The organism is Virgibacillus profundi, assembly GCF_002287375.1.
Classification (GTDB): Bacteria; Bacillota; Bacilli; order Bacillales; family Amphibacillaceae; genus Virgibacillus_K; species Virgibacillus_K profundi.
This window is the reverse complement of record NZ_NPOA01000007.1, coordinates 115,344-172,784: the sequence shown is the minus strand read 5'-3', so window position 1 is coordinate 172,784 and position 57,441 is coordinate 115,344. Positions and strand designations below refer to the sequence as shown.

General features: G+C 35.5%; 69 protein-coding genes, 1 other RNA gene and 1 pseudogene (2 of these 71 running past the window's edge). 61 read left to right on the top strand and 10 right to left on the bottom strand.

Annotated features, from left to right (window positions below; genetic code table 11):
- The 22 genes and pseudogenes from hbs to CIL05_RS11515 all read left to right on the top strand — a co-directional run.
- Positions 1-16, top strand: the 3' end of a protein-coding gene (hbs, locus tag CIL05_RS11620; protein WP_095655705.1) for a non-specific DNA-binding protein Hbs. The gene continues 257 nt to the left of window position 1, outside the view; 16 of the gene's 273 nt are visible here — the last part of the coding sequence; the start codon falls outside the window, past its left edge; it ends in the stop codon at positions 14-16.
- 210 nt (positions 17-226) lie between these two features.
- A complete protein-coding gene (mtrB, locus tag CIL05_RS11615; protein WP_095655704.1) occupies positions 227-448 on the top strand; it encodes a trp RNA-binding attenuation protein MtrB in 222 nt (73 codons plus the stop codon).
- Positions 449-575: 127 nt separating this feature from the next.
- Positions 576-1,373, top strand: coding sequence for a heptaprenyl diphosphate synthase component 1 (locus CIL05_RS11610; protein WP_165769113.1), 798 nt, complete (start codon positions 576-578; stop codon positions 1,371-1,373).
- A 3-nt stretch (positions 1,374-1,376) separates the two neighbouring features.
- Positions 1,377-2,084, top strand: coding sequence for a demethylmenaquinone methyltransferase (locus CIL05_RS11605; RefSeq protein WP_095655702.1), 708 nt, complete (start codon positions 1,377-1,379; stop codon positions 2,082-2,084).
- A gap of 50 nt (positions 2,085-2,134) precedes the next feature.
- Positions 2,135-3,106, top strand: a complete 972-nt coding sequence (hepT, locus tag CIL05_RS11600; protein ID WP_095655701.1) for a heptaprenyl diphosphate synthase component II — start codon at positions 2,135-2,137, stop codon at positions 3,104-3,106.
- 95 nt (positions 3,107-3,201) lie between these two features.
- On the top strand, positions 3,202-3,648 hold the full coding sequence (ndk, locus tag CIL05_RS11595) for a nucleoside-diphosphate kinase (RefSeq protein WP_095655700.1): 447 nt from the start codon (positions 3,202-3,204) through the stop codon (positions 3,646-3,648).
- Positions 3,649-3,816: 168 nt separating this feature from the next.
- The gene (locus tag CIL05_RS11590) at positions 3,817-4,590 is read left to right on the top strand and encodes a CheR family methyltransferase (protein ID WP_276245343.1); all 774 of its coding nucleotides are present in this window, start codon (positions 3,817-3,819) and stop codon (positions 4,588-4,590) included.
- A 120-nt stretch (positions 4,591-4,710) separates the two neighbouring features.
- Complete coding sequence (gene aroC, locus CIL05_RS11585; RefSeq protein ID WP_095655699.1) at positions 4,711-5,880, top strand: chorismate synthase; 1,170 nt, start codon at positions 4,711-4,713, stop codon at positions 5,878-5,880.
- Positions 5,880-6,953, top strand: coding sequence for a 3-dehydroquinate synthase (aroB, locus tag CIL05_RS11580; RefSeq protein WP_095655698.1), 1,074 nt, complete (start codon positions 5,880-5,882; stop codon positions 6,951-6,953). The genes aroC and aroB overlap by 1 nt, the downstream gene beginning before the upstream one ends.
- Positions 6,950-7,324, top strand: coding sequence for a chorismate mutase (gene aroH / locus CIL05_RS11575; RefSeq protein WP_095655697.1), 375 nt, complete (start codon positions 6,950-6,952; stop codon positions 7,322-7,324). Before aroB ends, aroH begins: the two co-directional genes overlap by 4 nt.
- A gap of 3 nt (positions 7,325-7,327) precedes the next feature.
- The gene (gene hisC, locus CIL05_RS11570; RefSeq protein WP_095655696.1) at positions 7,328-8,428 is read left to right on the top strand and encodes a histidinol-phosphate transaminase; all 1,101 of its coding nucleotides are present in this window, start codon (positions 7,328-7,330) and stop codon (positions 8,426-8,428) included.
- Positions 8,429-8,430: 2 nt separating this feature from the next.
- Entirely contained in the window at positions 8,431-9,531 is a 1,101-nt protein-coding gene (locus tag CIL05_RS11565) for a prephenate dehydrogenase (protein WP_095655695.1), read from the top strand.
- 27 nt (positions 9,532-9,558) lie between these two features.
- Positions 9,559-10,848: a 3-phosphoshikimate 1-carboxyvinyltransferase gene (gene aroA / locus CIL05_RS11560; RefSeq protein ID WP_095655694.1), complete on the top strand. Its 1,290-nt coding sequence runs from the start codon at positions 9,559-9,561 to the stop codon at positions 10,846-10,848.
- A 98-nt stretch (positions 10,849-10,946) separates the two neighbouring features.
- A complete protein-coding gene (locus tag CIL05_RS11555) occupies positions 10,947-12,212 on the top strand; it encodes a tetratricopeptide repeat protein (RefSeq protein ID WP_338066935.1) in 1,266 nt (421 codons plus the stop codon).
- Between the two features lie 41 nt (positions 12,213-12,253).
- On the top strand, positions 12,254-12,811 hold the full coding sequence (locus CIL05_RS11550) for a ReoY family proteolytic degradation factor (protein ID WP_095655692.1): 558 nt from the start codon (positions 12,254-12,256) through the stop codon (positions 12,809-12,811).
- 111 nt (positions 12,812-12,922) lie between these two features.
- A complete protein-coding gene (locus CIL05_RS11545) occupies positions 12,923-13,381 on the top strand; it encodes a YpiF family protein (protein WP_095655691.1) in 459 nt (152 codons plus the stop codon).
- A 182-nt stretch (positions 13,382-13,563) separates the two neighbouring features.
- Positions 13,564-14,076: a QcrA and Rieske domain-containing protein gene (locus CIL05_RS11540; protein WP_095655690.1), complete on the top strand. Its 513-nt coding sequence runs from the start codon at positions 13,564-13,566 to the stop codon at positions 14,074-14,076.
- A 6-nt stretch (positions 14,077-14,082) separates the two neighbouring features.
- On the top strand, positions 14,083-14,757 hold the full coding sequence (gene qcrB / locus CIL05_RS11535; protein ID WP_095655689.1) for a menaquinol-cytochrome c reductase cytochrome b subunit: 675 nt from the start codon (positions 14,083-14,085) through the stop codon (positions 14,755-14,757).
- 16 nt (positions 14,758-14,773) lie between these two features.
- A complete protein-coding gene (locus tag CIL05_RS11530; RefSeq protein WP_095655688.1) occupies positions 14,774-15,547 on the top strand; it encodes a menaquinol-cytochrome c reductase cytochrome b/c subunit in 774 nt (257 codons plus the stop codon).
- 86 nt (positions 15,548-15,633) lie between these two features.
- The gene (lhaT, locus tag CIL05_RS11525) at positions 15,634-16,215 is read left to right on the top strand and encodes a lipoprotein heptaprenylglyceryl N-acetyltransferase LhaT (RefSeq protein ID WP_095655687.1); all 582 of its coding nucleotides are present in this window, start codon (positions 15,634-15,636) and stop codon (positions 16,213-16,215) included.
- Between the two features lie 203 nt (positions 16,216-16,418).
- Positions 16,419-16,541: pseudogene (locus tag CIL05_RS22630) on the top strand (sporulation protein YpjB); the annotation flags it as partial.
- 44 nt (positions 16,542-16,585) lie between these two features.
- The gene (locus CIL05_RS11515; RefSeq protein WP_095655685.1) at positions 16,586-17,287 is read left to right on the top strand and encodes a zinc metallopeptidase; all 702 of its coding nucleotides are present in this window, start codon (positions 16,586-16,588) and stop codon (positions 17,285-17,287) included.
- A 33-nt stretch (positions 17,288-17,320) separates the two neighbouring features.
- On the opposite strand, the gene CIL05_RS11510 is transcribed toward CIL05_RS11515, so the two are convergent.
- Positions 17,321-18,193 (bottom strand): YitT family protein, encoded by an 873-nt coding sequence (locus CIL05_RS11510; RefSeq protein ID WP_095655684.1) that lies wholly within the window; start codon positions 18,191-18,193, stop codon positions 17,321-17,323.
- 178 nt (positions 18,194-18,371) lie between these two features.
- Between CIL05_RS11510 and CIL05_RS11505 the strand changes: the two genes are divergently transcribed.
- The 14 genes from CIL05_RS11505 (at position 18,372) to nth (ending at position 33,230) form a co-directional block, all read left to right on the top strand.
- A complete protein-coding gene (locus CIL05_RS11505) occupies positions 18,372-18,707 on the top strand; it encodes a nucleotide pyrophosphohydrolase (RefSeq protein ID WP_095655683.1) in 336 nt (111 codons plus the stop codon).
- Positions 18,708-18,740: 33 nt separating this feature from the next.
- Complete coding sequence (gene dapB / locus CIL05_RS11500; RefSeq protein WP_095655682.1) at positions 18,741-19,574, top strand: 4-hydroxy-tetrahydrodipicolinate reductase; 834 nt, start codon at positions 18,741-18,743, stop codon at positions 19,572-19,574.
- On the top strand, positions 19,571-20,701 hold the full coding sequence (gene bshA / locus CIL05_RS11495; RefSeq protein WP_095655681.1) for an N-acetyl-alpha-D-glucosaminyl L-malate synthase BshA: 1,131 nt from the start codon (positions 19,571-19,573) through the stop codon (positions 20,699-20,701). The genes dapB and bshA overlap by 4 nt, the downstream gene beginning before the upstream one ends.
- Before the next feature lie 7 nt (positions 20,702-20,708).
- Positions 20,709-21,920 carry a CCA tRNA nucleotidyltransferase gene (locus CIL05_RS11490; RefSeq protein ID WP_240510181.1) on the top strand — a complete coding sequence of 404 codons (1,212 nt, stop codon included), beginning with the start codon at positions 20,709-20,711 and terminating at the stop codon, positions 21,918-21,920.
- Complete coding sequence (locus tag CIL05_RS11485; protein WP_095655679.1) at positions 21,896-22,885, top strand: biotin--[acetyl-CoA-carboxylase] ligase; 990 nt, start codon at positions 21,896-21,898, stop codon at positions 22,883-22,885. The genes CIL05_RS11490 and CIL05_RS11485 overlap by 25 nt, the downstream gene beginning before the upstream one ends.
- 3 nt (positions 22,886-22,888) lie before the next feature.
- Positions 22,889-23,716, top strand: a complete 828-nt coding sequence (gene panB, locus CIL05_RS11480) for a 3-methyl-2-oxobutanoate hydroxymethyltransferase (protein WP_095655678.1) — start codon at positions 22,889-22,891, stop codon at positions 23,714-23,716.
- A gap of 14 nt (positions 23,717-23,730) precedes the next feature.
- Entirely contained in the window at positions 23,731-24,615 is an 885-nt protein-coding gene (panC, locus tag CIL05_RS11475) for a pantoate--beta-alanine ligase (RefSeq protein ID WP_095655677.1), read from the top strand.
- Positions 24,615-24,998: an aspartate 1-decarboxylase gene (gene panD, locus CIL05_RS11470; protein ID WP_095655676.1), complete on the top strand. Its 384-nt coding sequence runs from the start codon at positions 24,615-24,617 to the stop codon at positions 24,996-24,998. The genes panC and panD overlap by 1 nt, the downstream gene beginning before the upstream one ends.
- A gap of 591 nt (positions 24,999-25,589) precedes the next feature.
- The gene (gene dinG, locus CIL05_RS11465; protein ID WP_095655675.1) at positions 25,590-28,391 is read left to right on the top strand and encodes an ATP-dependent DNA helicase DinG; all 2,802 of its coding nucleotides are present in this window, start codon (positions 25,590-25,592) and stop codon (positions 28,389-28,391) included.
- Positions 28,392-28,847: 456 nt separating this feature from the next.
- Entirely contained in the window at positions 28,848-29,282 is a 435-nt protein-coding gene (locus CIL05_RS11460) for a cell wall elongation regulator TseB-like domain-containing protein (RefSeq protein WP_240510180.1), read from the top strand.
- Between the two features lie 15 nt (positions 29,283-29,297).
- Positions 29,298-30,482, top strand: coding sequence for a pyridoxal phosphate-dependent aminotransferase (locus CIL05_RS11455; protein ID WP_095655673.1), 1,185 nt, complete (start codon positions 29,298-29,300; stop codon positions 30,480-30,482).
- Between the two features lie 19 nt (positions 30,483-30,501).
- Positions 30,502-31,794, top strand: a complete 1,293-nt coding sequence (asnS, locus tag CIL05_RS11450) for an asparagine--tRNA ligase (protein ID WP_095655672.1) — start codon at positions 30,502-30,504, stop codon at positions 31,792-31,794.
- A gap of 90 nt (positions 31,795-31,884) precedes the next feature.
- Complete coding sequence (locus tag CIL05_RS11445; RefSeq protein WP_095655671.1) at positions 31,885-32,562, top strand: DnaD domain-containing protein; 678 nt, start codon at positions 31,885-31,887, stop codon at positions 32,560-32,562.
- A gap of 2 nt (positions 32,563-32,564) precedes the next feature.
- A complete protein-coding gene (gene nth / locus CIL05_RS11440) occupies positions 32,565-33,230 on the top strand; it encodes an endonuclease III (RefSeq protein ID WP_095655670.1) in 666 nt (221 codons plus the stop codon).
- A gap of 39 nt (positions 33,231-33,269) precedes the next feature.
- Here nth and CIL05_RS11435 read toward each other — a convergent pair whose 3' ends face one another.
- Both CIL05_RS11435 and recU read right to left on the bottom strand, forming a co-directional pair.
- Positions 33,270-35,993, bottom strand: a complete 2,724-nt coding sequence (locus CIL05_RS11435) for a penicillin-binding protein 1A (RefSeq protein ID WP_095655669.1) — start codon at positions 35,991-35,993, stop codon at positions 33,270-33,272.
- Positions 35,994-36,011: 18 nt separating this feature from the next.
- On the bottom strand, positions 36,012-36,602 hold the full coding sequence (gene recU, locus CIL05_RS11430) for a Holliday junction resolvase RecU (protein WP_095655668.1): 591 nt from the start codon (positions 36,600-36,602) through the stop codon (positions 36,012-36,014).
- Between the two features lie 127 nt (positions 36,603-36,729).
- On the opposite strand from recU, the gene CIL05_RS11425 reads away from it, so the two are divergent.
- Complete coding sequence (locus CIL05_RS11425; RefSeq protein WP_095655667.1) at positions 36,730-37,680, top strand: DUF2515 family protein; 951 nt, start codon at positions 36,730-36,732, stop codon at positions 37,678-37,680.
- Positions 37,681-37,742: 62 nt separating this feature from the next.
- Here CIL05_RS11425 and CIL05_RS22415 read toward each other — a convergent pair whose 3' ends face one another.
- Positions 37,743-37,847, bottom strand: a complete 105-nt coding sequence (locus CIL05_RS22415; protein WP_206207777.1) for a spore protein — start codon at positions 37,845-37,847, stop codon at positions 37,743-37,745.
- A 158-nt stretch (positions 37,848-38,005) separates the two neighbouring features.
- Between CIL05_RS22415 and CIL05_RS11420 the strand changes: the two genes are divergently transcribed.
- From CIL05_RS11420 to CIL05_RS11385, 9 genes are all read left to right on the top strand, one after another.
- Complete coding sequence (locus CIL05_RS11420) at positions 38,006-38,239, top strand: hypothetical protein (RefSeq protein ID WP_095655666.1); 234 nt, start codon at positions 38,006-38,008, stop codon at positions 38,237-38,239.
- A gap of 39 nt (positions 38,240-38,278) precedes the next feature.
- Positions 38,279-38,626: a DUF1798 family protein gene (locus CIL05_RS11415; RefSeq protein WP_095655665.1), complete on the top strand. Its 348-nt coding sequence runs from the start codon at positions 38,279-38,281 to the stop codon at positions 38,624-38,626.
- 69 nt (positions 38,627-38,695) lie between these two features.
- Positions 38,696-39,097: a cytidine deaminase gene (locus CIL05_RS11410; protein WP_095655664.1), complete on the top strand. Its 402-nt coding sequence runs from the start codon at positions 38,696-38,698 to the stop codon at positions 39,095-39,097.
- A gap of 188 nt (positions 39,098-39,285) precedes the next feature.
- Entirely contained in the window at positions 39,286-39,597 is a 312-nt protein-coding gene (gene gpsB / locus CIL05_RS11405; protein ID WP_095655663.1) for a cell division regulator GpsB, read from the top strand.
- 91 nt (positions 39,598-39,688) lie between these two features.
- Positions 39,689-40,064: RNase P RNA component class B (gene rnpB / locus CIL05_RS11400), an RNA gene on the top strand.
- A gap of 203 nt (positions 40,065-40,267) precedes the next feature.
- The gene (locus CIL05_RS11395) at positions 40,268-41,404 is read left to right on the top strand and encodes a THUMP domain-containing class I SAM-dependent RNA methyltransferase (protein WP_095655662.1); all 1,137 of its coding nucleotides are present in this window, start codon (positions 40,268-40,270) and stop codon (positions 41,402-41,404) included.
- A gap of 4 nt (positions 41,405-41,408) precedes the next feature.
- Positions 41,409-41,564 carry a hypothetical protein gene (locus tag CIL05_RS22235; protein WP_165769112.1) on the top strand — a complete coding sequence of 52 codons (156 nt, stop codon included), beginning with the start codon at positions 41,409-41,411 and terminating at the stop codon, positions 41,562-41,564.
- A gap of 11 nt (positions 41,565-41,575) precedes the next feature.
- Complete coding sequence (locus CIL05_RS11390) at positions 41,576-42,709, top strand: type III polyketide synthase (protein ID WP_338066933.1); 1,134 nt, start codon at positions 41,576-41,578, stop codon at positions 42,707-42,709.
- Positions 42,710-42,711: 2 nt separating this feature from the next.
- Positions 42,712-43,224 carry an isoprenylcysteine carboxyl methyltransferase family protein gene (locus CIL05_RS11385; RefSeq protein WP_095655660.1) on the top strand — a complete coding sequence of 171 codons (513 nt, stop codon included), beginning with the start codon at positions 42,712-42,714 and terminating at the stop codon, positions 43,222-43,224.
- A 180-nt stretch (positions 43,225-43,404) separates the two neighbouring features.
- Here the strand turns inward: CIL05_RS11385 and CIL05_RS22625 are convergent, their stop codons facing one another.
- Positions 43,405-43,593: a cytochrome c oxidase subunit 2A gene (locus tag CIL05_RS22625; RefSeq protein ID WP_095655659.1), complete on the bottom strand. Its 189-nt coding sequence runs from the start codon at positions 43,591-43,593 to the stop codon at positions 43,405-43,407.
- A gap of 144 nt (positions 43,594-43,737) precedes the next feature.
- Here CIL05_RS22625 and CIL05_RS11375 point away from each other — a divergent pair, with 144 nt between their 5' ends.
- Entirely contained in the window at positions 43,738-44,310 is a 573-nt protein-coding gene (locus CIL05_RS11375; RefSeq protein WP_095655658.1) for an isoprenylcysteine carboxylmethyltransferase family protein, read from the top strand.
- Between the two features lie 93 nt (positions 44,311-44,403).
- On the opposite strand, the gene CIL05_RS11370 is transcribed toward CIL05_RS11375, so the two are convergent.
- Positions 44,404-44,604 (bottom strand): cold-shock protein, encoded by a 201-nt coding sequence (locus CIL05_RS11370; RefSeq protein ID WP_036572880.1) that lies wholly within the window; start codon positions 44,602-44,604, stop codon positions 44,404-44,406.
- A gap of 330 nt (positions 44,605-44,934) precedes the next feature.
- Here CIL05_RS11370 and CIL05_RS11365 point away from each other — a divergent pair, with 330 nt between their 5' ends.
- The 9 genes from CIL05_RS11365 (at position 44,935) to CIL05_RS11325 (ending at position 51,064) form a co-directional block, all read left to right on the top strand.
- Positions 44,935-46,605, top strand: a complete 1,671-nt coding sequence (locus tag CIL05_RS11365; RefSeq protein ID WP_095655657.1) for a formate--tetrahydrofolate ligase — start codon at positions 44,935-44,937, stop codon at positions 46,603-46,605.
- A complete protein-coding gene (locus CIL05_RS11360; protein ID WP_095655656.1) occupies positions 46,606-47,193 on the top strand; it encodes an HD domain-containing protein in 588 nt (195 codons plus the stop codon).
- Positions 47,194-47,331: 138 nt separating this feature from the next.
- Entirely contained in the window at positions 47,332-48,288 is a 957-nt protein-coding gene (locus tag CIL05_RS11355) for a thymidylate synthase (RefSeq protein WP_095655655.1), read from the top strand.
- A 23-nt stretch (positions 48,289-48,311) separates the two neighbouring features.
- Positions 48,312-48,800: a dihydrofolate reductase gene (locus CIL05_RS11350; RefSeq protein ID WP_095655654.1), complete on the top strand. Its 489-nt coding sequence runs from the start codon at positions 48,312-48,314 to the stop codon at positions 48,798-48,800.
- Between the two features lie 17 nt (positions 48,801-48,817).
- Positions 48,818-49,405 carry a molybdenum cofactor guanylyltransferase gene (gene mobA, locus CIL05_RS11345; protein ID WP_095655653.1) on the top strand — a complete coding sequence of 196 codons (588 nt, stop codon included), beginning with the start codon at positions 48,818-48,820 and terminating at the stop codon, positions 49,403-49,405.
- Positions 49,406-49,542: 137 nt separating this feature from the next.
- A complete protein-coding gene (gene tatA / locus CIL05_RS11340; protein ID WP_095655652.1) occupies positions 49,543-49,749 on the top strand; it encodes a twin-arginine translocase TatA/TatE family subunit in 207 nt (68 codons plus the stop codon).
- A gap of 17 nt (positions 49,750-49,766) precedes the next feature.
- The gene (locus CIL05_RS11335; protein ID WP_095655651.1) at positions 49,767-49,946 is read left to right on the top strand and encodes a twin-arginine translocase TatA/TatE family subunit; all 180 of its coding nucleotides are present in this window, start codon (positions 49,767-49,769) and stop codon (positions 49,944-49,946) included.
- Positions 49,947-50,068: 122 nt separating this feature from the next.
- Entirely contained in the window at positions 50,069-50,830 is a 762-nt protein-coding gene (gene tatC / locus CIL05_RS11330) for a twin-arginine translocase subunit TatC (protein ID WP_095655650.1), read from the top strand.
- 15 nt (positions 50,831-50,845) lie between these two features.
- Positions 50,846-51,064 carry a YozE family protein gene (locus CIL05_RS11325; protein ID WP_095655649.1) on the top strand — a complete coding sequence of 73 codons (219 nt, stop codon included), beginning with the start codon at positions 50,846-50,848 and terminating at the stop codon, positions 51,062-51,064.
- 32 nt (positions 51,065-51,096) lie between these two features.
- On the opposite strand, the gene CIL05_RS11320 is transcribed toward CIL05_RS11325, so the two are convergent.
- Positions 51,097-51,426: a YolD-like family protein gene (locus tag CIL05_RS11320; protein WP_095655648.1), complete on the bottom strand. Its 330-nt coding sequence runs from the start codon at positions 51,424-51,426 to the stop codon at positions 51,097-51,099.
- Positions 51,427-51,876: 450 nt separating this feature from the next.
- On the opposite strand from CIL05_RS11320, the gene vrrA reads away from it, so the two are divergent.
- From vrrA to CIL05_RS11300, 4 genes are all read left to right on the top strand, one after another.
- On the top strand, positions 51,877-52,344 hold the full coding sequence (vrrA, locus tag CIL05_RS11315) for a VrrA/YqfQ family protein (protein WP_095655647.1): 468 nt from the start codon (positions 51,877-51,879) through the stop codon (positions 52,342-52,344).
- An 81-nt stretch (positions 52,345-52,425) separates the two neighbouring features.
- Positions 52,426-53,385, top strand: coding sequence for a peptide-methionine (R)-S-oxide reductase MsrB (gene msrB, locus CIL05_RS11310; RefSeq protein ID WP_095655646.1), 960 nt, complete (start codon positions 52,426-52,428; stop codon positions 53,383-53,385).
- 542 nt (positions 53,386-53,927) lie between these two features.
- Positions 53,928-54,134 carry a DUF6501 family protein gene (locus CIL05_RS11305; protein ID WP_095655645.1) on the top strand — a complete coding sequence of 69 codons (207 nt, stop codon included), beginning with the start codon at positions 53,928-53,930 and terminating at the stop codon, positions 54,132-54,134.
- Positions 54,135-54,264: 130 nt separating this feature from the next.
- Complete coding sequence (locus tag CIL05_RS11300) at positions 54,265-54,816, top strand: histidine phosphatase family protein (protein ID WP_095655644.1); 552 nt, start codon at positions 54,265-54,267, stop codon at positions 54,814-54,816.
- Positions 54,817-54,826: 10 nt separating this feature from the next.
- On the opposite strand, the gene CIL05_RS11295 is transcribed toward CIL05_RS11300, so the two are convergent.
- Complete coding sequence (locus tag CIL05_RS11295) at positions 54,827-56,017, bottom strand: M14 family metallopeptidase (protein WP_095655643.1); 1,191 nt, start codon at positions 56,015-56,017, stop codon at positions 54,827-54,829.
- Positions 56,018-56,172: 155 nt separating this feature from the next.
- Here CIL05_RS11295 and CIL05_RS11290 point away from each other — a divergent pair, with 155 nt between their 5' ends.
- The gene (locus CIL05_RS11290) at positions 56,173-56,412 is read left to right on the top strand and encodes a DUF362 domain-containing protein (RefSeq protein ID WP_095655642.1); all 240 of its coding nucleotides are present in this window, start codon (positions 56,173-56,175) and stop codon (positions 56,410-56,412) included.
- 32 nt (positions 56,413-56,444) lie between these two features.
- Here the strand turns inward: CIL05_RS11290 and CIL05_RS11285 are convergent, their stop codons facing one another.
- Both CIL05_RS11285 and CIL05_RS11280 read right to left on the bottom strand, forming a co-directional pair.
- Positions 56,445-56,714, bottom strand: a complete 270-nt coding sequence (locus CIL05_RS11285; RefSeq protein WP_095655641.1) for an acylphosphatase — start codon at positions 56,712-56,714, stop codon at positions 56,445-56,447.
- Between the two features lie 173 nt (positions 56,715-56,887).
- On the bottom strand, positions 56,888-57,441 hold the 3' end of the coding sequence (locus tag CIL05_RS11280; RefSeq protein ID WP_095655640.1) for an IS200/IS605 family accessory protein TnpB-related protein. It continues 1,153 nt past the right edge of the window; only the last 554 of its 1,707 coding nucleotides appear in the window; its start codon lies off the right edge, out of view — the gene reads right to left on this strand; its stop codon occupies positions 56,888-56,890.

Here is a 57,441-nt window from a genome sequence, read left to right as displayed (position 1 = left end):
AGAAAGTGTAAAGTAATATTACATAGGGCGAAAAAGGGTGCGTCTAGGGCGCACCCTTTTTTTGTTATTATAATAAGCTATCGTCTAGTTCCGGCGCTAGAGCTAAACGTACAGGTCTGAATCTAAACGATGCTGACCGCGTGCTTTGCTTTTTGTTCTTGCATGGTCGTTGACAGGGTGTTTTTAATAATACATAGTAAAAGTAGATTGAAGTAGGAGGAATGACATGGATAACTCAAGTAAAACAGATTTTTTTGTTATTAAGGCATTGGAAGATGGGGTAAATGTTATTGGACTCACGAGAGGAACAGATACCAGGTTTCATCATTCAGAAAAACTGGATAAGGACGAGGTTATGATCGCACAATTTACTGAACACACATCTGCAGTAAAAGTACGGGGAAAAGCTATTATTCAAACGAGTCACGGGCAAATGGAAAATAATTAAGCTTTCAGAAAAAATAAATTTAAGCCAATAAACCTGCATTTGGAATTCCTTGTTATCGAACATATAAAAATTATGCTATAATAGCTAGAGCAATTAATGAATAGATGAAAAGGCTCAGGTGATTTCTTTGAATACTTCCAGTTTAGATATAAAACATCTAAAAGCATCGATTGAAGATAAAATTCAGCATACATACCTGATAAAACATATACAACAGCCCATTATTGATGAAGAAAAGCTTTTCATTTTAGCAGCTATTATAAATAATGCTGCATTATCAACCTTTCAAAAAGAACGCTATATCATTACGACAATGTTGGTACAAGTAGCTTTGGATACTCATGACTTAGTACCAAAAGCAAATGAAATAGATGAGACCAAAGAATTAAAACTGTCAAAACAACTGAGAGTATTAGCAGGAGATTATTATAGTGGACTATATTATTTACTTCTATCAGAAATTGAGGACTTCGATCTTATACATAAATTAGCATCAGCGATCAAAGAAATAAATGAATATAAAATGAAGCTCTATTATAAAGAAGTAAATTCTTTTCAGGAATACATCGATATTATAAAGAAAATAGAATCATTATTAATTCTTTATGTGGCTGAACATGTCAATGAGAATTCATTACATGACGTAACAGGTGAGTGGTTAATTACAAATAAATTAATCCAGGAAAAAGAAAATGTAAATCGTGATGGTTATTCCAATTTATTAGATAACTGGGATAACAATAATTCAAACAGCACTTATTCATCTATTTTAAATACAATAGATACCTTTATACTAAAATACACACAGACATTGGAAAAATCATTATTAAAGCTGCCTATTCATCAAAGAGCTTTAAAAACTCATATTAACTCACAATTAAAAGGGTTTCTGTACAATAATACTTCTATTGCGGAAGAAGGGTAAGCTATGACGCAGCAATCTAAAGAAGAACGTGTTCATCACGTTTTTGAAAAAATTTATAATAAATATGATTCCATGAATTCCATTATTTCATTTCAAAGACATAAAGCATGGCGTAAGGATGTCATGAAACGAATGAAGGTTGAAAAAGGATCGAAAGCATTGGATGTATGTTGTGGTACTGGTGATTGGTCCATTGCTTTAGCTAACGCTGTAGGTTCAGACGGTGAAGTAACAGGCCTGGATTTTAGTCAGAACATGTTATCCATTGCGAAAAATAAGAAAAAAGAATTAAAGCTTAATCAACTAAATTTAATTCATGGGAATGCTATGGAACTTCCTTTTGAAGATAATTCATTTGATTATGTTACTATAGGATTTGGACTTAGAAATGTACCGGATTATCTGACTGTATTAAAAGAACTTAATAGAGTGGTGAAACCAGGCGGGAAAGTGGTTTGTTTGGAAACATCACAACCAACTCTGATAGGATATAGACAATTATATTATTTTTACTTTCGATTCATTATGCCGCTAATAGGAAGACTGTTCGCAAAAAGCTATAAAGAATATGCATGGTTAAATGAATCAGCCAGAGATTTTCCGGACAAGAAGGAACTAAGGAAAATGTTTCTTAAAGCTGGTTTTTCTCAAGTCCAGGTGAAAAGTTATACTGGTGGAGTGGCAGCAATGCACATGGGCTTCAAGCAATAATATCAGTTTTAAATTAATAAACCAGTTTTAAATATAAAAAGGTGACACTTATGAAAATAGCCAAAACATATGGATTTTTAAAAAAAGATTTAGATATAATCGAAGAATCATTAAATCAGGTTATACATGCAAGACATGCTGTATTGCGTAAAGCATCTACTGAATTGCTTCAAGCGGGCGGAAAAAGAATTCGACCTATTTTCGTCATGTTGTCAGGTCAGATTGGAACATATAATCTGGATCAGATAAAAACTGCAGCAGTATCACTGGAATTAATACATATGGCAACACTCGTGCATGATGACGTGATCGATGAAGCGGAATTGCGTAGAGGTAAACCGACAATTAAAAAGTCGTATGGTAATCGAGTTGCGATGTATACAGGGGACTATATATTAGCACGTGCACTTGAAAATATAACAACATTAAAAGATGCCAGAGTTCATCATTTATTAGCTAAAACCATTGTAGAAGTATGTGTCGGTGAGATTGAACAAATCAAAGATAAATATAATTGGGATCAGAATTTACGTGATTATCTGCGCAGAATAAGACGTAAGACGGCTTTGCTAATTGCTACAAGCTGCAAATTAGGTGCTATCGTATCAGAGGTTTCCGAGATAGATGCAAATAAATTATATCAATATGGTTACTACATAGGAATGTCCTATCAAATAATTGATGATATTCTTGATTTTACATCTTCTGCAAAACAATTAGGCAAGCCTGCTGGAAATGATTTACTTCAAGGAAACCTGACAGTGCCTGTACTTTATGCTATGAATGATAAATCCTTTAATGATTTATTAAAGAAAACCTTCCAAGATCCGGATAATGTATCAGAGAATGATCTCACCAACTTGCTGAACGCTTTAAAGAATACAAATGGGATTGAGAAATCCTATAAGCTTAGTGACCTCTATTTACAAAAAGCGTTAAAAGTATTGGAAGGATTACCGAATAATAAAGCAAAGTATACGTTACAGGATATCGCGAAGTATATTGGCAAGAGACGCTCATAATATATATTGGCGAATTATCTATTGTTATTTTTCTAAATATTTGATAGAATTTTTAAGGTCGGATAAATGATACATACATACGAGGGGTGCAAACAATGGAAAAAACGTTCTTAATGGTAAAACCAGACGGGGTACAAAGAAATTTAGTTGGAGAGATCGTAAAAAGATTTGAAGCTAAAGGTTTTAAATTAGCTGGAGCAAAACTTATGGTAATTTCCGAAAGCTTGGCTCAAAATCATTATGGTGAACATAAAGAAAGACCTTTTTTTGGGGATTTAGTTGAGTTTATTACTTCCGGGCCTGTTTTTGCAATGGTTTGGGAAGGTGAAAATGTAATTAAAACTGCACGTGATATGATGGGTAAAACAAACCCGCAAGAAGCTGCTTCAGGTACGATTCGGGGCGATTATGGAATGACTGTTGGCAAAAATGTGATTCATGGCTCTGACTCAGTAGAAAGTGCTGAAAGAGAAATTGGATTATTCTTTGACAAAAGTGAAATTGTCGACTACACAAAACAAGACAGTACTTGGATTTATTAATATGCAGGACAACCCCCGTTTTAAAAGCGGGGGTTTTTATAAAAGGGCTGCTCTCTAACGGATTGGGAAAGTGCACTACAGGTCCCACCGAAGTGAATTGCTGTTTTTGCCACAAAACATACAAAAAGAGCTCTAAAACAAATAGATCAAGAGAAAGAGGCGTATGGAGTGGGAGAGGAATATATTGATTTTATGTCGCAAATTAAGCATAAACTCGGGATTGATTTGAATTTATATAAAGAAGCACAAATGAAGCGCAGACTTACCTCGCTAAGGAATAAACGGGGCTATCTTGATTTTTCCTCCTATTACAAAGCACTGAATAAAGAGGAAAATTTATTAAAAGAGTTTGTTGATCGCCTGACAATTAATGTATCTGAATTTTACCGAAACCCAAAAAGATGGGAAGTATTAAAGAATAAAGTTTTGCCACAGTTACTTAAAAACAGCAATAAACTTACACTGTGGAGCGCAGCATGTTCAACAGGGGAAGAGCCATATAGTCTTGCAATTATGGCAAGTGAACACTTTCCAAATGCCGATATTAAAATTTTGGCAACTGATATTGATGATAATGTTCTAAGTAAGGCAAGTCAGGGTTTTTACCCGGAGAAGGCTTTAAAAGAATTACCTCCATCCTTTAAGAAAAAGTATTTTACTGTGAAGAATGGTTTTTATTCTGTCAACGATTCATTAAAACGGCAAATAACATTTAAAAAGCACAATCTACTAGCTGATAGCTATCCGAAAAATATTGATTTAATTGTCTGTAGAAATGTTCTGATATATTTTACGGATGACGCAAAAGAAATTATATACCAGCGTTTTAGCAATGCCTTAAAAAAAGAAGGTGCTTTATTTGTTGGAAGCACCGAACAAATTTTCAGTCCAAATCAATATGACCTATCATTGCTGGATACCTTTTTTTACCAAAAAAGCTAATTTTAAACTCTTGTTCGACAGATAAGGGTTTTTTATTTTCTTTCTTTAAATTCCACCCATAATGATGACATTTATGATATAGTTATTAGAAAAATTAATTAAAGTGAAGGAGAATGTTAATTGCGTTACTTAACTGCAGGCGAATCACATGGAAAACAACTTACAACAATAATTGAAGGTATTCCTGCAAGGATGCCTTTACTTAAAGAAGATATTAACGAATCCTTATTACGCAGGCAGAAGGGTCATGGGCGTGGCAAGCGTATGCAAATTGAGAAAGACCTTGTAGACATTACCGGTGGAGTGAGACATGGGTATACGTTAGGTTCACCTATTTCACTTGTCGTACATAATGATGATTTTAAACATTGGATCGATATCATGGGAGAAGATCCAATTGAAGAAGATGCAAAGATCAGACGTGTCATAACAAGACCAAGACCAGGTCATGCAGATTTAAATGGGGCACTAAAATATGGGCATCGTGATATTCGAAATATACTGGAACGTTCCTCAGCTCGTGAAACTACGGTTCGTGTGGCTGCAGGTGCAGTGGCTAAAACTTTATTAAAGCATTTAGGTATAGAAGTGAGCGGTTATGTGAAAGAAATTGCTGGAATCCGTGCAGCAGAAATTGATTCACTTACAATTGAGGACAGAAAAACGATTTCAGAAGATTCCCCTGTGCGGGTGCTTGATCAGAACGTTGAACAGCAAATGATGGATGCAATAGACGAGGCCAAAAAAGAAGGTGACTCTATTGGTGGTGTCGTAGAAGTATATGTGGAAGGTATGCCCGCAGGTGTCGGCTCCTATGTTCACTATGATCGTAAACTGGATAGCAGAATTGCCGGCAGTGTCGTTAGCATTAACGCATTTAAAGGAGTAGAGTTTGGAATTGGTTTTGAGGCAGCAGAAATGAATGGCAGTAATGTTCATGATGAAATAGCCTGGAATGAAGAAAAAGGATATTACAGGACTTCCAACAGACTTGGTGGATTTGAAGGCGGGATGACAACAGGCATGCCAATTGTTGTTAAAGGTGTCATGAAACCTATTCCCACTTTAATGAAAAAACCATTGCAAAGCGTTGATATTGAAACAAAGGAACCCTTTAAAGCAACTGTTGAAAGATCAGACGCTTGTGCCGTTCCAGCTGCATCGGTAGTAATGGAACATGTGGTTGCATTTGAATTAGCAAAAGCAATAACAGAACAGTTTCCAAGCGACCAGTTTCCCAAGCTTAAAAAAGTGATAGATGAGTACCGTGAAGAAATAAGGTGTTTTTAGTGAAGGAAATACAGGTTCAGTCAAGCTCTCACCTGTATAATATAACAATTGGTGAAGCAATACGTTTTCAACTAAAAGATTTTATAGCTAGTGATTATTCTTCTGTTTATATCGTTACCGATGAAAGTGTGGCAGATTTGTACTTACAGGAAATATTGGAGAACTTTTCTGAGACCAAAGTCTCCCATTTTATTATACCTGCAGGAGAAAAATCCAAAAATATAAATTCTTTTTATAAGTTGCATACACACGCATTGAAAAATGGGCTTGACCGCAATTCATTAATTATAGCATTAGGTGGCGGAGTAGTAGGGGATTTAGCCGGGTTTGGTGCAGCAACTTATATGCGGGGAATAGATTATATTCAGATTCCTACGACAATACTCGCACATGACAGTAGTGTGGGAGGAAAAGTAGCAATCAATCATGAATTGGGGAAAAATTTAATTGGTAATTTTTATCCGCCAAAAGCAGTGATTTATGATGTTGAAACATTACAATCTTTACCTAAAAAAGAAATTCGTTCAGGTTATGCTGAATTGGTTAAAGAATCATTAATTGCTGATAAAGCTTTTTTTAATACAATTATACAAACAGATTTACAAACACTCACAAACAAGCAGTTGCAGGAACATATTCTTGTTGGAATAAAAATAAAGGCTTCCATTGTCGAGTCAGATGAAAAAGAATCAGGTATTCGTAAATTTCTAAACTTAGGTCACACATTGGGACATGCGTTGGAAGCTGAGTTGGGATATGGTTTCTTAACCCATGGGGAAGCAGTTGCGATTGGTTTGTTATTTTCACTTCATGTGAGCGAAGAAATCTATGAGACAAAAATGCCATACCTACCTCTAATCGAGTGGCTTAAAACAAATAATTATCCTACGGGAATGCATCAATTAGAACCGGATGCATTAATAAGTAAAATGAAAACAGATAAAAAAGTGGTTAATCAAACGATTCAGATGGTGCTCTTAAAGGGTATCGGTGAACCAACGATGAAAGAAATTAATGATCATGATCTTAAGATTTATTTAAATTCATTTGTGCAAAGGCTGGTGGGAGAATGACACGTGGAATACGAGGAGCTACAACAGTTCATGAAAATGAAGAAAAACTTATAATTAATAATACAAAGCTATTAGTTGATGAAATGGTTCAAAAAAATAATATAATGGCCACAGATGTTTCACATGTCTTTATTTCTGTTACTAAGGATTTAAATGCTGCTTTTCCAGCTAAATCTTTAAGAGAAATACCTGGTTGGACCTATGTTCCTGTCATGTGTATGGCAGAAATAGATGTACCGGGCAGCTTACCTGCCTGCATCAGGGTAATGATGGTCGTGAACACCACGGAGGAACAAAAAGATGTAAAGCATATATTTCATAATGACGCAATTAAATTAAGACCGGACCTGGTAAATAGAGGGGGAGAGTAGTTTATGGAAGGAAAAGCAATTTTGAACCAACTATCCCCGTACCAGCAGGGGAAGCAGATAAAAGATATTGAAAAAGAATATGGTTTGGATCGTATAGTAAAATTAGCTTCAAACGAAAACCCATACGGTTACTCTGCACATGTAAGAGAATATTTTTTAAAAAATATATCCGAATTTAATATATATCCAGATGGCTATACAGCTGAACTACGTAAAGCCGTTGCCGATAAAATTAATGTCAATGAAAACCAGCTGTTATTTGGTAGTGGATCTGAAGAAATTGTGCAAATGATTTGCAGAGCATTTTTGTATTCCGGCACAAACACGATAATGGCTACACCGACTTTTCCACAATATAAACATAATGCTTTGATCGAAGGGGCAGATGTGGTAGAAATACCTACAGTTAATGGTTACCATGATCTGGAAAATATTTACAAATCCATTGATCATAATACAAAAGTTGTTTGGCTCTGCTCACCGAATAATCCATCTGGTTTGGTTATTCCAAAAGAAGATTTCAAGGATTTTATGGATAAATGTCCGGAAAATGTATTAGTCGTTTTAGATGAGGCTTATTATGAATACATAGATGATTCAAAGGATATTCATGCACTAACACTGTTATCAGATTATTCCAACCTAATTGTATTGCGTACTTTTTCAAAAGCCTATGGATTAGCTGGATTACGTATCGGCTACGGGATTGCAAATAATAATCTGATTACGAAACTCGATGTTGTCAGAGGCCCATTCAATACAACTTCTTTAGCACAAAAAGCTGCATTAATTGCATTGGATGATACTGAATTTATTGAGGATACAAAAGCAAATAATTTTGCAGTAAAAAAATCTGTACAGCAATTTCTCGACACAATTGGCTGGAAGTATTATGAAACCCAGGCAAACTTCTTATTGGTATCTACACCTGTAAGCGGAACTGAAGTTTTTCAGTTTTTAGTAGAAAATGGTTTTATTGTTCGTCCAGGTGAACTTCTTGGTTCTCCAAATACAATCAGGTTTACACTTGGAAAAGCAGAAGATATGAATCTGATGCAAGATAAATTAGCTCAATTACACCAACAAATAATCAAGGGGAATTAACTGTGAAAAGGACTATTGTAATTGCAGGATTAGGTTTAATCGGGGGATCTTTAGCGAAAGGGATGGCAGTGTCTGATGAAAACCATATTATTGGTTATGATGTGAGCAATGAAACATTGGACTACGCACTTGCAAATAAAATTATTCATGAACCAGCTACAGACTTTACCAAAGCTGCACAGCAGGCTGATTTTATTATACTAGCGGCACCGATATCAGAAACGATTAGATTAATGGAGAAATTGAATACTATTACATTAGGTAAAAATACAATAGTTTCTGATGTATCATCTGTAAAAAGCTCGATAATAGAAGCTGCAAATAAGTTTACAAACGATAATATTACATTTATCGGCGGACATCCTATGTCGGGGTCACATAAAAAGGGAGTTCAGGCAGCGAAAGCACATTTATTTGAAAATGCTATCTATGTACTTACACCAGCTATAAATAGTACACCGGCTAAAATAGATTTGCTTAAAGACGTTTTGCAGCATACGAAAAGCAAATTTATTGTTTTAAATTCTGATGAACATGACGAAATGACAGGTGTAGTATCTCATTTCCCGCATTTAATTGCATCCTCTCTTGTGCATCAAGCAAGAAAATGGGAGGAAACCCATGCCTATTTGCCTAATCTCGCTGCAGGAGGATTTCGTGATATTACCAGGATAGCGTCAAGTAACCCTAAGCTGTGGCAGGATATATTTTTCCACAATGGTAATAAAATGTCTAAGCTTTTGGAAGAATGGATAACAGAAATGCGTTACTTAAAGAATTTAGTAGATAAAAAAGATAAAGAAGATATGATTTCATATCTGGATATGGCTAAATGCTATCGTGATGGATTGGGTACCGAAGAAAAAGGTGTGATACCTTCATTTTACGATATATATGTGGATATACGTGACCAAACAGGTGCGCTTGCATCTGTTACACAAATACTTGCAAATGAAAATATCAGCATTAATAATATCCAGATTTTAGAAATACGTGAAGGTATTACAGGAGCGTTAAGATTGAGTCTTGCATCAAAGGATACCCAAAAGGAAAGCTACAATCTTCTTAAAAATCATGGGTATGAAATAATGATTCAAAGATAAAGCGTATGCTAAAGGAAGTGAAACTGCATGAATGAAATTCAATTAAAACCAATTCATCGTCCACTTATTGGGGAATTAGAGGTTCCAGGGGATAAATCAATTTCACACAGGGCGGTAATGCTTGGTTCCCTTGCCAATGGTACAACAAAAGTGACACACTTTTTAGAGGGGGAAGATTGCATGCATACCGTTGAAGCTTTTCGATCGATGGGTGTTTCTATTGACAAAGAGGAGTTAACACTCACCATTGAAGGAAAAGGTATGGAAGCTTTTGTAGAACCAAGAGAACCATTATATTTTGGGAACTCGGGAACAACCGCAAGATTAATGCTTGGCTTATTATCCGGTTTGCCTATTTTTTCTATAGTTTATGGAGATCCTTCTTTATCAAAGCGCCCAATGGACAGGGTAACAATACCTCTGAAAAAAATGGGGGCCAATTTTGATGGCAGGGAGATGGGAAGCTATCTGCCATTATCAATTAGAGGGAAAACCTTAAACAGTATTGATTATACAATGCCTGTAAAAAGTGCCCAGGTTAAATCTGCCATATTACTGGCAGGACTGCATGCTGAAGGAGAAACCAAAATTACAGAAATGACTCCTACAAGAAATCATACTGAAAATATGCTTCGGGCCTTTGGGGCAGATTTAAAAACAGACGGTAACACTATTACCATTACAAATAAGCAAACACTATCAGCAACTGATATATATGTTCCAGGAGATATTTCTTCGGCAGCTTTTTTCCTGGCTGCTGCTGCAATTATTCCTGGAAGTGAGTTAACACTTAAAAATGTAGGTTTAAATGAAACCAGGACTGGAATAATCGATGTTCTACTAGCTATGGGTGCAGATATACAAATCAATAATGAACAGACTATCAGTGGGGAGATAATCGGGGATATCCAAATTACATATAGCCCGCTTCAAAGTATTACAATTGAAGGTGATATTATCCCGCGTTTAATCGATGAGATTCCTATTCTTGCATTAGTTGCTACTCAAGTAGAAGGTACGACGATTATCCGTGATGCGAAAGAATTGCGGGTAAAAGAAACAGATCGTATTACTGCAATTACTGAGCTTTTAACAACTCTGGGTGCAGAGATTGAAGCTACGGAAGATGGAATGATCATTCACGGGAGAACGCAATTAGCTGGTGGTAAAGTAGCCTCTTATGATGATCATCGTATTGCTATGATGGCTGTAGTTGCTTCATTGGTCGCAAATGATGAAGTAATTCTTGATGACGTGAGTTCCATAGCTGTTTCCTATCCGGGTTTCTTTGAAGATTTAAATAAAATTAGTAACTGATTTAAAGAATCTGCCCTTAGGTGCAGATTCTTTTCATTTAGTTGAACATGAATTTATAATTAGTTATGATAACAGTTACCTGAGTTTAATAAGAGAGGATGTTCATTGTGGACACCATAACGGAAGCAGTACACTTAATGGAAAGTAATCAATCAGATAAAGCAATAGAACTATTGGAGTCCTATTTGAATGTAGCAGATAATGAAGAAAAGTATTCGATTGCCGAGTTGTATATGCAATGGGGATTTCTGGAGGAAGCAAGCACTATTTTAAATGAGTTATTGCAGCAATTTCCTGATGAAAGTGAGCTGAAAGTTGCACTTGCTGATATCTGCATCGAATTAGAAGACGATGAAAAAGCGATCAATTTATTAAATGAGATTAATGAAGATGATCCGGCATATATACAGTCTTTAATACAATTAGCAGATTTATATCAGGCACAAGGATTATTTGAAGTTGCTGAACAGAAGCTGCTTACAGCAAAACAAGTTGATCCTAATGAAGTTATTATTGATTTTGCACTTGGTGAACTATTATTTTCAATTGGAGAATATAGAAAAGCAATTACTTATTATGAGAAAACAGCATTAAAAATGAAAGAAGTTGCAAATATATCCATTAATGAGCGATTGGCAGAAGCACATGCAGCATCGGGTGAATATGAGCTGGCATTAGCGTTTTTTCAGGAAGAAGAAAATGAAGACCCTGATACATTGTTTAAATATGGTTTTACTGCTTACCAAGCCAATCGTAAGGATATCGCAATTAAAGCCTGGGAGCATGTAATTGAAATCGATGCATACTATCACACGGTATATTATCAATTAGCGAAAGCCTATGAAGATGAAGGCATGTATAAGGATGCTTATGAAACCGCAAGTAAGGGATTACAAGTTGATGAATTTAATAAGGAGCTATACTTCCTGACAGGTTCACTTGCACATCAACTGAATAAGGATGCTGAGAGTGAAAAATTTGTTCGTGAAGCGTTAGCACTAGACCCGGATTATAAAGAGGCAGTATTATTTTTAATCGAACTATTTAAAAATAAAGAGAATTTTGAAGGGATTATCGACCTGCTTATCGAAATAAAGAGTATAGGTGCAGATGATTCCTTATATGAATGGGAGCTGGCCCGTGCATATAATGAAATTGAATCATATAATGATGCATTAAAACACTATTGGGAAGCATATAATAGCCTAAACAAAGATAGCGATTTTCTGAAGGAATTCGGATATTTTCTAACAGAAGAAGGGAGGACGGATGACGCGATTCCAATTTTTGAAGCATATATGGCTCAGCAGCCGTCAGATAATGAAATAGAGGAATTTATTAATCGCTTAAAGCAATCGGGATAAAGAAAAAAATCAGGGGGTAATAAAGGAGGTATTTATTAGTTATGCAGACTCCTATTTCCATACAAGACAAAAAGAGTTTCATTCAATGGTTCTTAAATCACTACCAATTAAAAAAACGCGAGAGTGTATGGATATTAAATTATTTAGTTAACCATAATGAGCTTCTGAAACATGTGCATTTTGTAAGAGATGCTAAATTTTGTCCACGGGGAATTATTATGACAAGCCACTGTTCTGATGAAGTACCTTTTCGGTTTTATAAAAATCAATTAGTTACAACAGACTCAGAGAAATCATTCCATGATATACGATTAAATCAGAACGATCCATTATACTTACAGCTTAATTTTAAAAATGCAAATCAAAATTCATTCTATGTCGCAGTCCTGGAAGAAAATCCGTATATCCCTGATGAGTATTTTATAACTACAAAAGATCAGGAACTGGCAAAGAAACTATTGGATAAATCTGTATATGATTTCAGAAGAAATTTACTGATGCAGGAAATTGATAGTGCACTGGCCGAATTGGATAAAGCTAAATTCATGAAATTATCGGCAAAACTACAAAAGTTGGAGATAAAATATGAATCAACCTAAATTGCAGGAGCAATAGGTTGATTTTTTTTGTGTATATAAGATAATATTTAATAATAGTGTAATATTTTCTGCACATTGTATAAGAATAAGTGGAAGGGCTGATAAAAATATATGAAATGGAAGAAAGAAGATATTAAGCAATATGTACAGGCAAAGGAATATATCGATACAATTGTTATACCACTTATCCCTTTTCATTTATCCCAGGATAATGAGTTGGAAAAAGGTACATTCCAAAGTGAAGTTTTATCGCTATTTTCAAATGAAATTGAAAAAGAGCTAACAGGCAGAGTAATGCTTTTGCCGACCTATCATTATTTAAAGTCCGTTAATAAAGAACCGGAAGCAGATCGTCTGAATAAATGGGTGGAGGATGTACAAAAACAGCCATTTACTCACATTTTCTTTATCACATTTGATTCTTCCTGGAAAAAAAATGAACAAGCATTAAATGGTACACTGCTTTGGCTTCCAGGTGTCTCATCCGGAGATCTGCATTCAAAAGAAATGCATGGGGTAATACGAAATCAGGTAGAACAAATTGTTGAACTAATCAGATCTTATTGGTAATTAAAATTTATTTTGCGAAATAATGCGAATTTCATCACATTATTGAATAAAATTTATAACTTTTAGCCTGACAAATCCTGTTATATATTGACCGAACAAACAGTTTGCGCTATCATAGTAATGTCCTAGTAATCTGATTAAATAATGATTGTCCGTGATTAATGTAAAGAGGGGGGAAAAACATGAGTGAAAAAAAGCAACAAGTATCCCGTAGACAATTTCTAAACTATACGTTAACTGGTGTAGGTGGATTTATGGCAGCAGGACTGCTTGTTTCACCACTACGAATGGCTATTGATCCAGTATTGCAAAAATCTACTCATGGTGATTTAGCGAATGTTAGCTTGGCTGTCGGGGATATTACTACTGAACCGACAAGAGTTGACTGGAAAATTGATCAGGTAGATGGCTGGTATGAATCACAGGTAAGTAAATCTGCATGGGTTTTCAAAGATGAAAACGATGAAATTCAAGCCTTTTCCCCAGTATGTAAACACTTAGGTTGTGTTGTTTCATGGGAAGGCAGTGAGGATTTTCCGAATGAATTCTACTGTCCATGTCATGATGGCCGCTACTACAAAGATGGAACCAACGTACCCGGAACTCCACCTTTAGCGCCATTGGATGTATTTGAGCGGGAAGTAAGAGATGGAATGTTGTTCCTGGGTGAAGCAAAACCAAAAGGGGAGGCGTAATTATTTATGCTGCAGAAAATATATGATTGGATAGATGATCGTGTAGATATTACGCCAATTTGGCGAGATATTGCTGATCATGAGGTTCCTGAACATGTTAATCCCGCCCACCACTTTTCAGCCTTTGTATATTGTTTTGGGGGCTTAACATTTTTCGTTGTTGTTATACAAATACTTTCCGGAATGTTCCTGACGATGTATTATGTTCCGGATATTGAAAATGCATGGAGATCAGTTTATTACCTGCAAACAGAAGTCGCTCATGGGCAAATCGTACGAGGTATGCACCACTGGGGTGCCAGTGTTGTTATAGTTATGTTGTTACTACATACGTTACGAGTATTTTTCCAAGGAGCATACAAAAAACCTCGTGAACTTAACTGGATGGTTGGGGTATTACTGTTTTTTGTTATGCTTGGTCTGGGTTTCACAGGCTATTTATTACCATGGGATAATAAAGCATATTTCGCAACGCAGGTTGGTCTTGAAATAGCTGAACAAGTACCATTTATAGGTGTACAATTGAAAACTCTTTTAGCCGGTGATGCATCCATTGTAGGTGCACAAACGCTGACAAGATTCTTTGCAATCCATGTGTTCTTCTTACCGGCAGCACTATTTGGATTACTGGCAGCACACTTTATCTTGATCCGTAGACAAGGTATTTCTGGACCACTATAAAAAGGAGGGGAAAGCTATGCATAAGGGGAAAGGAATGAAATTTGTCGGAGATTCCCGAATTTCCGCCGAAAGAAAACCGAATGCTTCTAAAGACTATTCTGAATATCCTGGAAGAACAGAAGCTTTTTGGCCCAACTTTTTATTAAAAGAATGGTTGGCAGGATCTGTGTTTCTAGTTGGTTTCTTATGTTTGACTTTAGCTCATCCATCACCTTTGGAAGGTGTGGCAGATCCAACAGACTCAGCCTATATACCATTGCCAGACTGGTACTTCCTGTTCTTATATGAACTATTGAAATATGAATTTGCAGCTGGACCGTATATTATTATGGGAATTTTGGTACTTCCTGGAATAGCATTTGGTGCTTTATTGCTGGCGCCATTTTTGGACAACGGTCCTGGTCGCAGGCCACATCAGCGTCCAATAGCTGTAACTATGATGCTTCTTGGATTAGCATCAGTAATTTGGTTAACTTATACATCTGCAGAAAATGTTAATTGGGAAGAACGCGCAGAAGCGAACAAACCAATTCCACCAACTGAAGTTGAGATAGATACAGAGCATCCCGGCTATGCAATATATGAAAATAGCTGTATGTCATGTCATGGTGGTTCATTAGAAGGTACTGCCGGCCCGACGCTGGTTGGAATTGATTACACTGCCGAAGAGATTGCTCAAATAGCAGTAGATGGTATTGGAACAATGCCTGCTGATCAATTTACCGGAACAGATGAAGAGCTGGAGCAATTAGCTGAGTTTATTGTTACTGTAAACGAAGAAGCGAAGTAAATTTTATTTTAATACTCTAAAGCACCTTTGCCAAAACGAATGGTTAAGGTGCTTTTTTTATTAAATGAGAAGAAGGGATTTACGAAATGATTAAATACATATTGCTTGATAAACGATTTTTAATTGTTTTATTTTTTATTAATTTATTTGGAACTATATATGGGTATATGTGGTACGAGAGTCAACTATCCATTACACCGGATATTTTTCTTGTTTTTGTTCCGGATAGTCCAACTGCAAGCTTATTTTTTACTATCTTTTTACTGTTTTTTATCTTTGGAAGAAATATTCCATATATTGAAGCCCTTGGTGTGATAACTTTATTTAAATATGGCGTATGGGCTGTCGTGATGAATCTTCTGACACTGATTATAGAGGGATCACTTAGCTGGCAGGGCTATATGCTAATGGCTTCACATGGTGCGATGGCAATACAAGGGTTACTTTATGCACCATTTTACAAAATTAAAGTGAGACATATCGTATTTGCTGCAGTTTGGACCTTGCACAATGATGTTATAGATTATGTATTTGAAATGATGCCAACTTATTCCACGCTTACAGAATACATGAATGAGATTGGTTACTTTACTTTTTGGTTAAGCATATTATCGATCTTTATTGCTTATAAGCTGACAATTAAAAATCAAGATAAGTTAAGAAGATAAGTTCACTGTTATATAATGCAATCTCACATCATACATTATTAAAAGAAAATGTATGTGAGGTGATCTCTATGCTAAAATATAAAATATTTATTGTTTCATTGTTCATAGGGATTGTTCTATATTTACAACCAGGAGCTGCAACAGCCTCAGCTGATTCAAACGTATCAAAAAAACTAATTTTCAATAATGAAAACGGAATGATTTCCTTATTTTGGACAGTAGCTATTGTAGGAGGATGTATTGCCATTACATTAACTTATGTCAGTTGGAGAAAATACAAAGGGGAACAAAAAAAGAAATTAGAGAAAGACAAAACAGTTGACTAAAATCCGATTTTTGACTAAAATTGACCTATATAAATAATTATTTTATGGAGGAATGCAGTTTGTTAGGTGGACTAGGTGGATATATTATTTATTTTGCCCTATTGATGATTATCCCGTTATGGGCACAATCAAAGGTTAAAAGCACGTATAAAAAATATTCAAAAAAGGCAACATCTTCACATATGACAGGTGCACAGGTTGCACGTAAGATTTTAGATGATAATGGCTTATATGATGTAACTATTGAAGAAACAAAAGGCGTACTTTCTGATCATTATGATCCAAGAAAAAAAGTGGTTAGACTATCCTCAGGTAACTTCCATGGACATTCCATGGCCGCCTCAGCTATTGCAGCCCACGAAGTTGGACATGCTATTCAGGATGCGGAAGAATATGCTTTTCTCAAGTTCAGAAGCACATTAGTACCTGTTGCAAGCTTTGGTTCCAACATTTCATTTTTCTTTATTTTGGCAGGTATTCTTTTTGATATGGGGAATATGCTTCTTTTAGGGATTATCTTCATGTCAGCAGCCGTACTGTTCCAATTAGTAACATTACCTGTTGAATTTGATGCTTCCAATCGAGCAATGGGACAAATGGTTTCAACAGGTGTTATAAAAAATAACGAAGAACGTGAAACGAAAAAAGTATTAAATGCTGCAGCAATGACTTATGTCGCAGCAGCACTTGTAGCTGTTATGGAATTGGTAAGATTCATCATGATGTATGTAGCGAGTAATGACTAATGGAAACGGGATGACAAATTGTCATCCCGTTTTTTAGTCATTTAATGGATTTTTATTTTCATCCAGTGTAAATCCTTCACCCACTACATCATGAACTGTACTTACAGCAACGAACGCATGTGGATCAATCCCGTTAATAATATTTTTTAAACGAACAATTTCATTTCTTGCCACAACACAATATAAAACATCTCTTTTTTCTCCGGAGAAGCTTCCTCTCCCATCAAGAACAGTTACGCCACGGTCCATTTTTTTTAAAATTTTATCAGCTATTTCATCACTTTGACCGGAAATAATTGTTGCCCCCTTTGCAGAGTATGCTCCCTCTTGAATAAAATCAATCACCCTTGCAGCAACATATACTGCAACAAGTGTATACATACCCTCGACTAATTCCAAAATAACAAAAACAGATGTTGCAATTACGACAAAATCAAACAGGAACATTGTTTTCCCCATACTCCATCCCGCATATTTATTGACTAATCGAGCAATGATATCCACTCCGCCTGTTGTGCCACCATAACGAAATATAATACCAAGTCCCACTCCGATAGAAACACCTGCGAATAAGGCTGCCAAAGTCATGTCTGTTTGCAGGTATACTGTGAATTGATTTGCCTGAAAAATACTTAAAAATATTGAAACGGCAAAAGTACCAATTATGGTATAAATAAATGTATTACGGCCAAGAAATTTCCAACCAATAAAAAATACTGGTATATTAAGAATAATATTAGTAATTGCCGGGTCCCAGCCCCAAAGAAAGTATAAAAGGAGGGTAATGCCAGTAAATCCACCCTCACCAAGATTATTTTGCATATTAAAATGTACAATGCCAAAAGAAAAAATTGCTGAACCTAAAAGAATAAATAGGATATTTTTAATTTTTAAACCAAAAATCATTTTAAAGACCTCCAACCTTTGAATTAACTGCTCTGCCAAAGTACATTTACTATTATAGTCAATTTAGGAAAAATGAACAATTTAATTTTTATCCTACATATTTGGAATAAATAATTTGTCAAATTAAAGCCTATTAGCTAACATAATAGTAGACTTATAAGAGTAAGGGGAATTTATTATGAATACACCTGTCTATAATACAGCTGAAATGCAAAAACGGGTAGATGACTATATTTCACAATTTAAAGAAGGTTACTTTTCTCCATTAAGCCAAGTGGCAAGGTTGACGGAAGAAGTAGGGGAATTGGCCAGGGAAGTCAATCACTACCATGGAGAGAAGCCTAAGAAACAATCAGAAAAAGAAAAGACGATTGAAGAAGAGCTTGGTGATATATTATTTGTACTTTCCTGCTTCGCTAATTCACTTGATGTGGACTTATCTGAAGCATTTCATATTGCAATAAATAAAATAGAAACAAGAGACAAAAATCGTTGGACTAAAAAGGGTAAATAATAAACTTATACCGCACTAGGAGGAACTGCAACAATGACTATAAACGTAATAATAGCCGGACCAAGAGGAAAGATGGGATCTGAAGCAATCCAAATGGTTCATAATGAAGAACGCTTTGAGCTGGTGGCTTGTATTGACCGAAAAAATAACGGTAAACAAATGAAGGAAGTTAATTCCTTACCTGACTTGGATGTACCTATTTTTGAAAATCCGGAAGAATGCTTTGAAAATATTGATGCAGATATTTTTATTGACCTTACTGTACCAAACGCAGGCTTTGAAAATACAAAAGTTGCATTAAATCATAATATCAGATCGGTTGTTGGAACGACAGGGTTCACAGATGAACAAATTCATGAACTTTCAAATACTGCAAAAGAGCAGGGTATTGGCTGTATTATTGCTCCCAATTTTGCAGTTGGTGCAGTTTTAATGATGCAATTTGCGCAAATGGCTGCAAAATTCTTTCCAGATGTTGAAATTATCGAAAAACATCATGATAATAAACTGGATGCCCCATCTGGTACCGCAATTAAAACAGCAGAGCTTATTAAGGAAACAAGAAATAATAAAAGTCAGGGTCATCCAAATGAGAGGGAAATAATTACTGGTGCACGTGGTGCAGAATATGATGGTATGAGGATTCATAGTATGCGTTTACCTGGTCTTGTAGCACATCAGGAAGTAGTTTTCGGGGCTTCCGGACAAACTTTAACAATCAAACATGACTCTTATAATCGGGAATCTTTTATGGAAGGTGTAAAATTAGCAATAAATGAAGTATTTAATTTAAGTGAACTTGTTTATGGCCTTGAAAATATTCTGGATATTGCGCATGAAAGCAGAAATAAAGGATTAAACGAATGAAAAAAATAGGAATTACCTGTTATCCTTCCGTTGGCGGTTCTGGTGTAATTGCTACAGAGCTTGGGATGCTATTAGCTGAACAAGGGCATGAAATTCATTTTATTACATCCAGTGTGCCTTTTCGTTTGAACGGAATTTACCCAAAAATCTTTTATCATGAAGTGGAATTGAATCATTACCCGGTATTTCAATATCCACCATATGATCTTGCTCTCGCATCAAAAATGGCAGAGGTAATTGATCGGGAGAAGCTTGATATTCTCCATGTGCATTATGCGATGCCACATGCGATTTGTGCAATATTGGCCAGAGACATTGCAGAGCATGACGTTAAAATTGTTACAACATTGCATGGTACGGATATTAGTGTTTTGGGAATTGACCATACATTTAAAAAAATGATAAAACATGGCATTGAACAATCGGATGCAGTAACAGCAGTTTCGGCTAGCCTGCTTGATCAAACGGTTAATATGCTTGATACAAATAAGGATATTTCTGTTATTTATAATTTTGTAAATGAAAAGGAATATTATAAGAAAGATCTTCCAATCATTAAAGAACAATATGGCATTAAACCTGATGAAAAAGTAATCATTCATATATCCAACTTTCGTAAAGTAAAGCGAATTGATGATGTCATTCAAACCTTTCACGAAATTCAAAAACAGGTGAAGAGTAAACTTTTATTAATTGGTGATGGGCCAGAGTATTCAGAGGCTATTCAATTAGTGTCAGAGCTGGGTCTGGATGAACAAATTTTGTTTTTAGGTAAGCAGAAAAATATTAGTGATTTATTATCCATTTCAGATTTGAAATTATTACTTTCGGAAAAAGAAAGTTTTGGACTGGTGCTACTCGAGGCAATGGCATGTGAAGTGCCTTGTATTGGAACAAACGTGGGAGGTATCCCTGAAGTAATCAGGCACAATGAAACAGGCTACATTGTTGAATTAGGTGATTTAGACATGGCGGCAGATTATGCAATCGAATTATTAAACGATGAGAAACGCTTAAAGGAATTTTCCCAGAATGCCTTCAAACATGCCAGAAGTTATTTTCATTCACAGGAAATAGTTCGGCAGTATATGGAGCTATATGATAAAGTATTAGGTAACCAGGAATAGAAATTTGGTGATCATTATGTTAACTGATCCATTTATTAAAGCAAAAAAAATACTGGAAAAAATTGAATGTCACAATCATAAAGCATATTTTGTTGGTGGTTGTGTCCGGGATTTTTTGCTGAAACGGTCAATTGAAGATGTCGATATTGCAACATCGGCCGCACCCCATATAATTAAACAACTATTTGATAAAGTTATTCCTGTGGGGATTGAACATGGTACTGTTATTGTTAGATACAAGCATGAGTCATATGAAGTAACAACCTTTCGCATTGATGGTATATATACAGACAAACGCCATCCTGATCGTGTCGAATTTATTGATAAAATTGATAAAGACCTTGAAAGAAGAGATTTTACGATAAATGCGTTAGCTATGGATAAAAATGGCGTTATTATTGATTTATTTAATGGCAGGGAAGATTTGCAAAATAAAACAATCCGTACTGTTGGAAATGGATATGACCGTTTCACAGAAGATCCTTTACGAATTATTCGTGCACTGCGATTTTCCAGCCAGTTAGGGTTTATGATAGATCAGGAAACAGTGTCCCACATGAAAAAAGTAAAACAGGATATCAACAATCTTGCAATCGAACGAATTACCAATGAGTTTACAAAATTATTTAAAGGACAATACCTGGGTAATGGTATTGAATATTTACAACAAACAGAAGTTCATAAACAGCTTCCAATAATAAGAGACTATCCAACTATCATTAACCGCCTTCCAAGCCCATTACGGCCATTACATTCGTTTGGGGAGGTCATCGCATTATTCCATCATATCGAACCAAATGTGAGTTTGGAAACATGGGTAAAGCAATGGAAATGCTCAAATAAAATCAAGCAGGAAGCAATTCAGTTGGTAGAAGCGTTAGATCACTTTAATCAAGAAGGTCTTAGTAAATGGGGTGTATATCGTTTATCATCCTTATATTACGAGGGATTTGTGAGATTGGTGGAACTAATCAATCCAACTAAATTAATCCATTTGGATGAAGTGGAACAAATAGATCAAAGTCTTCCAATTAAATCCAAAAAGGAGTTAGCATTAAATGGAAATGATCTAATTGCTTTATTTCCAGATAGAAGGAAAGGTTCCTGGCTTCAGAAGACAATTAATAAATTGGAGTATGAAGTAGTACTCGGAAATGTAAATAATACAAAAAAAGAACTAAAGGAATGGATAAAGTGGAATCCACCCGAAATAAATTAATAAATTTACTTGCAAATAACAGAGAAAACTATATTTCCGGTCAAGGCTTATCAGAAGAACTGAATATATCCCGTAGCGCCATTTGGAAGCATATGAAAAAGCTTGAAGAAGATGGATATCAGATTGAAGGTATATCAAATAAGGGATACCGCATTATCAGCTTTCCTGATAAATTAAGTGAAAATACAATCCTCTGGGGTTTAAAAACAAATTGGCTGGGTAAAAAAATCATACATAAAGATTCAGTATCATCTACACAGGTGATTGCACATCAGGCAGCACAGGAAAATGCAGAGCACGGGACAATTATTATTGCAGATGAACAAACAAGTGGGAGAGGGAGAATGAACCGGGAGTGGCACTCTGCCAATGGGAAAGGGATCTGGCTAAGTATGATTCTCAGACCAGCAATTTCACCTTATCTTGCGCCACAACTAACGTTACTCACAGCAACTGTTTTGGCTGATGTCGTCAATTCCTGCACAACACTAAAGCCACTCATTAAATGGCCAAATGATATTTTAATAAATAATAAAAAAACAGCAGGAATTTTAACGGAAATGCAGGCGGAACAAGATCAAATCCAGTATATTGTCATTGGCTTTGGTATTAATGTTAATCAAAAAAGAGATGAATTGCCTGAAGATCTTAAACGGAAGGCGACATCACTAAAAATTGAAACAAAAAATAACTGGCCAATTAAAGAGCTTATTCAGGAAATTTTACAAACATTTGAGAATACATACGATGATTACATAGCGCATGGCTTTCCTGAAATAAAATCAAAGTGGGAAAGCTATGGTTTTAAAACCGGAAAAAATATTACAATAAAAACATTACGTGAACAATATGAGGCATCATTTTCCGGTATTGCTGATGATGGGGCATTACTTGTGAAAACCAAAGACAATACGGTTAAAAAGTTGTATTCCGGGGAAATTGATTGGTTTCAGGAAGGGGATTAAAACATGTTAACTCGATTGGATTTTCAGAAAATGAAACAAAATAATGAAAAAACAACCATGATTACCGCATATGATTATCCTCAAGCAAAGGGTGCTGAAGAAGCTGGTATTGATATGATCCTTGTTGGGGATTCGTTGGGAATGGTTACATTAGGATATACATCTACTGTTCAAGTAACAGTGGGTGATATGATCCATCATGGAAAAGCTGTTAGGCGTGGTGCACCAAATACTTTCACAGTTGTTGATATGCCCTTTATGTCTTACCATGTATCAGTAGAAGACTCACTTATGAATGCACGTGAGATTTTTCAGCAAACAGACGCACAGGCATTAAAGGTTGAAGGGGCTTCTGACGAAATTTTAGTTCTAATTAAACGCTTAACGGAAGCTGGTATTCCTGTAATTGCCCATTTGGGTTTAACTCCCCAATCTGTTAACGTTCTGGGTGGTTATAAAGTCCAGGGAAAAGATAAAAAAACCGCTGAAAAGCTATTGTCTGATGCAAAAAAAGTCGCTGAATCCGGTGCTATTTCTTTAGTCTTGGAATGTGTGCCTAAGGAGCTTGCAGAAATCATAACAAAAGAAATAGACATACCAACAATCGGAATTGGAGCAGGGATCGATTGTGATGGTCAAGTGTTGGTATATCATGATATATTAAAATATGGTGTAGATCGGTTACCTAAATTTGTTCAAGCCTACGGGGATTTTAACAAAGAAGGAAAAGCGGCGATCGAATCCTATATTTCTGATGTTAAAAAGGGATCTTTTCCAACAGAAAAACATTCATTTTTAATAAAAAACAAAGATATTTTACCAAATAGCTAAAGCAGGGATAGTTGATGGAAATTATTCGATCCGTAAATACGATACAGAAAAAAATAAATACTATCATCGGCCGGAATGAACAAATAGGATTTGTAGCAACAATGGGGTTCTTTCACGCGGGCCATATTAGTCTTATGAAGCAGGCAATAAAAGAAAATGATATTGTAGTGACAAGCATATTTGTTAATCCATTACAATTTGGTCCGGGTGAAGATTATGATCAATATCCGCGTGATGAGGATAGAGATATTCAGCTCGCAGAACAATCGGGAGTAGATATCTTATTTGTGCCTGATGTAAAAGATATGTATCCTAAGACAATGCATATAAACATGTCTATCAATGAGCGTGTTAATGTTTTATGCGGTCGTTCCCGTCCAGGTCACTTTGATGGGGTAATTACCGTTTTAAGTAAATTATTTAACATTTTAAGGCCTGATCGAACATACTTCGGTATGAAAGATGCACAACAGGTAGCAGTAGTGGATGCACTTATTTCCGATTTGAACTTTCCAATAGAAATAGTTGGTTTACCTACGACCAGAGAAAATGACGGACTGGCAAAAAGCAGCAGGAATGTAAATTTAAATAAGAACGAACGTATTCAGGCTGTCTGGTTATATAAAGCATTAAAAAAAGGGCAGGAATTCGTTATAGATGGAGAAAAGAATCCTGATATTATTGTTAAAAAGGTAATGGATATTATCACAAAACAAACTACAGGTACGATAGATTATGTGGAATTATTAAGCTATCCGGATCTAAAGCCTGTTTCAGTAATTGACCAGCAGGTTGTCCTGGCAACTGCTGTGTATTTTGAACATGCAAGGTTAATTGATAACCTCTTATTTGATGAAAAAGGAAATTTAATAAATGTATTTAAGCAGGGGGAAATCTAATGTTTCGCACCATGATGAAAGGAAAGATTCATCGGGCAAGGGTTACAGAAGCTAATTTGAATTATGTTGGAAGTGTAACAATTGATCAATCTATATTAGAGAAAGTCGATATATTGCCACATGAGAAAGTACAAATAGTAAATAATAATAATGGGGCACGCCTAGAGACGTATATTATACCTGGAGAAAGAGGATCAGGTGTTGTATGTTTGAATGGTGCTGCTGCAAGGCTGGTACAAACCGGGGATACCCTTATAATTGTAGCTTACGCGCTTATTTCTGATGAAGAGCTGGCAGATTTTAAACCAAAAGTCGCAATTATGAATGAGCAAAATGAAATTGAACAGCTTATTGAACAGGAACCTCCATTAACGGTATTGTAAGAATTAATGCCCAAGGTTAAACTCTTATCAGTTATAATGGATAAGAGTTTTATTAAAGGTTCTTTTCGTAAACTTTGGAACTGCACTTCGTTCGTTCCACCAAAATACTGTTGCTTTTTAACCTTCTCAGTTTCTATAAAAGGCAACGTATGCGCTTGGTTGTTTGCCGCTGCGGACCGTTGCTTTCCGCGGGCACGGCTTCAGCCTCCTCGCGGAAGATCACCGCTGTGGGGTCTTCAGACACGTGCTGTTCCCGCAGGAGTCAACGGTCCTCCGCTCCAAACAACCGTCATAAATGTGCAAACTTTTGTTTGAATTAATCAAGGAATTTTTAAAAAGTTGCAAATCATAATTCTAGCGAAGTGTGTTTCCGTAGCAGTCGATGAGAACTACTACCATTGATTTTATGTCATCTTTTTTATCGACTACTGGGCAGATAACAACAAGTCTATTGGTGGGGCGAGTAATCGCAGTCCCAAATCACTTCGGTGGGAAGAGCAGTGCGCAGTCCCAATCTATGCGAAAACAGCCTTATTAAATATAAGGAAATTATAAAATTATAGCCTCTATTTTAGAAAGACAGGTGGGAACATGGAGAAATATGTCATCATTGACTTAGAAACAACAGGTCAAACCCCTTCCAAAGATGATAAAATCATTGAGGTTGGAATTGTTGTTATAGAAAATAATAAAATAACCGATCATTACTCCACCTTACTTAATCCAAGCATGCCAATTCCACCATTTATTTCTAATTTAACAGGAATAGTTGATAAAGATGTGGAAGACGCCCCAACTTTTAAAGAAAAAGCAAATGAAATTAACGATATATTTCGTGATGGGTATTTAATTGCACATAATGTTCCATTTGATTTGGGTTTTTTGAATACAGAACTTGCAAATAATGGGGTACATCCATTATCCAACCCTGTTTTGGATACGGTAGAGCTTTCGCGGATTTTATATCCTAAAGCACCCGGCTATAAATTAGGGCAGTTGGCTGAATTTCTGAATATACACCATAATGAACCTCACCGGGCTTTGTCGGATGCCTATGTAACTGCAAAATTGTTTTTAAATTTAAAAGAAAAACTGGATTCATTACCATTTGAAACGATAAACCAATTATTAAAATTGGAAAAAACCTTCAAATCTGATTTGTATCCATTATTAAAGGAAAGATACGAAAAATCAGCTTTTTCAACGGTTGAAAACGAAAATATAGTTTCTTATAGTGGCTTGGCTTTCAGACATATAGAAGTGGTGAAGGAAAAGCAGGATTCAATAGAAGTTTCTTACGGTGATTATTTAGATTCTATTTATGAGAAAGACGGTTCTATGCAGCAACATATGAAGAACTATGAAAAAAGAAATGGTCAACGTGAAATGTCGGAAGCCATTTTTGATGCATTTCAAATACATAAACATGCACTCCTGGAAGCCGAAACAGGTACCGGGAAGTCATTGGCTTATTTAATTCCTGCAATTTACGATGCAAAAAAAACAAAACGAAGGACTGTAATAAGCACACATACAACCCAATTACAGGCCCAGCTTCTGGAAGAAGAAATTCCTTTAATACAAAAGCTTGTTGATTTTGAATTTAAAGCTGCATTGCTAAAAGGGAAGAGCCATTACATCAGTCTTGAAAAATTTGAGCGGTCGCTTGATTCAGACCAACAGGATAATTATGATATGGCACTTACTAAAGCAATGATACTTGTGTGGATAACTGAAACAGAAACTGGTGATATAGACGAAATCCATCTTCCTTCGAGTGGTTACTTATTTTACAGGAAAGTTTCAACAGATACAGAAGGTTATATTGATCCTTATTCACCCTGGTTTTCTCATTCTTATTATCAAAAGGCTCGTAAACGGGCTCAACAAGCCGATATTATCATTACTAATCATGCATTATTATGTACAGATATGTTTAATGATTATCAGTTTTTACCCAGTTACGACAAAGTAATTGTTGATGAAGCACATCATTTGGAAGAAACAGCTTCAAGACATTATGGGTTAAAGCTGGATTATATCAATATGCAATTTATTCTAAATCAAATTGGGAGCACAACTGAAGCGAAGTCATTAGGAAAGGTTTTATCTAAATATTCATTTGATAAGGAACAATTATCATTGGAAAAATGGGATACTATATTTGTTGATACTAAATATGAAGTAGATGATTTATTTCGCTCTTTATTTCAATATGTTGTTGATCAGCAGAAGAAAAATAAATCATTAAGTGATATTGGAAGAACACAATACCGGTTTGAAACAGAAAAAGAAGATCCTAAAAAATGGAATACTATTGAGGAAATGGCGACAAGACTAACTTTTTATCTTCGGGATCTAATTCATATACTTGCTGAGATCGAGCAATACTTTGAAAAGAAAGAAGTACTTAATAAATTTGATAAAGATGAATTAAAAGTGAATATAGAGCTCCTGCAATCATTTATTGACCGGATTGAAAAATTATTCTTAATTGAAGAATCAATTGAACAGGTTAGATGGATTGAAATAGAGACATATGGTTCCAGGAATGCTGTATATCTATATAGTGAACCAACTGATATGTCGCAACTATTGGCAAATGATTTTTTCACCAGGAAGCAGAGTGTTATTTTAACCAGTGCTACACTTACGATGAGAAACTCTTTTACATTTATTCAAAACAGACTTGGATTACCTGAAGAAAGTTTTATTGCTAAAAATATAAATTCACCGTTTCTTTACGATGAACAGGTACAACTAATGATACCGGATGATTTTCCAGATATTAAATATGGTAACTTGGATGATTTTGTTTATGCGACCTGTGAAGCAATTTTATCATTAGCGGAAATCACTAATGGAAGAATGCTCGTATTATTCACGTCCTATGATATGCTTAGAAAATCATATCGTTTACTGAGGGAAACGATTGATCTTGATAAATATGTTCTAATTGCCCAAGGTATATCAAGTGGTAGTCGTACCCGTTTAAAAAAGAATTTTCAAACGTTTGATGAAGCCATTCTTTTAGGTACAAGCTCGTTTTGGGAGGGTGTGGATATACCCGGGGATGACTTATCCTGTCTGATGATCGTTCGCCTTCCGTTTCAGCCACCTGATCATCCAATATATGAAGCAAAATCAAATTATTTAAAAGAAGCAGGTAAAAATGCATTTTTTGAATTGTCCCTGCCAAACGCAGTCATCCGATTCAAACAGGGATTCGGCAGGCTCATTCGGTCAACAAATGACCGTGGGATTGTTTTTGTATGTGATGCAAGAATTATCAAAGCCCGCTATGGTAAATTTTTTACTGAATCAATTCCAAATGTACCAATTACTTTTGATTCCACTCCGGAAATAATGAAGAAAGCTGAAAAGTGGTTTTAAGAACAAAAGCTTAGGTGGACCCGTTTAGCAATTGTGAAGTAAGTCTTGAGCGCTGGAAATGGATGTGGTCTTGCTTGATCGTTTATAAAAAAGCAGCTGATGCATTACTAATGCATCAGCTGCACACCTGGTATGGGTAGGAAAAAATTCGTTGAAATAAATAAAAATAAAACGATATCTATGCTTTATCTTATTCCATATCAACGTTATAATTAGTATTTGTAAACTATCGGGTACTATGTTTAGCAAATATTGATAATCGAAGAAGCTTTTATAATGGAGGGGAAAAGATGGATAATACGATCGCAATATTTTTAACAATAAATCGTCACTATTCATTAGAAATAATTAAAGAACATTTAACACTGAATGAGGGTAATAATGAGAAGGTCTAGATGGCTATTTTGGAGCTTTTGGGTAATTATCATTCTAATCCTCTCCTGTTTTACTTATGGGGTGTTTTTGTATAATGATTTAGCATCTGCTAAAACAGCAGGATATGATGAAACCAAAAAACAAATCCTGGAAAACACTTCAATTACAAACATTGATAAAATTGAGCAATTTAATGGTGCTGCATCCTATCACGTCATTTTTGGAGAAAATAAAGATGATGAAAAAAAACTTATATTTTATCCATTAAAAGGCAATGAAAAGGATCTAACCACTATTGACCAACATGAAATAATGCCTAAAAAAGAAGTGCTTGGTCAGTGGAATGAGCAATGCAAGGATTGTAATTTAGTAAATATTGTACCAGCACTGGTAGATGAAAAAGTGCTTTGGGAAGTTACGTATGAAAATAATTCGAATCAATATATTATCGATTATTTAGATATTCATGATGGAACACGGTATGAACAATACCGTTTTAACAGAACTTTTAAATAGAAGGGTGATTTGACAGTGGAATTAGCAAAAAGGGTAAAAACATTAACTCCGTCCTCAACATTGGCAATTTCAGCCAAAGCCAAAGAATTAAAGCAGCAAGGTCACGATGTCATCGGTTTGGGTGTAGGTGAACCAGATTTTAACACGCCGGGCTATATTCTCAATGCTGCAAATAATGCAATGCAAAATGGCATGACAAAATATACACCTTCAGGTGGTATCCTGGAGCTAAAACAAGCTATCTCTAACAAGCTTACCAAGGATAATGGACTGGAATATAAAAATGATCAAATAATCGTTACAACAGGTGCTAAACATGCTTTATACACTTTGTTTCAAGTATTGTTAAACAATAACGATGAAGTAATCGTTCCTGCTCCTTATTGGGTGAGCTATCCTGAACAAATAAAATTAGCTGGGGGCAGCCCGGTTTATGTTAATGCCCTGGAAGAAAATGAATTTAAATTAACACCAGCTGAACTGGAAGCTTCCATAACAAGTAAAACAAAAGCTGTTATTATCAATTCACCAAGCAATCCAACAGGTATGATGTATAATAAAGAAGAGCTTGAAAAACTTGGGGAAGTCTGCTTAAAACATAATATATTAATCGTTTCGGATGAAATTTATGAAAAACTAATCTATACAAATGATGAGCATGTCTCTATTGCCTCATTATCCAAGGAATTAAAAGAACAAACAATTGTTATAAATGGTCTTTCCAAGTCACATGCCATGACAGGCTGGAGAATTGGATATGCTGCAGGGCCAAAATCAATTATAAAAGCAATGACAAACCTTGCGTCACATTCGACATCGAATCCAACTTCAATATCACAATACGCAGCATTGGCAGCTTACGAGACTGAAAATGATTCTATGGAAGAAATGAAAGAAGCATTCAATGAAAGACTTAATAGGTTTTACGACCTGATTAATGAGATTCCGGGAATATCATGTGTTAAACCCAAAGGTGCTTTTTATTTATTTCCAAATGTTCAAAAAGCAGCTGCCGATAATGGTTATTCCAATGTAGATGACTGGGTTACTGCATTACTTGAAGAAGAAAAGGTTGCATTAATACCTGGGTCCGGATTCGGTGCCCCAAATAATGTACGCTTATCTTATGCAACATCCATTGAGATACTGGAAGAAGCAGCAAAACGAATCAAACGATTTGTACTGAATCATCAATCTTAACGTTTATGGAGGTAATTTTTTGAAAACAACAATTGCACTTACACCAGAACATTTAGAAAAGACAGTGACTATAGGAGCATGGTTATCAAATAAACGATCAAGTGGAAAAATAGCTTTCTTACAATTGCGTGACGGAACCGGATTTATTCAAGGTGTCGTTGTTAAAAATGATGTTAGTGAAGAAACATTTCAGCTTGCAAAAAATCTGACTCAGGAATCATCCATGTACATAACAGGGAAGGTCGTAGAGGATACCAGGTCAGCATTTGGTTACGAACTCCAGGTTAGTAATATTGAATTAATCCATGAAGCAGTAGATTATCCAATAACACCGAAAGAGCATGGAACTGAATTCCTAATGGATCATCGTCATTTATGGCTTCGTTCAAAGAAACAGCATGCTGTAATGAAAATACGTAATGAAATTATCCGATCAACCTATCAATTTTTTAATGATGGTGGCTATGTAAAAATTGATCCACCCATATTGACTGGTTCATCTGCAGAAGGTACAACTGAACTATTTCATACAAAATATTTCGATGAAGAAGCATATTTGTCCCAGAGTGGTCAGCTTTATATGGAAGCCGCTGCAATGGCATTCGGAAAAGTGTTTTCATTCGGGCCAACATTTCGTGCGGAAAAGTCAAAAACCCGCAGACACTTAATTGAATTTTGGATGATTGAACCTGAAATGGCCTTTGTGGATCATGAAGAAAGCTTGGAAATACAAGAACAATATGTAAGCTTTATTGCAGAGTCTGTATTGGAAAACTGTAAATTGGAATTAGATGTACTGGAGCGTGATACATCCAGTTTAGAAAAGATCAAAGCACCATTTCCGAGAATTTCCTATGATGATGCGATTAAATTATTGAAGGAAAAAGGATTTGATGACATTGAATGGGGGGATGATTTTGGTGCCCCACATGAAACAGCAATTGCTGATAACTTTGACAAACCAGTGTTTATTACGAATTATCCTGCTGAAATCAAAGCCTTTTACATGAAACCGGCCCCTGGCAGATCAGATGTTGTACTATGTGCTGACCTAATTGCTCCTGAAGGTTATGGTGAAATTATTGGTGGTTCACAGCGAATTGATGATTTAGAATTAATGAAAGAACGTTATGAACAGCATGATTTAAATGATCCTGCTTATAAATGGTATTTAGAGCTTCGTCAATATGGAAGTGTTCCACATTCCGGATTTGGCCTGGGGCTTGAAAGAACGGTAGCATGGCTATCCGGAGTAGATCATGTAAGGGAAACCATTCCATTTCCAAGATTATTAAATCGATTGTATCCATAAGTAATTTAAAAATCCCTTGCATATTGGAGCAAGGGATTTTAAATTATAATTATCAGCTTCATGCTATACTGAAACCTGAGGTGCATATATATGACAAAATCTATTCCAATCCAACAAATATTATTAGACCAAATACAAATTCCGACTAAATTGCTATCTTCCTATACAACGCTTGGTCTAAATGAAAAAGAGCTGACGGTTATTTTACAATTACACCGATTCCTCCAGGAAAAAAATGATTTTCCAACACCATTTGAAATAGCCAGCCACTTAACAATTGATGAGAAAGAATGTGCAAATATATTACGTAAGCTCATCCAGAAAAATGTATTGGAAATCGAACAAAAGGAAAATGACCAAAAACAAAGAAGTGAAGCTTATTGTCTAAATCCACTTTGGGAAAAAATTTATGCTACTGCAAAACCCGAAGTAGAACAAACCGATGGTACAATCTTTATTTTGTTTGAACAGGAATTTGGAAGGCCGTTGTCACCATTTGAAATTGAAACCATTAATGCATGGCTGGATGACGATGAAATAGCTCCATCACTCATCAAAGCAGGACTTAGGGAATCCGTCCTAATGGGAAAACTAAATTTTAAATATATTGATCGAATACTTAGAGACTGGATGAAAAAGGGTATAAAAACCGTAGATCAAGCCCGAAACGCAAGCAGGAATTTCCATAATAACCAGTCTGTAAAACAGGAAACTACTAAAAAAAGAGATACATCATTTTATTATAATTGGTTAGAAGGGGAAGACTAGTTATGCTTAATAAAAAACAAATAAGATTTTGCTTAGATGAAATGAAAAAAATGTTTCCAGATGCCGAATGTGAATTAAATCATAAAAATCCATTTGAATTAGTAATTGCTGTATTGCTTTCAGCACAATGTACGGATGTACTTGTTAATAAAGTTACGAAAGAGCTATTTAAAAAATACGAAACTCCTTCCGATTATTTGTCAGTCACGCTGGAAGAACTGCAGCAGGATATAAAATCCATCGGACTATACAGAAATAAAGCTAAACATATTCGAAAACTATGTCAGTCATTACTTGATGATTATAATGGGGACGTACCAGAAACAAAAACTGAATTAATGAAGCTTGCAGGTGTTGGAAGAAAGACGGCAAATGTCGTTGCTTCCGTTGCATTTAAAGAACCAGCAATTGCTGTTGATACACATGTAGAAAGGGTTTCCAAGCGATTAGCCATTTGCAGATGGAAGGATTCTGTAACAGAAGTAGAAGAGACACTAATGCGCAAGGTTCCGAAGGATGAGTGGAGTGATACACATCATCTTATGATTTTTTTTGGTCGGTATCATTGCAAGGCGAGAAATCCGAATTGTCCAGAATGCCCATTATTGGATATTTGCAGGGAAGGGCAGAAGCGGATGAAAAAAGAAAAGATATTACTCCAAAAATAGTAAAAGAGGTAACCACAATTTGCGGTTACCTCTTTGTATTTACTCTTGTCCTTGTTCTTCCTCATTAGGATTTTCACTGCCACCTTCGTTACCTTCCTGATCACTCTCGGGAGCTTCAGGAACTGTAACTTCAGTACTCTGAGGTTGTCCTCGAACACCCTCATTAGCCCCATTTTGTCCAATCGGCGTAACATTTATCGTATACACTTGGCCAGGGGAAGCACCACTTATTTCGATTCCATTGGATTGAACGGTTTGTGTTTGCCCATTCACGGATACTTCGAATGTTGCAGGGGGCCCATTATAGCCCCAGGAAACATCGATAATAGATCTATCCGCTACATATTGTGCACTTAAGCCGCTGACTGGAGGGATATTTCCTCCATTGTTATCCTCTTCATTTTCTTCCGATTCTTCCTCATTCTCTTCCTCTTCTTCTTCCTCATCTTCACCAGGAACCGTTACATTTGTAGTTTTTGGTTCACTTTGCATGGATCTGTTACTTGCAATAACCTGAATTTCATATGCTGCTCCAGGCTCTACTTCGGTAATTTCCATCGAAGTATCTTCAGTGGAAGATAGATCTTGCATTTGACCACCATTTACACTCGCACTAACATTAAATGAAATATCTTCATCAGAATCATAATTCCATTCTATATCAATTGAATTCGAATCTTCATTATAGTTAGCCTCAAGTCCATCTACAGGATCCAATTCATCATATTTTTCAGATGTCTTCGTTGGTTCTGTTCCTTTTACAAACAGTTCTGTGATAGTCTCTGATGATGGTGTATATTCACTGGGTAATGCAGCAGGATTTGATCCTTTCTCGACCCTAACTTCCACAACTGAGCTCGGTTTTTTAAAGTCTGCTGTTTCGATTTCCTTGGATATTTCTGTCATTGTATTACTAAATAAATATTGGGGTACGGTAGTTCCACCATCTGGAATTGGTGCTCTATTACCATCCTCATCCGTGTATCCACCAACCCATGCTGAAATCGTATAATTCGTTGTATATCCTGCAAACCATGAATCAGGGCTTCCCGAAACATCTTTTAAATTGGTAGTTCCTGTTTTTCCGGCAACATGTAGCCCAGGAACATTTGCCGCAGTTGCAAAACCATCTGTAATTGCTGATTTGAGCATGTCTGTTATCATATATGCCGTATAATCAGACATGGCTGCCTCTGGTTCAGGTTTTAACTCAACTGTCCGTCCATCTTCAAATTCAACCTTTGTAACTGCATATGGTTCGTTATAAATACCTTCATTACCAAATGCTCGATAGGATCCTGCTAATTGCAGTGGGGTAACCTGGGTTTGTGTACCTCCAATTGCATCACCAATTGAAATCGTGTCATCAGCAAAATGATAGCCCAATCCTTCAGCAAATTCCTTTGCTTTCCCTGTTCCTGTCGCTTCTAATGTTTTAAGTGCAGGAACGTTTAATGACTGTACTAATGCGTGTCTTGCAGTCATCCAACCACTATATTTACGATTCCAGTTTCTGAATGTGTGTTCACCAACTTCATATGGTTTATCATCATTAATCTGGTGATAGGTAGAAATTTTATTATATTCAATCGCCGGGCCATAGGCTACAATTGGCTTTGCTGTGGAGCCAGCCTGTGTTTTACCATTAATAGCATAATTAAACTCCCTATTTCCCGTACTATTCCTTCTTCCACCAACTGCTCTGATTGCACCATTTTCTGTATCTAGAACAACCATGGCTGCCTGCATTTCTTCATCAGGATAGTTGATCGGATTCTCGTCACTATCTGTTAGTAAAAATTCAACATGCTCTTGAACATTCGTATCTAATGTTGTATAAATTTTTAATCCATCTGTATAAATATCAGCACCATCAACTTTTTCTTTGACCTCTTTATGAACTTGTTGTATAAAGCCTTCATATGGTGTTGAATCAGGACGTGATTCTTCTAATAAGCCGGCAATATCAACTGATCTTGCTTCATTAGCTTGTTCCTCTGTAATTTTATCGTGTCTAACCATTAATGATAAAACCGTATCCATCCGACCTTTTGTCAGGTCCGGATTTTCAAAAGGGTTGTAGGCTGTTGGGCGCTGTGGTAATCCAGCCAAAATAGCTGCTTCTGTCAGCGTTAGATCATTTAAATCCGTTTTTCCAAAATAATTCTCTGCTGCTTTTGCTACACCATAGGCACCTGCACTATAAAATATTTTATTTAAATACATTTCCAGTATTTGTTCTTTTGAATAATCCTGCTCCAGCTTCAGAGCCAGCCACTGTTCCTGTACTTTTATTTTAAGTTCTTTTTCATGTGATAAAAATGATTTTTCTACTACTTGCTGGGTAATTGTACTGGCACCTTCAGAACCAAAACCGTTCTTTATATTACCTATAATCGCTCCACCTATCCGTCTTAAGTCAATTCCGGAATGCTCAAAGAAACGTGCATCTTCTGTAGCAATAACCGCATCAATTAAGACCTGAGGCAAATCATCATACTCTATCTTTTTTCGTTTTTCAGAACCTAAAACAGCGAATTCATTTCCATCCTGGTCATATAGAGAGGATGAAAAAGGGTCGGAAAGCTTTGATGCATCTATCTCAGGGGCTGTAACGACCCAATAAGTTCCCACTGCTCCAACACCAATTCCGGCTACAATAAAAATAATAAATACTGTTAAAAGTATTTTCTTCCAAATAGGTTTCTTCTTAGACTTCTTTTGTTTTCTTCTTGCTGTGCGAGATTGGCTATTATCTGCCATAGCACGATACCTCCGTCTCTAAAAGTAAAGCTTATCGATAATTTTTAAATAATCAATTCTAGCCTGATATTGAAAAGGAATGAGATATTCCTCATCTTTTATCTTTTTATACGCTATTGATTTTTTTCCACCATTTAATTTGTCGTACCAGTGTGTAAAAAGTTTCTCTGCAGGCATAAAAAATGTTTCATCATATACAGCGAAACGGATGATCAAAAAACTTATTCCTCCATGTTTAACGATTGCTTCCATATGCCGGATTTGATGGTCATGTATATTTGCCAATGGGAATAATGTTTTATTTTTAGTTTCCTTTGCTTCAAAATCAATATAACTATTACGGTACAGTCCGTTATAATCAGTTGTAGAAGCCTGTTTAAAATAAGCTTCCGTAATAACAGCAGCACTTCTTCTAGGATAATTCACCTTCACTATTTGTACTGGTGTTGGTTTTTTATGAATAATTGCTTTATCTGTATCCAGATAGTACTGATTCGTTGTATTTATATCTTCCTCTAATGACATGCCACGATTGCTAAAAATTTTATTCGTCTTTGCTGCCATTCCACTCGAGCCAGTCTCTTTCTTTTTCCCATTTGGATAATTCATCATATCCCTCCCAGCATATTACAGTATCATATCAAATAAATGCTGAATCGAAAACTAAAATAGTATAAAACATCGCTTGTGTGCAGATAGCTAATTAATAATAGAATGAATGAAAGCAGGGCGGCTCATGTGTAAAGTACTGGAACAAGACAGTATACATTATATAACAAAAGCGACACAAGCACATAATATGGATAATATTTCGAGAACGAATGCCTATCAGAAATTCTACCTTGATTATCCGGAAATTAAATGGGCATTTGTTGCCAGTCTTGTTTCAAGAAATGCCGGTTGGAATATGACCGATCTGCACTTGGCACCATATAAAAACATTCTCGGCAGCAGAGAGAGAAACAGGTTATTTATGACATATGAACGAGCAAATTGGTTAATCTTTTCAGATGCATATCCACAGTTACTCATCTACAAAATGTCAAGTAAGCAAAGTAAACCATTATTTCATTTATTAAAATTCTTTAATGTATCCTTATTTATCATAAGAGAATGGCATTATTTCTGGAAAACAAAGAATAAAGAAAGACTCATGACTGCACTCATCATAAACGAACAAAATATTATTCAGAATTCTGTTATAAAACAATCTTTCTTTGAGTTTAATGTATTTCGAAAACTTCCATACCTGATGCAGAATTTCATAAATATGAATGCTGTCATCATCCCTACACGAGACGATAGATTGTACGGATCTTTTGTACATAATTTCACAAATGTGACAAATCGAATTACACTTGGTAAAAACATCGCTACTATAATTTATACCCCGAATATATATCAGAAAACATTGGATTTTGCAATAAAAGTAGAACATACAGGATCAAGACGGGATTATGAACGATTTTTAAAGGGAAAATTCCCACCATCTCCACTTTTACGTTCTGTCTACCCAGTAATTCAGCATCAGGATATAGTTCGAAATGATTGGTACAGATTGGGGGGTATAAAAAAGAAATGGCAGCAAAATAAACTAACTTTAAAAGAAATAGAAATAAAGAATTCTTTCTATAGGAAGCGAAAAATGTTATATGCATATTATCATTTTAGGAATGTATTTATGTAAAAGGATTTGCTACGTTCTAGCAAATCCTTATCTTTTTATCCTAATAGTGGATGTTCTACTAGTTAAGTTGATGGACGATTTGGACCATTTAATTTTTTATCACCAGTTTTTAATGATTTACTTTTAATTGTTTCTACTTTCTTCTCATGCTTCTTTTTATGATTCATAGTAAAACCTCCTTTATTATTAGTGTGTCTAACTTCACTAAAAAAATAAGTAATACCACTTGTTTTGTATCATTTCTTCTAGTTTTGTCGAACAGGAAGGATAGTCATCAATCTTCTCGAATAGTGTTATTAAATCAAAAAGAATGAGGGTGAGGATAATGGCATTAGCGGCAAAAAAATTAAATCATTCCAGTGGTGGGGTGGATAAAAAAAACTTTGAAGATTCTCTTCAGCGAATATCCGACCAGGTACGCTGGATTGATCAAAAGTTAACAATGAAAATTGATAATGAAGTATGGCAGAACTTTCAAGACCATCAAAATGAAATTAGATACACAAAATCAATCATCAAAAATGTGCCATTCATAGCTAAAAGTGATAAAGTAAAGTAGAAGTAGAATTTCTTTAGTTATAAAAGGCGGTTTTTTCAGATGGATTTAAAAAGTAAAACAAAACAATTAAAACAGCATCTCAACAATTTAAAGGAGATTTATGAAAGTAATAATCCTCCCAAAGATAGAAAAGATAAACAGTTTTTTCGAATGGTGAAAGAAGAGACATCACCTATTTATCAACTACTGGGTTTATGGGAAGAAGCTGTGCTTGAAGTTGTTAAGGAAAGAAAAGTAAATTTACATCCGCAACAGGTTACTTCAACAAGAGAGAACATGGAGTTGTTATTAATGCATAGCTATTATATTGATGTAAAGCGTAAACGTTATATGGAGCTAAATAATTCCATTCATTATATTTTTGATCAATTACTCAGAGAGTTATAGTGAAAACGCTTTACAAAAGAGGGGAAATCTCTTATAATAACGTTCCACATCTGTGAAGGGGGAAACGTTTTGACAAAAGATAATTTAATTAATGAAGCAATTAAAATAAGAGATAAAGCATATGTACCATATTCAAAATTCCCTGTAGGAGCTGCTTTATTAACAGAATCCGGAAAAATATATACGGGCTGTAATATTGAAAATGCAGCATATCCAGTTACTTGCTGTGCTGAAAGGGTTGCAATTTTCAAAGCGATTGCTGATGGAGAAACTAAGTTTTCAGAAATGGCTGTCGCTGCAGATACGAAAAGACCTGTACCACCTTGTGGATCATGTCGTCAGGTTATGAGTGAATTCTTTCAAAGTGATATGACTATTCATCTCACTAATTTAAAGCTGGACATCAAAACTATTTCAATGGAAAATTTGCTACCATTCTCTTTTCAGCCGGAAGATATGCTTGAAAAATAAATAATTTAAATTATAATCATAGATAGGGCAAACAAAAAGGAAGCTGTTTTTTTCAGTTTCCTTTTTTAAATGGTATAATAGTTATAAAGTAGAATAGACATTAAATTGTGAAATCAGAAATAAAATTAAAATTGACATGATGTACATTATTTGAAAAAATAGTCGTGTAAAAATTACGAGGTGATAAAATGAGTTTAAGTCGTGTTCAGCTAAGTGGAAAAGACATTTTGGAAAAAGAATTTAAAACAGCGATGCGTGGTTACAACCAGGAAGAAGTGGATGAGTTTCTGGATTCGATCATTAAGGATTATGATGCATTTAATCAGGAAATCAGCAGATTACAGCAAGAAAACGAAAATTTAAAGAAAAAAAATTCAGTAGAACAAACCAGAACAAGATCACCACAACCAAATACACAGGTTAATTATGATGTCCTAAAACGACTGTCTAATCTGGAAAAGGCAGTCTTTGGTAAGAAATATGCTAATACTGAAAGCTAATTCGAGCTTTAAATATTTTACTGGCTTGCCATTTTATTCTTGTTGAAGGATAGCCATATTTGTGCTATTATTAATAGCAGTTTAAAGTTAAATACTCAGGTAATCGCTGTATGTAAAATACAGAGGAAAGTCCATGCTCACACAAACTGAGATGTTTGTAGTGTTCGTGCTTGACGAAATCATAAGTCAAGGTAGCTTACCAAGCTAACGGCAGGAAATATTTCTAAGTCTTTTGATATGAAATAGAACCCTTGAAAGTGCCACAGTGACGTAGTCGGGATGGAAACATTTCGGGTGGAACGAGGTAAACCCCATGAGTGAGCAACCCAAACAATGGTAGGGGCATCCTTTAGTAGGGAATTCAACCGAACAAGGGACAAGTATATACTTGTAGATAGATGATTACGACCAACGTACGAGGCTGACCACCGTTTTCAGTACTATGGAACAGAACATGGCTTATCGAGTATTTAATGGTCTATACTGTACGTATACAAACCTTTCTGATAGCATTTTCGCTATTGGAAAGGTTTTTTCTGTTTAAACAACTATTAATTGTGAGTACACTTAAGTTAAATTTGGGTTAATACAATGGGTATGTTTTCATTTTTAGGAATAGGTTATGATAAAATAAAACTAATTTAATTTTGAATTGTGAGGTAAGGTACATATGAAGAATGTAACACTAATCGCAACAGCTGCAATGGGACTTGAATCAGTTGTTGCCAACGAAGTAAAACAATTGGGATATGAGGTAAACGTAGAAAATGGGAAGGTGATCTTTGAAGCTCCTGTCTCGGCTATTCCCCGTTGTAATTTATGGCTTCGCTCAGCAGATCGCATAAGGTTACTTGTAGGCAGATTTAATACAACATCCTTTGACGAATTGTTTGAGTCAACAAAAGCGTTACCATGGGAAGAATTTATTTCAGAAGAAGGGAAATTTCCTGTTAGCGGTAAATCAGTCAATTCCAAATTGTACAGTGTTCCTGATTGCCAGGCAATTGTCAAAAAGGCTATTGCCGAGCGACTGAAGCTTAAATATGGCTTGGCAACGAAAATGCCGGAAACAGGTGCTGATTATAAAGTAGAAGTTTCTCTATTGAAAGACATAGCGACACTAACAATCGACACATCCGGAGCGGGCCTGCACAAACGGGGTTACCGGATTGGTCAAGGTGAGGCACCTCTTAAGGAAACGATGGCAGCTGCACTCGTTATGCTAACAAACTGGAAACCTGAATATCCATTAATTGATCCTTTTTGCGGTTCGGGAACAATCGCAATTGAAGCTGCCTTAATCGGACAAAATATTGCTCCGGGTTTTAATAGGGAATTCGCTTCTGAAAATTGGGATTTTATAAAAAGTAAACTTTGGGAAGAAGCTTTTCAGGAAGCAGAGGATAAAGCGAATTATGATCAAAAACTGGAGATAACCGGGTCAGATATTGATCATAGTCTAATAAAAATATCAGGAGAAAATGCAATGGAAGCTGGTTTAGGTGACCTCATCAAATGGAAGCAAATGCAGGTCAAAGATTTATACATCCGAAAAGAAAATGGATATATTATCGGGAACCCGCCATATGGTGAGCGGCTAGGAGATAAAGATAAAGTAGCCGAAATCTACAGGGATTTTGGCAGTGTTATGAAAGACCATCCTTCCTGGAGTGTATATATTTTAACGGCATTTGAAAACTTTGAAAAACAATACGAACAAAAAGCAACCAAAAAAAGAAAATTATTTAATGGGTTCATTCAAACAAATTATTACCAGTATTTCGGCAAAAAACAAAAAGGTGAATAAATTAATGAACAACACTTATTTAATCGAAAAAGATTTCAAAGAATTATTAAAGGAACAAAATTCGTATCGTGAAATTATTTTATTAACGCATTGCGATATGCGTACGAAAATCCCAAATAAGGGAGTGGAGCAGCACTTTTTTAACTACCTTTATAAATAAACCTGACTATAATGATGCATAATACTACTAATAAATATCTTGCAAGAGGTGGTATTATGTCATTCATTAATTCAGTTGGTGTTGGGATTCCCGAACATAATCTATCACAGGATGAGGTAAAGGATTTAGTACAAGAGGTTTTCCCTTTTTCTACGGATCAACTAGCTAAATACCTGCCTGTTTTTGATAATGCAGAGGTGAAAAACAGACAGTTTGTTGTTGATAAGGAATGGTTAAAACAAGATCATTCCTTCAAGGAAAGAAATGATCTTTATCAATCCCACGCCCATGAGCTTACCTGTGAAGCAGTTGACCATTGTTTAACAAACAAAGATTTTTTAACAGAAGATGTGCCATATGAAGCGATTGACATGATTATATTTGTTTCCAGTACAGGTATTGCCACACCATCACTAGATGTCCATCTGGTAAATTCACGCAACTTTAGGGAAGATATCAATCGCATGCCTTTATGGGGACTGGGTTGCGCAGGTGGTGCCATAGGATTATCCAGGGCGTTTGATTGGCTAACTGCCCACCCTAAAAAAACAGCTTTGATTGTCTGCTGTGAGTTATGCAGCTTAACTTTTCAAAAAAGCGATATAAAAAAAAGCAACCTGATCGGCAGTGCTTTATTCGGGGACGGTGTAAGCGCAGTGTTAGCGGTTGGTGTTGATTCTCCATATCTTTCTTTTCGGAAAAGCAACACCCCGAAGATTACTAAAACCAGTTCATTAACGAAAAAAGATAGTACTTCTGTAATGGGCTGGGAGGTTTCGGATAATGGACTGGAAGTGATCTTTTCAAAAAGCATACCGGCACTGGTTCACACATTTTGGGAGATCCACATCCAAACATTTTTAAATAATTTAGATCTTAATGAAAGCATGATTCATTCATTTATTGCCCATCCAGGTGGAAAAAAGGTATTGGAGGCAATGCGGTCAGTATTACAAAGCTCTGACAGCAGTAAGTTTGCCAACTCATATAAAGTTCTTGCAAACCATGGTAATATGTCTTCAGCAACAGTTTTTTATGTGCTTTACGAATCTATGAAGGAAAATACTAATAAAGATGATGTAAGTATTTTATCTGCTTTAGGACCTGGTTTTAGTTCTGAGCTTTTATTGCTGGAGTGGAACTAACGATGCAGTTTTTTATGTGGATTTTACTATGCATTATTATTGCGCAGCGATTAATTGAATTGGTCATTGCTAATAAAAATGAAATCTGGATGAAAGAACAGGGTGGAGTGGAGACAGGGGAGAGACATTATAAATGGTTTATCATTCTTCACAGTTCTTTTTTTGTTGCAATGATTGTAGAGGCTTTAGTTCGTGATGTTACGGACTTAGAGTTAAATTATTTTCTGTTATTCGTTTTTATTATTACACAAATAGGCAGAATTTGGTGTATTGCTACATTAGGTAAATTCTGGAATACAAAGATAATTGTTTTACAGGATTTTCCTTTAGTGAAAAAAGGACCTTATACATACATAAAGCATCCTAATTACATCATTGTAGGTATTGAGCTTTTTACAATACCATTAATATTTGGAGCTATAATAACTGCAATTGTCTTTCCAATCTTGCACATTCTGTTGTTGATGATTAGAATACCAATGGAAGAAAAAGCATTGGCAAAAGCTAATTTTTGATAAGTAAAAGAGGACAAGCCTGCTGCCCTCTTTTACTATTCTTCTGATGTGTTCTAAGATAAAATGCTGCAAATCCAATTACTAATAAAAATACAATTCATCCACCTATACCAAATGTCAGCCAATATTTTTCATATTTGTGTAAATGTATGACTTAACACTCCCCCTAAATTCTTCTGCTCATCTGGTAACAAATAATATAAAAGCTCCAACCCAGGCAATTACAATAAATAACCCTACTAACGATACTGAAATTAATGTACCTTTTAAATTTGGCTCCTTTTCCAGATCAAAATCTGTCCTTTTTTTCTCTTCAGTTAGCAGCTTTTCACCCCTTCTCGAAGGATTGTCAGCTCTTGTTTTTATCATACACAATTAACTAATCTAATTTAGTATTGAAGGGGACGATTCACTATTTGTTCAATAACTCGTATGTCGCTACATTTAAGTGTTTAACTAACTTTTTGGTTAATAAAATTTGTGACTGAAATGTGACTGATTTGTTAATAATTCATGAATAAGGAGAACATACTATCTCTAATAGAAAGTGTTTTTAAACAATTGGAGAGGATTAGGATCATGGCAGTCTGGATATGGTTGTTTATAATTTATATTGGATTTCAAAAATATGTTTCGTTTAAAAGATCAAAGAAAAATGAGCAATGGATGAAAGAAAGGGGAGGGATTGAAAACGTGGGGGGAAGGTATAAATTGTTTTTAGTGTTTTATATACTATTTTACTTCTCCACCTTTTTTGAATTTTTGCTGGCAGGAAAACCTGGTAACGAATTGAATGTATTTTTTTTATTTATGTTTGTTGTTACTCAGTTTGGGAGACTGTGGTGTATACGGTCATTAGGATACTTTTGGAATATGAAAGATATTATAATGCCTGGAGTCTTACTACTTAGGAGAGGGCCGTACAAATATACAAAAAATCCAGAAACAATAGTGACTGTACTTGAAATGTTTATCTTACCTCTACTTATTGGAGCATATATTACTGCCTTTATTTCCCCTCTTCTTTATATGTTGTTATTAAAGATACCACTAAAAGAAATGGCAGTAACGAAAGCTTCTGTCTAAGTAAAAGAAAAAAGTAATTTTCCCACTTATTATTGTTTAGAAACCAAAAAAAGCGGTAATCATCTAAGATTACCGCTTATATATATTTTATTTTTATTTTTTTGTTACATTTGCTGCTTGCGGACCACGTTCGCCTTCAACAATTTCAAAGGAAACTTCTTGTCCTTCTTCCAATGATTTGAAGCCTTCTTCCTGGATTGCTGAATAATGTACGAATACATCATTTCCTTCTTCCAGTTGAATAAAGCCATAACCCTTTTCTGCGTTAAACCATTTTACTACTCCGTTTTCCATGTAAATAATCCTCCTAAAAACTTTCACGTAAAACGTGTTAAAAGTTAATACAAAGTAGAATAACAGAATATCAAATAAGACAGCCCTATAGAAGTTTTGGATCACTATTACATCCACTTCCATAGAAGCTGCCTGTGTCATTAATGATTCCATATCTCTTCTTTGCTTGACCCTAATATAGCTTATTTACATAGTACTGTCAAGAATTCGACATCACTTTATGGTGAAAAAATGGTATAATGAAAACGCTTAACAAATTACTGGAATAAATGAAATTAAGTAAAATAAAAGGTACACTAATAGTAGATAGATATGAAGGGAGCAGGAAGAATGAAAACTGACATTGAAATAGCTCAACAGGCTACACTTAAACCGATTGGAGAAATCGCAGCAGGACTGAATTTATCCGAAGAGGAATGGGAGCCATATGGCCATACAAAGGCAAAGCTTTCCGATAATTTATTAAATAAATTTAAGGATAAAGCAGATGGCAAGATTATTTTAGTGACATCAATAAATCCTACCCCTGCCGGTGAAGGAAAATCGACAGTAACTGTAGGACTTGGGCAAGCATTAAATAGACTTGGAGAAAAAGCCGTTATTGCACTGCGTGAACCATCACTGGGACCGGTTATGGGAATGAAGGGTGGAGCTGCTGGTGGCGGTTATTCACAGGTGCTTCCAATGGAAGATATCAACCTGCATTTTACTGGAGATCTACATGCAATAACAAGTGCTAATAATGCTCTCTCAGCGATGATAGATAATCATATTCACCGTGGAAACAACTTAAATATTGATCCACGCAGAATTGAATGGAAACGAGTTATGGACATGAACGACCGTGTATTACGCCAAATTGTAGTGGGATTAGGCGGTCCACTGCGTGGTGTTCCGCGTGAGGATGGCTTTAATATTACAGTGGCTTCAGAGATAATGGCTATTTTATGCCTATCAACAAGTCTGGAAGATTTAAAAGCGAGAATTGCAAAAATAGTAATTGGCTATTCATACGATGAAGAGCCGGTTATGGTTAAAGATTTAAAAATTGAAGGTGCATTAACATTATTATTAAAAGATGCAATTAAACCGAACCTGGTTCAAACAATTGAAAATACACCTGCAATTATTCATGGTGGGCCATTTGCAAATATTGCCCATGGCTGTAACAGTATTATGGCAACTAAAACAGCAGCAAAACTAGGAGACTACGTTGTAACTGAAGCAGGGTTTGGTGCTGATCTTGGTGCGGAAAAATTCCTGGATATTAAATCACGTGCAGGTGAATTTGATACGGATGCAGTAGTTATTGTTGCAACCGTACGAGCTTTAAAAATGCATGGCGGTGTTGCAAAGGATAATCTAACAGAAGAAAATGTTGATGCCTTAAAAGCAGGTATGAAAAATCTAAAAAAACATATTGAGACGATAGAAACTTATGGGCTCCCCTATGTGGTTGCCATAAATAAATTTCCTACTGATACCTCAGCAGAAACAGGCTTCATAGAAAGCTGGTGTGAATCAAGAGGAATTGGAGTGGCACTAACGGATGTGTGGGCCAAAGGGGGAGAGGGTGGCATTCAGCTGGCTGAAAAGATCATTGAAAAAACAGAAACACCAGAGAGAAACTTTAAAAGACTTTATGAGTTAGAGGAAACATTGGAAACTAAAATTAGAAAGATAGCACAAACTGTTTATGGAGCAGATGATATTGAACTGTCACCCAAAGCTAAAAAACAGATTATATTTTATGAACAACAGGGATGGGGTAAGCTTCCCGTGTGTATGGCAAAAACCCAGTATTCCTTATCAGATGATCCTTCGCTACTCGGAAGACCTGAGGGGTTTACTATTTCAATTAGGGAAATGCGTCCATCAGTAGGCGCTGGATTTATTGTTGTTTTAACTGGTGATATGATGACAATGCCCGGTCTGCCGAAGAACCCTGCAGCATTAAATATGGATGTTACGGATGACGGAAAAATTGTTGGATTATTCTAAATGGGGAAAGAAATTATATTAAAAAAGATAGAGGAATACGTATTTAACTACTTTCATAATGATTCAAGCGGACATGACTTTTATCATATGAAACGTGTTGCAGAGCTGGCAAAGACAATAGCTGTAAAAGAAAATGCAGATACATTCATTTGTGTAGCGGCAGCCTGGGTTCATGATATTGGAGATTCCAAACTTTTTTCAAATCCAATACAAGCAATAAAGGAAATGAATACCTATTTAGAATCAATCCACCTATCCAGAACTGAAATAATCCAAATAAATGATGCAATCAAGGCTGTATCATTCAGTAAAGGGGACGTCCCTAATACTTTTGAAGGTAAAATAGTTCAGGATGCTGATCGAATTGATGCAATTGGTGCTGTCGGTATTGCAAGAACCTTCGCATATGGTGGAACAAAAGGTCAACCGATCTACCATCCGGACATCACAAAGAACTCAATCCAGCATTTTTATGATAAGTTATTAAAATTAAAAGATTTAATGAACACAGCGTCCGCAAAGGAAATGGCAGAAGAAAGACACAGGTTTATGGAGATTTTCCTAGACCAATTTAATAAAGAGTGGTAGTGAACAATCAGTTTGGAGGTATATCTTTTTCTCCAAACTGATTGTTTTCCTATCTTTTGTTAAAAGTCCGGGAGTGTTTTATGTTACAATAAATGCGATAAAACAAAGCAAAAAAGCGTGATAGCTGGAGGGGATTATATGGTTAAAGGCGAACAAGCATACTTAAATTTATGTAAACATATATTAGAAAATGGTGAAAAGAAGGAAGACCGGACAAAAACCGGCACATATTCGGTATTCGGTCATCAAATGCGATTTGATTTAAAAGAGGGTTTTCCTTTACTTACTACAAAAAAAGTCCCATTTCGATTAGTTGCAAGCGAACTTCTCTGGTTTATAAAGGGGGACACAAATATCCGCTATCTGCTGCAAAATAATAATAATATCTGGAATGAATGGGCTTTTGTAAAATGGGTGAATAGCACTGAATATTCCGGTCCGGATATGTCCGATTTCGGCATTCGCAGTCAGAAAGATCCTGTTTTCAATGAACAATATCAGGAACAGATGGCAATTTTTAAAGAAAAAATTCTTAATGATGATGATTTTGCTCGTAATTTTGGGGATCTGGGTTCAGTATATGGAAAACAGTGGAGAGAGTGGAAGACATCTAGAAATGAAACAATTGATCAATTGAAAGAAGTGATTGATGCAATCCGTAACAACCCGGATTCACGCCGTCATATTGTCTCCGCCTGGAATCCGGAAGATGTACCGAATATGGCTTTGCCTCCATGTCATACTTTATTTCAGTTCTATGTAGCTGATGGGAAATTGTCATGCCAGCTATACCAGCGAAGTGCAGATGTGTTTTTGGGGGTACCATTTAATATTGCGAGCTATGCATTGTTAACCTATTTAATCGCCCATGAATGTAATCTGGAAGTAGGGGAGTTTGTTCATACATTGGGAGACACACATATATACGCAAACCACGTGGAGCAGGTAAATACTCAACTCAATCGTGAAGTACGGTCATTACCACAGCTTGAAATTAATCAGGATAAGACTAGCATTTTTGATTTTGAGTTGAATGATTTTGAAATAATTGATTATCATCCACATCCAACAATTAAAGCACCAATTGCTGTGTAAAAATATAAGGAGGGTTTTCTGCTTTGATATCACTGTTATTAGCTATGGACAAAAATAATGTAATCGGGCTTAATAAAGATTTACCCTGGCGCTTGCCGAAGGATTTGCGTTTCTTTAAAGAAAAAACAACCGGTCAGACCGTTATTATGGGAAGGAAAACATTTGAATCCATGGGCGGAGCATTACCAAATAGAGAAAATGTTATTATCACTAAGAAACAGTCAGGCTTCCCAGAAAATGTTAAAGTAATTAATGATTTGAAAACTATAAAAGAATGGAGTAAATCCAATCCAGATAAAGAGTATTTCGTCATCGGTGGGGGAAATATATTTGAACAAATTTTAGATTACGCTGATCGAATGTACATTACTTATATTGACGAAGCATTTGATGGTGATACATACTTTCCTGGATTTCCGGCAGAACAATGGGATTTAACTTCAAAAGTAAAAGGGGAAAAGAATGATACAAACCCGTACGATTATTACTTTTTACAATATGATCGAAAATAATGGATAGAGGAGAGGCTATGCATATTTGTGGGGTTATTCTTTCTGGTGGAAAATCCTCCAGAATGGGAACAAATAAATCTTTGCTGAAACTGGGAAATCAAACAGTGATTGAACATATCGCAAACGAGCTTCAAACATATACGGATGAAGTTATCGTTATTGCCAATGAACCTTCTGTGTACAAATTTCTTAATTTGGAAATTTACAGTGACAGGTATATAGATAAAGGGCCATTAGCAGGATTCGAAACAGCTATGTATCATAAAAATGCAGATGCATTTATAATTGCAGCATGTGATATGCCTTTAATTAGTGGGAAGGTATATGAGTATTTATTAAATCAATTGGAATACTATGATGCAGTGGTTCCTGTTTTTGATGATCAACTGCATCCACTTTCCGGAATCTATAAAAAGAATGTACTGCCAAAAATTCAAGGAAATTTAAATAAAGATGTACGTAAAGTGAAAAGTTTCTTTGATGATGTCCATGTTAATTTTATACATGACTTTGGTCAAATTTCAGATGAACTTTTACAAAGGCATTTTTTTAATATGAACAAACCATCACACTATGAAGAGGCAAAATCATTATGGCTTGTTTAATATTGGAATAACGTGTTAAACTAGACACGATTACAGTTTAGTCAATTATGAACGTTATGTGTATTTTTTAGGAAATATACTGATGTTTTTTCAAGTATGCATTATAATTAATACTAACTTACAAAGAAGGTGTACTTATGTTATCCAGTATAGGAATACCAGGATTAATTTTGATTTTAATTATAGCATTAGTTATTTTTGGTCCAAAAAAGCTTCCGGAAATCGGCAAGGCTGCTGGACAGACACTGCGTGAATTCAAAAGTTCGGCCCAGGATTTAACGCGTGATGCCTCTGATGAAATTAAAGAAGCGAAAACACTTGTTAAAGATGAGGAAAGCAAATAACTATTGGAGTGATTTAAATGTTTAGTAGTATAGGCATTCCAGGATTAATTTTAATTTTGGTTGTTGCATTAGTGATCTTTGGACCGTCAAAGCTCCCGGAAATCGGCAAGGCTTTTGGCAGCTCGCTAAAAGAATTTAAGAATGCTACAAAAGATATTGTTGGCGATGAAACAAGCAGTAATGAAAATAAAAAGTAATTAAAGTGCGTGTTCAAATTTACCAGACTTTTTGAACAACCTTTTAAAGTGAATTTGATGAAGGTGTAAGGGCATTAACCTTACATCTTCTTTTGCGCTTATGCGTTAGGGAGTGTAAAGGAATGTCTGAAGAAGAACAATTCGACAATGAAAAAGAAATGAATCTAGTTGGACATCTATCTGAGATGAGGAACAGACTTATTGTAACAGCTGTTTTCTTTATCTTGTTTTTTATCGTTGGTTTTATATATGTTAAAGATATATATTGGTTTTTTGTTAATGATCTAGACTTTAAATTAACAGTTATTAGTCCTGGTGAAATTATATGGATTCATTTTACAATGGCAGGACTGGTTGCAATCACAGGAACACTTCCTCTTTTGGCATATCAGATTTGGGCTTTCATAAAGCCTGGCCTAAAGCCTAATGAAAGAAAAGCTTCACTCGCATATATCCCTGCAATCTTCCTGCTGTTCATAGGTGGATTAGTTTTTGGATATATTATGTTTATTAAATTAATCATGCCATTTTTACTTTCTTTGAATGATGGTATGTTCAATGAAATGTTTACAGTAGATAAATATTTTAAGTTTTTATTACGTATAACGCTGCCCTTTGCAGTACTTTTTGAAATACCAATGTTTGCAATGTTTCTGACGAGCCTGGGTATACTTACACCTGACTTCATGAGAAAAACAAGAAAATATGCATATTTAATACTGATTATTATTGGAACAATTGTAACCCCACCTGATTTTATACTGCAGATTGTTGTTGCAGTACCATTGATTATTCTTTATGAAATTAGCATTTATCTGGCAGCGATTGTTTATCGTAAAAAACTTCGTAAACATCAAAAAATTATGGAAGAGGATAGCTTTTAATGATGGGGTGAGGATATGCGGTCATTTTATCAATTTTTAATGACATTTAGAGGGAAAAAGAAGCCGGATGATAAAAGCCGGTTAGCTGACTGGGCGTTTTTTGATCATGATTTCCCTAAACACTCGGATGATTATGATGAAGTAAGCAATTATCTGGAATGGAATAGTCCTTTTGCCAATGCTTTAGTTGTATTTGATGAACTATGGGAAGTATTCAAACTAAAGAAAGATTGATTTAAACAGCGCTTGATTTAAGCGCTGTTTATTTATTTTGGCGAGATCGATATAATATTTTTAAAATTAACAGTTACTTCTTCATATTTATTCAGCTGTAAACTAACATGATTTGTATTTTTATCCAATTTAATTATTGTCCCAATATAATCATTTACTGCATGATCTTTATAAACAGTTAGTGCAACAGAATGCTGCTGTTTATATGCATAAATTAATTGATCATTTATTATTTCAATTTCCTGAGGATCAAGGATTGGTTTGCTTGTTTTTTTGTCCTCCTGCCATAAGTTCCTCAGTAAATCTACATGCTCCGGCAACATTAATGATGTCCATTTGATCGAACCCCTATCTTGTTGCATCTCATTATCACCTCATTACAACTATACACGAACATAGGTTCTTAAACAATATCTAAATATAAAAAGCTGTTAAAAGCAGGGAGCATACAGTGTAATTAGCATAAAGTAATTTTCAAACAAACGTTTGATCAATTATTGTAAAATTATAAATACAACTGAATTAAGATCGTAAAAGGGAATAACGAGTTATAATTCCAATTTCGCCAAAAACTGCGACACGTGTAGGAATTTGTAATCTTTTGCGGTTACCCGGGAAATAAATCATTATTTAAAATATTATAAAGAATAAACTAATAGTAGATATTCAAAAAGTCTGGCAAAAAAATGGAGATTTTTTCTTGAAATCCAGGTTTTTAAATCTACTCTATATTATAGAGGGTATAGCCTACACTTTTTTAAAATAACCACGTACAATAATCTAAAGTGACAAATAGTAAAAGGGGGATATTCATGTTGTTTCCAAAGCAACGTCCAAGAAGTTTTAATCCCGGCCCTATGCAACAAGGTTCAAATAACTCTATGTTTCCAAACCGGGGTTTAAGCCAACCCACACAGAGAAATAATATTCAAAGCATGGTGCAGCATTTTACACAACCACAAGCCTCTGCCAACATAGTCAATAAAGGAGTAGGAGGTCTTTCCAAAACATTAACAAATGTACAGCAAGTATTAAAGGTGGTCGAATCAACTGCTCCAATCGTAAAGGAATATGGACCAATGGTTAAAAATTTACCTGCAATGTATAAAATGATAAAAGCTTTTAAAGAAATAGAAAGTACAGATGAGGAGTTAGTTGAAGATAAGGAGGAACAAGCGGTTCAGGGAGATCAGTATATTTCCCAAAATGATGCAGAAAATGATACAGCATTCAAACCAAATAATGATAATGGTATGTCAACACCAAAATTATTTATATAGTTATAAGTCATTCAACTTGATTTTTAGTCCAATTAACGAAAAAATAGAGATACAAATAAATCTGGCTTTGGAGGTATTAACATGACTAAAAATAATGAAGTAGCTACATTTGCCGGTGGATGTTTTTGGTGTATGGTGGAACCATTTGACGAACGACCTGGGATAGTAGATGTTGTTTCAGGATATACAGGTGGTACCATCGAAAATCCAACGTATGAACAGATATGCTCAAATACCACTGGTCATCTGGAAGCAGTTCAGATCACATTTGATCCGACCATTATGTCATATGAAGAATTAGTCAATACATTTTGGCAGCAAATTGATCCAACAGATGCCGGTGGGCAGTTTCACGATAGGGGTGAATCATATCAAACCGCTATTTTCTACCATAATGAAGAACAAAAAATAACAGCGGAGAATTCCAAACAGAAAATAGAAGCCAGTGGCAGGTTTACAAAACCAATTGTAACAGGGGTTATTCCGGCTAAAACTTTTTATAAAGCTGAAGAAAATCATCAGGATTACTATAAAAAACAATCTTTTCATTATCGATTATATAAAAAAGGATCGGGGAGGGAAGATTTTATTAATAATAACTGGAAACAAAAAGTAGATAAAGCAGACTTAAAAAAGCAGTTAACACCAATTCAATATGTTGTAACGCAGGAAAATGGTACAGAAAGACCGTTCCAAAATGAATATTGGGATAATGAAAAAGAAGGTATTTATATTGATTTAATTTCCGGTGAAGTATTGTTTTCTTCAAAGGATAAATTTGATGCGAACTGCGGTTGGCCAAGCTTTACAAAGCCTGTAGACAACTATCAAGTAACAGAGAAGACAGATTCAACACATGGTATGATTCGAACAGAAGTAAGAAGCAAATCAGCAGACTCCCATCTAGGACATGTATTTGAAGATGGACCAAAAGAAGCTGGCGGTCTGCGTTATTGCATGAATTCCGCTGCCATGCATTTTATTCCAAAAGAAGAAATGGTAGAAAAAGGGTATGAAAAATACTTATACCTCTTTAAATAATATCTGTTTTTAAATAGTATTTTTTTGTCACGAAAGATATAAAATGCGACGTAACTGCTCCGTTGATTTCCGCTTCGGGCAGTCGCTTTCCGCGGGCACGGCCTCAGCCTCCTCGCAGAAGACCACCGCTGCGGGGTCTTCAGACTCGTGCTTTTCCCGCAGGAGTCGACTGCCCTACGCTCCAATCAACCATAATAAGAATAGGTAGTAATAGTTTAATTCAATCAATAATAATCACCTTTTGAAGTTGCAAAACACCCTCTCAGCGAAGGAAATACACGAAGACTCCTGCGGGAGCAGAGGCCTAGATGAGACCCCGCAGTGCGAAGCATGAGGAGGCTCATCAGCCACCCGCGGAAAGCGTAGTGTATTTCTGTAGCGATTGATGAAATTATCACTATTGATTTTACTTCGCACTTTCTATCAACTACGAAGATTATAAAGTAACAAAGCTTGTGAAAAAAGCCAAAATAATGAACAAAAGTAAAACTGTAATATTATTATGTAAACAAATAAATACAAATTTGAGGACTGGTAAAGAGATGATACATTTAAATTGGGAAGACAGAGACACTATAAAACAAATCGAATGTGTACATGCTGATGCTAAGAAATTTATTGTACATGATAAATTAACACCAGGAAAAAAATATGATGTCAAAAATGAAACAGATGAATTTTATTTTATAATTGATAATAGTGAACGCATCGGTGGTTTTCTAAAAGATTATTTTAAAGAAATAAAATAGCAGGGAATTCTCCCTGTTATTTTTAATAAGAATATGGTTTATAATTTTGTCGATTGATGATATAATTTATTTACTATTTCGAAAGTTAAATAGAGCTAGCTATAATCCAAATAAAAGGGAATGATCCAAAATGAAAAAAATTTATTTTGTTCGTCATTGTACTGCTGATGGTCAACATAAGGATTCACCATTAACAACAATTGGTATGAGGCAAGCTCATCTGCTTTCAGTTTTTTTTAGTGAACAACAAACAAAAATCGATAAAATTATTTCAAGCCCCTATTTACGTGCAATTGAAAGTATAAAACCATATGCTGAAAAAGAAAATATTGAAATTGAAATTAATGACCGATTAAAAGAGCGTATATTAAGTGAAGATCCGATTGATGACTGGATGGAGGTATTAGAACATTCCTTTAATGATCATCATTATTCTTTACCTGGGGGGGAATCTGCCAATGATGCAATTCTAAGGGCAACTCCAATACTTGAATCCATTTATCATGATGAAAATATTAATAATGTGATTTTAGTCAGTCACGGAAATCTATTAGCATTATTGATTCACCAATTTGATAAAAACTTTGGCTTTGACCAGTGGAAAGAGTTAAACAATCCGGATGTATATTTAATTAATTATGAAAAAAACAATACATCAATCAAATGTTTATGGAATACGTGAAAAGAAATATTTATAAATATAAATTCGCCAGCATAATTCCCAGACTTTCCTGATAGATTTCAGGAAATTGTCCAATTGGTAATGGATTAATTCCGGTTCCCAGTTCGATAGTGAATCCAGGTCTCCTGAATTCCTGAATGAACCAATCTTTATAGCCGGCAAAGCTGTCAATATATTGTACGGGTAAGTAACCGCTAACCCTGGCATATTCATTTACAATTACTTCTGAGACAGGTGGTTCAAGACCTTCAAACCCCCAATATATTACTTCACCCTGTGTATGAAATGCATTTACACGTAAAAAATCTCTTGAATTGGCTAATTCTGCCATGGCAATTGACTCTGGCTCTGACAGGGGGTGTGGACCGGGATAGTCTCTTGGCTGTGGAGTTGTTGGTTTTCGTGCTGCCTCGACTTCCCATAGTGCAGGATATTGATTATTTAAGTCCACTCCATTTATATTTGCTTTCCAATTGGAAAAGTCTTCGTTCTGATTATTTATAGCCAATACCTCATTCTGATGCTCGCCGGCTGCCGAGGATCCTTTTAATACAAGATCCACCCCATCCGGATTGACCATTGGTACGATCGATAATAGTGTATCCATATACAAAGGAAGCATAAATATACCTCTAATTGGTGTATTATTCGTTAACGAAAGCGCATATTCATTGATAAAACTCATAATAACCGGTGTTGTAATCCATTCATTTGCATGAAAGGATCCATTTAGATGAACTTGTTTTTCTCCCGTACCTATTTGTAACTCTATTAATTCTTTACCCATGACAGAACTGCCAATAGTTTGCCTGAATATAAATGGATAAACAGCTAGCAATTGCTGGATATCCGCGAGCATTTTTTCATATGTGTAATTATTGACATCTGTAACAATTAACTCCCGTATCTGCTGAGGAATTGATATTTCCTGTCCGATTTGCAGATTGGTTGCAGAAATCATCGGATTCACCAATAATAAACTGGCGATTGAGATATTATTATTGATGGCTATCGACCATAGGGAATCATTTTCTTTAATTGTATATCCACTTAATACATACCCTGGTATTTGAACTTGCTGACCAACCATCAGTTGATTTGCCGCTATTTGAGGATTTGATCTTTCAATTAATATCATTGGTATACCAAACAATTGACTGTAATACCAAAAAGTATCTCCGGAACGAACAAAAATTTCCATCATATTCTCTCCCTTAAGTTACGATAATAAATAATATGATTAAAATATAAAAAGATGAACCTTTTATTTTTTTGCTTAAATGCGTTATAATAGCAGTGAATAAAGCAAAGATAATCGAATATTTATTGTACGAATTTTGAAGGAGGGGATTTACCTTGGCTTTTGTGATTACATCACCTTGTAAAGATGAAAAATCAGGGGAATGTGTAGAAGTTTGTCCTGTTGATTGTATAGAAGAAGGAAAAGATATGTTCTATATAGATCCGGATATCTGTATTGATTGTGGGGCATGTGAAGCTGTGTGTCCTGTTGAAGCAATATATATGGAAGACGAAGTACCAGAGGAAGAAAATGAATATATCGCTTTAAATCGTAAGTTTTTCGAAGAGAACTAAAAAGCAGCCGCTCACCCAACAGGTCAGCGGCTTTATTTTATTGAAAAATTATTATATCCTTTGTCCTCATCTGAAATAAATTCCTCAATATTTTCTACTTGAATGAATCGATTCAGGCCTGATTTTAACTCATTTAAAAAGGAATCCAGCTGCTGTTTTGTTCCTTCAACCTCCATTTCAACTGTACCATCCATTTTATTGCGTACCCATCCGACCAGATGGTGTTCTTTAGCTTTCATCTGTGCAGTATATCTAAATCCCACACCTTGTACCCGACCACTGATTGTTAAATGTTTATTCATTTGAAAATCACCTCTTGTAATTGCTTTATTATATTATATATCCCTTATTCTATTATAAAAAACCATATTCTTACATTGAACTACCCGCCACTTATAAAAGAAAATCACTTTTCTTGAAGTGGGGGGTTCTGAAATCATCAGACATACATCGCTGCATGACCGTTCCTGTTCAACTAAGGGACGGATTTCCTGCTTTTCAATTTCGATAATCTTTTTTGTTCCAAGTCTGTCAAAGCCCCTGGAACAAAGAGTTCACCAGTCTGGCGAAACTTATCTGCGTCAAAAAACTCTGAAAGGTAAAATGTATGTGTGCGGATTCCTTTCAGGTGTTTGGAAACAAACCTCCACTGCACCCAGTGATGCGCACCTATTATCTTCTCCGGTAATAGTGCACGCAACACTGGTGGAAGTTTTTCTTTAAATCCTAATGCTCTTCTGGCAATGACGAAACTTGCTGCTTCATGAATCGAAATTCCAAGTCGTTTCATATATTTTATTTTACCGATTTGGCTTGTATAGGCAGGGTTCACATCAAAAACAGCTACCCCCATTTTTTCTGCTCTAACCTTGATGGCGGTTATCATTTTTTTATAAGCAAACATAGACATTTTGCGATTCGCTTTTTTGTTTCCGTATGGATTGGATACCTTCGAAATGGTTGTATTTAGCTTTTCCAATGCAATCGGTTTGTTCACTTTTAAAGCAATATTCACGATTCCAATTGCCT

What these genes read in the sequence shown, in the direction of transcription:
- gpsB (WP_095655663.1), top strand. Translation starts at nt 39,286, where the DNA reads ATGAGTTTAAGTCGTGTTCAGCTAAGTGGAAAAGACATTTTGGAAAAA.
- qcrB (WP_095655689.1), top strand. Translation starts at nt 14,083, where the DNA reads ATGCTGCAGAAAATATATGATTGGATAGATGATCGTGTAGATATTACG.
- CIL05_RS11360 (WP_095655656.1), top strand. Translation starts at nt 46,606, where the DNA reads ATGGGGAAAGAAATTATATTAAAAAAGATAGAGGAATACGTATTTAAC.
- CIL05_RS11435 (WP_095655669.1), bottom strand. Translation starts at nt 35,993, where the DNA reads ATGGCAGATAATAGCCAATCTCGCACAGCAAGAAGAAAACAAAAGAAG.
- tatC (WP_095655650.1), top strand. Translation starts at nt 50,069, where the DNA reads ATGTCTGAAGAAGAACAATTCGACAATGAAAAAGAAATGAATCTAGTT.
- panD (WP_095655676.1), top strand. Translation starts at nt 24,615, where the DNA reads ATGTTTCGCACCATGATGAAAGGAAAGATTCATCGGGCAAGGGTTACA.
- CIL05_RS11550 (WP_095655692.1), top strand. Translation starts at nt 12,254, where the DNA reads ATGCAGACTCCTATTTCCATACAAGACAAAAAGAGTTTCATTCAATGG.
- CIL05_RS11370 (WP_036572880.1), bottom strand. Translation starts at nt 44,604, where the DNA reads ATGGAAAACGGAGTAGTAAAATGGTTTAACGCAGAAAAGGGTTATGGC.
- CIL05_RS11540 (WP_095655690.1), top strand. Translation starts at nt 13,564, where the DNA reads ATGAGTGAAAAAAAGCAACAAGTATCCCGTAGACAATTTCTAAACTAT.
- CIL05_RS11605 (WP_095655702.1), top strand. Translation starts at nt 1,377, where the DNA reads ATGACGCAGCAATCTAAAGAAGAACGTGTTCATCACGTTTTTGAAAAA.
- CIL05_RS11375 (WP_095655658.1), top strand. Translation starts at nt 43,738, where the DNA reads ATGAATAAGGAGAACATACTATCTCTAATAGAAAGTGTTTTTAAACAA.
- CIL05_RS11285 (WP_095655641.1), bottom strand. Translation starts at nt 56,714, where the DNA reads ATGAATAAACATTTAACAATCAGTGGTCGGGTACAAGGTGTGGGATTT.
- mtrB (WP_095655704.1), top strand. Translation starts at nt 227, where the DNA reads ATGGATAACTCAAGTAAAACAGATTTTTTTGTTATTAAGGCATTGGAA.
- CIL05_RS11415 (WP_095655665.1), top strand. Translation starts at nt 38,279, where the DNA reads ATGGATTTAAAAAGTAAAACAAAACAATTAAAACAGCATCTCAACAAT.
- vrrA (WP_095655647.1), top strand. Translation starts at nt 51,877, where the DNA reads ATGTTGTTTCCAAAGCAACGTCCAAGAAGTTTTAATCCCGGCCCTATG.
- CIL05_RS11325 (WP_095655649.1), top strand. Translation starts at nt 50,846, where the DNA reads ATGCGGTCATTTTATCAATTTTTAATGACATTTAGAGGGAAAAAGAAG.
- recU (WP_095655668.1), bottom strand. Translation starts at nt 36,602, where the DNA reads ATGAATTATCCAAATGGGAAAAAGAAAGAGACTGGCTCGAGTGGAATG.
- panB (WP_095655678.1), top strand. Translation starts at nt 22,889, where the DNA reads ATGTTAACTCGATTGGATTTTCAGAAAATGAAACAAAATAATGAAAAA.
- CIL05_RS11420 (WP_095655666.1), top strand. Translation starts at nt 38,006, where the DNA reads ATGGCATTAGCGGCAAAAAAATTAAATCATTCCAGTGGTGGGGTGGAT.
- CIL05_RS11365 (WP_095655657.1), top strand. Translation starts at nt 44,935, where the DNA reads ATGAAAACTGACATTGAAATAGCTCAACAGGCTACACTTAAACCGATT.
- aroA (WP_095655694.1), top strand. Translation starts at nt 9,559, where the DNA reads ATGAATGAAATTCAATTAAAACCAATTCATCGTCCACTTATTGGGGAA.
- lhaT (WP_095655687.1), top strand. Translation starts at nt 15,634, where the DNA reads ATGATTAAATACATATTGCTTGATAAACGATTTTTAATTGTTTTATTT.
- msrB (WP_095655646.1), top strand. Translation starts at nt 52,426, where the DNA reads ATGACTAAAAATAATGAAGTAGCTACATTTGCCGGTGGATGTTTTTGG.
- aroH (WP_095655697.1), top strand. Translation starts at nt 6,950, where the DNA reads ATGACACGTGGAATACGAGGAGCTACAACAGTTCATGAAAATGAAGAA.
- hepT (WP_095655701.1), top strand. Translation starts at nt 2,135, where the DNA reads ATGAAAATAGCCAAAACATATGGATTTTTAAAAAAAGATTTAGATATA.
- CIL05_RS11335 (WP_095655651.1), top strand. Translation starts at nt 49,767, where the DNA reads ATGTTTAGTAGTATAGGCATTCCAGGATTAATTTTAATTTTGGTTGTT.
- CIL05_RS11300 (WP_095655644.1), top strand. Translation starts at nt 54,265, where the DNA reads ATGAAAAAAATTTATTTTGTTCGTCATTGTACTGCTGATGGTCAACAT.
- dapB (WP_095655682.1), top strand. Translation starts at nt 18,741, where the DNA reads ATGACTATAAACGTAATAATAGCCGGACCAAGAGGAAAGATGGGATCT.
- ndk (WP_095655700.1), top strand. Translation starts at nt 3,202, where the DNA reads ATGGAAAAAACGTTCTTAATGGTAAAACCAGACGGGGTACAAAGAAAT.
- CIL05_RS11530 (WP_095655688.1), top strand. Translation starts at nt 14,774, where the DNA reads ATGCATAAGGGGAAAGGAATGAAATTTGTCGGAGATTCCCGAATTTCC.
- CIL05_RS11515 (WP_095655685.1), top strand. Translation starts at nt 16,586, where the DNA reads ATGGAGGAATGCAGTTTGTTAGGTGGACTAGGTGGATATATTATTTAT.
- nth (WP_095655670.1), top strand. Translation starts at nt 32,565, where the DNA reads ATGCTTAATAAAAAACAAATAAGATTTTGCTTAGATGAAATGAAAAAA.
- dinG (WP_095655675.1), top strand. Translation starts at nt 25,590, where the DNA reads ATGGAGAAATATGTCATCATTGACTTAGAAACAACAGGTCAAACCCCT.
- CIL05_RS11305 (WP_095655645.1), top strand. Translation starts at nt 53,928, where the DNA reads ATGATACATTTAAATTGGGAAGACAGAGACACTATAAAACAAATCGAA.
- CIL05_RS11320 (WP_095655648.1), bottom strand. Translation starts at nt 51,426, where the DNA reads ATGCAACAAGATAGGGGTTCGATCAAATGGACATCATTAATGTTGCCG.
- CIL05_RS11390 (WP_338066933.1), top strand. Translation starts at nt 41,576, where the DNA reads ATGATGCATAATACTACTAATAAATATCTTGCAAGAGGTGGTATTATG.
- CIL05_RS11555 (WP_338066935.1), top strand. Translation starts at nt 10,947, where the DNA reads ATGTTCATTGTGGACACCATAACGGAAGCAGTACACTTAATGGAAAGT.
- CIL05_RS11425 (WP_095655667.1), top strand. Translation starts at nt 36,730, where the DNA reads ATGTGTAAAGTACTGGAACAAGACAGTATACATTATATAACAAAAGCG.
- CIL05_RS11355 (WP_095655655.1), top strand. Translation starts at nt 47,332, where the DNA reads ATGGTTAAAGGCGAACAAGCATACTTAAATTTATGTAAACATATATTA.
- CIL05_RS11295 (WP_095655643.1), bottom strand. Translation starts at nt 56,017, where the DNA reads ATGGAAATTTTTGTTCGTTCCGGAGATACTTTTTGGTATTACAGTCAA.
- panC (WP_095655677.1), top strand. Translation starts at nt 23,731, where the DNA reads ATGGAAATTATTCGATCCGTAAATACGATACAGAAAAAAATAAATACT.
- bshA (WP_095655681.1), top strand. Translation starts at nt 19,571, where the DNA reads ATGAAAAAAATAGGAATTACCTGTTATCCTTCCGTTGGCGGTTCTGGT.
- CIL05_RS22625 (WP_095655659.1), bottom strand. Translation starts at nt 43,593, where the DNA reads ATGATAAAAACAAGAGCTGACAATCCTTCGAGAAGGGGTGAAAAGCTG.
- mobA (WP_095655653.1), top strand. Translation starts at nt 48,818, where the DNA reads ATGCATATTTGTGGGGTTATTCTTTCTGGTGGAAAATCCTCCAGAATG.
- CIL05_RS11505 (WP_095655683.1), top strand. Translation starts at nt 18,372, where the DNA reads ATGAATACACCTGTCTATAATACAGCTGAAATGCAAAAACGGGTAGAT.
- CIL05_RS11545 (WP_095655691.1), top strand. Translation starts at nt 12,923, where the DNA reads ATGAAATGGAAGAAAGAAGATATTAAGCAATATGTACAGGCAAAGGAA.
- hisC (WP_095655696.1), top strand. Translation starts at nt 7,328, where the DNA reads ATGGAAGGAAAAGCAATTTTGAACCAACTATCCCCGTACCAGCAGGGG.
- CIL05_RS11395 (WP_095655662.1), top strand. Translation starts at nt 40,268, where the DNA reads ATGAAGAATGTAACACTAATCGCAACAGCTGCAATGGGACTTGAATCA.
- CIL05_RS11445 (WP_095655671.1), top strand. Translation starts at nt 31,885, where the DNA reads ATGACAAAATCTATTCCAATCCAACAAATATTATTAGACCAAATACAA.
- CIL05_RS11385 (WP_095655660.1), top strand. Translation starts at nt 42,712, where the DNA reads ATGCAGTTTTTTATGTGGATTTTACTATGCATTATTATTGCGCAGCGA.
- CIL05_RS11510 (WP_095655684.1), bottom strand. Translation starts at nt 18,193, where the DNA reads ATGATTTTTGGTTTAAAAATTAAAAATATCCTATTTATTCTTTTAGGT.
- tatA (WP_095655652.1), top strand. Translation starts at nt 49,543, where the DNA reads ATGTTATCCAGTATAGGAATACCAGGATTAATTTTGATTTTAATTATA.
- CIL05_RS22415 (WP_206207777.1), bottom strand. Translation starts at nt 37,847, where the DNA reads ATGAATCATAAAAAGAAGCATGAGAAGAAAGTAGAAACAATTAAAAGT.
- CIL05_RS22235 (WP_165769112.1), top strand. Translation starts at nt 41,409, where the DNA reads ATGAACAACACTTATTTAATCGAAAAAGATTTCAAAGAATTATTAAAG.